40 protein-coding genes and 1 riboswitch (1 of these 41 running past the window's edge) are annotated in these 57671 nt (G+C 59.5%); of the genes, 23 read left to right on the top strand and 17 right to left on the bottom strand.

Features of this window, described 5'->3' with window-relative positions; all coding sequences use genetic code 11:
• Positions 1–40 precede the first annotated feature (40 nt).
• The 3 genes from QZ822_RS06215 to QZ822_RS06225 form a co-directional block, all read right to left on the bottom strand.
• Positions 41–388, bottom strand: a complete 348-nt coding sequence (locus QZ822_RS06215; protein WP_294643355.1) for a hypothetical protein — start codon at positions 386–388, stop codon at positions 41–43.
• Between the two features lie 272 nt (positions 389–660).
• Positions 661–1968 carry a M18 family aminopeptidase gene (locus QZ822_RS06220; protein WP_294643357.1) on the bottom strand — a complete coding sequence of 436 codons (1308 nt, stop codon included), beginning with the start codon at positions 1966–1968 and terminating at the stop codon, positions 661–663.
• Between the two features lie 155 nt (positions 1969–2123).
• Positions 2124–3104, bottom strand: a complete 981-nt coding sequence (locus QZ822_RS06225; RefSeq protein ID WP_294643359.1) for a CPBP family intramembrane glutamic endopeptidase — start codon at positions 3102–3104, stop codon at positions 2124–2126.
• 242 nt (positions 3105–3346) lie between these two features.
• Between QZ822_RS06225 and QZ822_RS06230 the strand changes: the two genes are divergently transcribed.
• Positions 3347–5416: a hypothetical protein gene (locus tag QZ822_RS06230; RefSeq protein ID WP_294643361.1), complete on the top strand. Its 2070-nt coding sequence runs from the start codon at positions 3347–3349 to the stop codon at positions 5414–5416.
• Between the two features lie 119 nt (positions 5417–5535).
• Here QZ822_RS06230 and QZ822_RS06235 read toward each other — a convergent pair whose 3' ends face one another.
• Together QZ822_RS06235 and QZ822_RS06240 are read right to left on the bottom strand one after the other, a co-directional pair.
• Positions 5536–7131, bottom strand: coding sequence for a glycosyltransferase 87 family protein (locus QZ822_RS06235; protein ID WP_294643363.1), 1596 nt, complete (start codon positions 7129–7131; stop codon positions 5536–5538).
• Positions 7128–8516, bottom strand: a complete 1389-nt coding sequence (locus QZ822_RS06240) for a glycosyltransferase 87 family protein (RefSeq protein ID WP_294643365.1) — start codon at positions 8514–8516, stop codon at positions 7128–7130. The genes QZ822_RS06235 and QZ822_RS06240 overlap by 4 nt, the downstream gene beginning before the upstream one ends.
• A 341-nt stretch (positions 8517–8857) precedes the next feature.
• Between QZ822_RS06240 and QZ822_RS06245 the strand changes: the two genes are divergently transcribed.
• Entirely contained in the window at positions 8858–11758 is a 2901-nt protein-coding gene (locus QZ822_RS06245; RefSeq protein WP_294643367.1) for a multicopper oxidase domain-containing protein, read from the top strand.
• A gap of 214 nt (positions 11759–11972) precedes the next feature.
• Positions 11973–12869 carry a lytic transglycosylase domain-containing protein gene (locus QZ822_RS06250; protein WP_294643369.1) on the top strand — a complete coding sequence of 299 codons (897 nt, stop codon included), beginning with the start codon at positions 11973–11975 and terminating at the stop codon, positions 12867–12869.
• A gap of 189 nt (positions 12870–13058) precedes the next feature.
• On the opposite strand, the gene QZ822_RS06255 is transcribed toward QZ822_RS06250, so the two are convergent.
• The 3 genes from QZ822_RS06255 to QZ822_RS06265 all read right to left on the bottom strand — a co-directional run bounded on the left by QZ822_RS06255 (position 13059) and on the right by QZ822_RS06265 (position 16596).
• Positions 13059–14270: a cytochrome P450 gene (locus tag QZ822_RS06255; protein WP_294643371.1), complete on the bottom strand. Its 1212-nt coding sequence runs from the start codon at positions 14268–14270 to the stop codon at positions 13059–13061.
• 290 nt (positions 14271–14560) lie between these two features.
• Positions 14561–15769, bottom strand: coding sequence for a hypothetical protein (locus tag QZ822_RS06260; RefSeq protein WP_294643373.1), 1209 nt, complete (start codon positions 15767–15769; stop codon positions 14561–14563).
• 2 nt (positions 15770–15771) lie between these two features.
• A complete protein-coding gene (locus QZ822_RS06265; protein ID WP_294643375.1) occupies positions 15772–16596 on the bottom strand; it encodes a hypothetical protein in 825 nt (274 codons plus the stop codon).
• Between the two features lie 327 nt (positions 16597–16923).
• On the opposite strand from QZ822_RS06265, the gene QZ822_RS06270 reads away from it, so the two are divergent.
• Positions 16924–17205, top strand: coding sequence for a type II toxin-antitoxin system prevent-host-death family antitoxin (locus QZ822_RS06270; protein WP_294617801.1), 282 nt, complete (start codon positions 16924–16926; stop codon positions 17203–17205).
• An 84-nt stretch (positions 17206–17289) separates the two neighbouring features.
• Here the strand turns inward: QZ822_RS06270 and QZ822_RS06275 are convergent, their stop codons facing one another.
• Together QZ822_RS06275 and QZ822_RS06280 are read right to left on the bottom strand one after the other, a co-directional pair.
• Positions 17290–18735: a sugar porter family MFS transporter gene (locus QZ822_RS06275; RefSeq protein ID WP_294643377.1), complete on the bottom strand. Its 1446-nt coding sequence runs from the start codon at positions 18733–18735 to the stop codon at positions 17290–17292.
• A gap of 226 nt (positions 18736–18961) precedes the next feature.
• A complete protein-coding gene (locus QZ822_RS06280) occupies positions 18962–19963 on the bottom strand; it encodes an aldo/keto reductase (RefSeq protein WP_294643379.1) in 1002 nt (333 codons plus the stop codon).
• A 177-nt stretch (positions 19964–20140) separates the two neighbouring features.
• Positions 20141–20257: riboswitch (SAM riboswitch) on the top strand.
• Between the two features lie 116 nt (positions 20258–20373).
• Here QZ822_RS06280 and QZ822_RS06285 point away from each other — a divergent pair.
• The 4 genes from QZ822_RS06285 (at position 20374) to QZ822_RS06300 (ending at position 27978) form a co-directional block, all read left to right on the top strand.
• Complete coding sequence (locus QZ822_RS06285; RefSeq protein WP_294643380.1) at positions 20374–21279, top strand: methylenetetrahydrofolate reductase; 906 nt, start codon at positions 20374–20376, stop codon at positions 21277–21279.
• A 164-nt stretch (positions 21280–21443) separates the two neighbouring features.
• A complete protein-coding gene (gene metE / locus QZ822_RS06290; RefSeq protein WP_294643382.1) occupies positions 21444–23771 on the top strand; it encodes a 5-methyltetrahydropteroyltriglutamate--homocysteine S-methyltransferase in 2328 nt (775 codons plus the stop codon).
• A gap of 550 nt (positions 23772–24321) precedes the next feature.
• Positions 24322–25767, top strand: a complete 1446-nt coding sequence (locus tag QZ822_RS06295) for an MFS transporter (RefSeq protein ID WP_294643384.1) — start codon at positions 24322–24324, stop codon at positions 25765–25767.
• A gap of 228 nt (positions 25768–25995) precedes the next feature.
• Entirely contained in the window at positions 25996–27978 is a 1983-nt protein-coding gene (locus tag QZ822_RS06300; protein ID WP_294643386.1) for a M13 family metallopeptidase, read from the top strand.
• 119 nt (positions 27979–28097) lie between these two features.
• Here QZ822_RS06300 and QZ822_RS06305 read toward each other — a convergent pair whose 3' ends face one another.
• From QZ822_RS06305 to QZ822_RS06315, 3 genes are all read right to left on the bottom strand, one after another.
• Entirely contained in the window at positions 28098–28826 is a 729-nt protein-coding gene (locus tag QZ822_RS06305) for a DUF6318 family protein (RefSeq protein ID WP_294643388.1), read from the bottom strand.
• 131 nt (positions 28827–28957) lie between these two features.
• The gene (locus tag QZ822_RS06310) at positions 28958–29197 is read right to left on the bottom strand and encodes a transcriptional initiation protein Tat (RefSeq protein ID WP_294643390.1); all 240 of its coding nucleotides are present in this window, start codon (positions 29195–29197) and stop codon (positions 28958–28960) included.
• Positions 29198–29423: 226 nt separating this feature from the next.
• Positions 29424–30092 carry a hypothetical protein gene (locus QZ822_RS06315; protein WP_294643392.1) on the bottom strand — a complete coding sequence of 223 codons (669 nt, stop codon included), beginning with the start codon at positions 30090–30092 and terminating at the stop codon, positions 29424–29426.
• Positions 30093–30361: 269 nt separating this feature from the next.
• Between QZ822_RS06315 and QZ822_RS06320 the strand changes: the two genes are divergently transcribed.
• Both QZ822_RS06320 and QZ822_RS06325 read left to right on the top strand, forming a co-directional pair.
• The gene (locus QZ822_RS06320; RefSeq protein WP_294643394.1) at positions 30362–31111 is read left to right on the top strand and encodes an ECF transporter S component; all 750 of its coding nucleotides are present in this window, start codon (positions 30362–30364) and stop codon (positions 31109–31111) included.
• Positions 31112–31156: 45 nt separating this feature from the next.
• Positions 31157–31591: a hypothetical protein gene (locus QZ822_RS06325; RefSeq protein WP_294643395.1), complete on the top strand. Its 435-nt coding sequence runs from the start codon at positions 31157–31159 to the stop codon at positions 31589–31591.
• Positions 31592–31687: 96 nt separating this feature from the next.
• Here QZ822_RS06325 and QZ822_RS06330 read toward each other — a convergent pair whose 3' ends face one another.
• The gene (locus QZ822_RS06330) at positions 31688–34708 is read right to left on the bottom strand and encodes a choice-of-anchor M domain-containing protein (protein WP_294643397.1); all 3021 of its coding nucleotides are present in this window, start codon (positions 34706–34708) and stop codon (positions 31688–31690) included.
• Positions 34709–34982: 274 nt separating this feature from the next.
• On the opposite strand from QZ822_RS06330, the gene QZ822_RS06335 reads away from it, so the two are divergent.
• The 6 genes from QZ822_RS06335 (at position 34983) to QZ822_RS06360 (ending at position 43335) form a co-directional block, all read left to right on the top strand.
• A complete protein-coding gene (locus tag QZ822_RS06335) occupies positions 34983–37325 on the top strand; it encodes a TIGR03773 family transporter-associated surface protein (RefSeq protein ID WP_294643399.1) in 2343 nt (780 codons plus the stop codon).
• Positions 37312–39063: an anchored repeat ABC transporter, substrate-binding protein gene (locus QZ822_RS06340; RefSeq protein WP_294643401.1), complete on the top strand. Its 1752-nt coding sequence runs from the start codon at positions 37312–37314 to the stop codon at positions 39061–39063. The genes QZ822_RS06335 and QZ822_RS06340 overlap by 14 nt, the downstream gene beginning before the upstream one ends.
• A 94-nt stretch (positions 39064–39157) precedes the next feature.
• Positions 39158–40237: a choice-of-anchor M domain-containing protein gene (locus QZ822_RS06345; RefSeq protein WP_294643403.1), complete on the top strand. Its 1080-nt coding sequence runs from the start codon at positions 39158–39160 to the stop codon at positions 40235–40237.
• Positions 40234–41121 carry a metal ABC transporter ATP-binding protein gene (locus QZ822_RS06350; protein ID WP_294643405.1) on the top strand — a complete coding sequence of 296 codons (888 nt, stop codon included), beginning with the start codon at positions 40234–40236 and terminating at the stop codon, positions 41119–41121. The genes QZ822_RS06345 and QZ822_RS06350 overlap by 4 nt, the downstream gene beginning before the upstream one ends.
• A complete protein-coding gene (locus QZ822_RS06355; protein ID WP_070833153.1) occupies positions 41118–41972 on the top strand; it encodes an anchored repeat-type ABC transporter permease subunit in 855 nt (284 codons plus the stop codon). Before QZ822_RS06350 ends, QZ822_RS06355 begins: the two co-directional genes overlap by 4 nt.
• A gap of 292 nt (positions 41973–42264) precedes the next feature.
• The gene (locus QZ822_RS06360; RefSeq protein ID WP_070690368.1) at positions 42265–43335 is read left to right on the top strand and encodes an alcohol dehydrogenase catalytic domain-containing protein; all 1071 of its coding nucleotides are present in this window, start codon (positions 42265–42267) and stop codon (positions 43333–43335) included.
• A gap of 505 nt (positions 43336–43840) precedes the next feature.
• Here QZ822_RS06360 and QZ822_RS06365 read toward each other — a convergent pair.
• Both QZ822_RS06365 and QZ822_RS06370 read right to left on the bottom strand, forming a co-directional pair.
• Positions 43841–45205, bottom strand: a complete 1365-nt coding sequence (locus QZ822_RS06365; RefSeq protein ID WP_294643408.1) for a CoA-disulfide reductase — start codon at positions 45203–45205, stop codon at positions 43841–43843.
• Between the two features lie 197 nt (positions 45206–45402).
• Positions 45403–46968, bottom strand: coding sequence for an MFS transporter (locus tag QZ822_RS06370; RefSeq protein WP_294643409.1), 1566 nt, complete (start codon positions 46966–46968; stop codon positions 45403–45405).
• A gap of 209 nt (positions 46969–47177) precedes the next feature.
• Between QZ822_RS06370 and QZ822_RS06375 the strand changes: the two genes are divergently transcribed.
• The 6 genes from QZ822_RS06375 (at position 47178) to QZ822_RS06400 (ending at position 55435) form a co-directional block, all read left to right on the top strand.
• The gene (locus tag QZ822_RS06375; protein ID WP_294643411.1) at positions 47178–47756 is read left to right on the top strand and encodes a TetR/AcrR family transcriptional regulator; all 579 of its coding nucleotides are present in this window, start codon (positions 47178–47180) and stop codon (positions 47754–47756) included.
• A 136-nt stretch (positions 47757–47892) separates the two neighbouring features.
• Positions 47893–48213 (top strand): putative quinol monooxygenase, encoded by a 321-nt coding sequence (locus tag QZ822_RS06380; protein WP_005508062.1) that lies wholly within the window; start codon positions 47893–47895, stop codon positions 48211–48213.
• Positions 48214–48474: 261 nt separating this feature from the next.
• Positions 48475–49287, top strand: coding sequence for an NrtR DNA-binding winged helix domain-containing protein (locus QZ822_RS06385; protein ID WP_294643414.1), 813 nt, complete (start codon positions 48475–48477; stop codon positions 49285–49287).
• Positions 49288–49798: 511 nt separating this feature from the next.
• Positions 49799–51586: an ABC-F family ATP-binding cassette domain-containing protein gene (locus QZ822_RS06390; RefSeq protein WP_294643417.1), complete on the top strand. Its 1788-nt coding sequence runs from the start codon at positions 49799–49801 to the stop codon at positions 51584–51586.
• Positions 51587–51973: 387 nt separating this feature from the next.
• Positions 51974–53716 carry an ATP-binding cassette domain-containing protein gene (locus QZ822_RS06395; protein WP_294643419.1) on the top strand — a complete coding sequence of 581 codons (1743 nt, stop codon included), beginning with the start codon at positions 51974–51976 and terminating at the stop codon, positions 53714–53716.
• A 249-nt stretch (positions 53717–53965) separates the two neighbouring features.
• Positions 53966–55435 (top strand): RNA-binding domain-containing protein, encoded by a 1470-nt coding sequence (locus QZ822_RS06400; RefSeq protein ID WP_294643421.1) that lies wholly within the window; start codon positions 53966–53968, stop codon positions 55433–55435.
• Between the two features lie 135 nt (positions 55436–55570).
• On the opposite strand, the gene QZ822_RS06405 is transcribed toward QZ822_RS06400, so the two are convergent.
• Positions 55571–56194, bottom strand: a complete 624-nt coding sequence (locus QZ822_RS06405; RefSeq protein ID WP_044150883.1) for a superoxide dismutase — start codon at positions 56192–56194, stop codon at positions 55571–55573.
• A gap of 1446 nt (positions 56195–57640) precedes the next feature.
• Here QZ822_RS06405 and QZ822_RS06410 point away from each other — a divergent pair.
• A protein-coding gene (locus tag QZ822_RS06410; protein WP_294643423.1) for a MarR family winged helix-turn-helix transcriptional regulator crosses the window boundary here: on the top strand, positions 57641–57671 show its beginning. The gene runs 521 nt beyond the window's last position; 31 of the gene's 552 nt are visible here — the first part of the coding sequence; its start codon is at positions 57641–57643; its stop codon lies off the right edge, out of view.

Raw genomic sequence — 57671 nt, forward strand, 5'->3', positions numbered from 1 at the left:
CCGTTGTTCGGTCACCGCCACAACTGTTATACGGCTCAGGTTAGGGTAGGAGCGCCAACCCAAACTCAATAACAATCAGGGCTACAGCACACGCGAAGAGTACCCCACGCGACACATTGAACTTCTGCCAGAGATCATACAGCTGGCTGGGAACCAACCAAATAACGCACGCCCGAAAAGCAAGCGTCATCAGGGGGCCACCCCACTGAATAATCATCAGGGCAAGAGCAAAACTCAGGCTGAGCACATCCAGGATGCGCCGGTGCTTTCGCACCTGCTCCCTCTCCTTCTGATAGCTAGGGTTGTTTAGCAACCTTGGTGGTGCTTTTTTCAGCTGACCCACAATGACCAAAACCACTAGCAGGAACACAGAAATATCGAAGAACATGGGAACCGCCTTTCAAATTGGGGTTCGCTCGCTACGCCGGTGACGAGCTGATGGCGCACCATCATTGGTGAAAACTTCTCAAAAACAAGTAGTCTGCAACACGTATATTACGTATTGTGGGTTACTTTACGGCAAACATGAACCCTATTCAAGAGGTAAACACTCCCCCCCCCCCCGAAAAATTTTGAAAAATTTTTAAAAGATATGGGCGCCGGGAACCTTAGGTTCCCGGCGCCCACTCCCCAGCTGCTCATACCTCAGCGGGGTTCAATTTAGAGGCGGAAGAAGCCTTCCACCGCGCGCGTCATGTACGCCATATCGTCCACATGGCACATCTCGCGCATCGAATGCATCGACAGCAGGCCAATACCCACATCCACGGTGCGCATACCCAGGCGAGTCGCCGTAATCGGGCCAATCGTCGAGCCACACGGCATATTGTTATTCGACACGAACTCCTGATACGGCACACCAGCCTTCGCACACGCCGCAGCAAACACGCCAGCACCCACCGAATCCGTCGCATAACGCTGGTTCGCGTTAATCTTCAGCAGCGGGCCGCCACCGGGCAGCGGCTGCACGGTCGGGTCGTGGTGACCCTGATAGTTCGGATGCACCAGGTGACCGGCATCAGCCGACAGGCAGAACGACGCCGCCACCGAACGGCGGTACTCCTCCGTACTCTCACCGCGCGCAGCGGACAGGCGCACCAGAATATCCTCCAGGAACGGGCCGGCCGCACCACTACGCGACTCAGAGCCAAGCTCCTCATGGTCGAACGCCGCAAGCATCACAGTCTCGGTGGCGTGCTCGTCCGCGTTATCTGCGACGTAACGCTCCAGCGCGGTCAAACCCGCATGCACCGAAGACAGGTTATCCAAGCGACCGGAGGCGAACAGCTCCTGATCCGCACCGAAGCGGCGCGGCGGCTGCGAATCAGCGAACAGCAGGTCGTAACCCACAATGTTCTGCGGGTCGACCGGCTCGCCGTCAATCACGTGCTTCGCCATGTAGCCGAGCACGTCGTTCTCCGCGGGGTCCACGCCCCACACGGGGTACATGTTGAACTGCTTGTCCAGCACCAGTTCGTTGCGCTTGTGGTCCAGGTGCGGCGCCAGCTGCGGGATGCGCGCAATCGGGCCGGTGCGCACCAGGCGGCCCTTCAGCTCCCCGTCCTCCAGGACGGTGAGGCGACCCGCCACGCACAGCTCGCGGTCCAGGAAGGAGTTCAGCAGCGCGCCGCCGTAGTTCTCGACGGCAATCTGATGCCAGCCCTTCGTGGTGATGGAGGAGGAAGGCTTGACCTTCAGGGAGGGCGAGTCGGTGTGCGCACCCAGCACGCGGTAGCCACTTGCCTTCTGCGCCTTCGCGCCGCCAGCCCAGGCGATAATCGCGCCGTCACGAACGACGAAGTGGCGGCCGGTTGCCACCTGCGGCTCCCAGGCCTCGGTTTCGACCAGTTCGGTGAAGCCTGCGGCCTGCAGGCGGCGCGCTACCGTGCGCGCGGCGAGGTAAGAGACCGGCGACTCCGCCACGAATGCGGCGAGGTCTTCAATATTTTTTACAGCATCAACAGTCATGGTTTAACCCTACCTTTTCTTGGGTGTTGACGGGGTGAACCGGCATAAAAATCCAGATGGGACGCGGATGGAGCGGCGGCGAGCGAGCTGGGATAGTCGGATGAGGGCTACCCACCGCATGCGCTAGTTATCGCAGGCTCCAGCCTTCGCAACCCTTAGTTATCAACCTTGAGCGGTTGTGTTTCACGTGAAACCTCACCGCGGCGAGCACGTGCATTGAAGATCAGGCAGGCGAGCACCACGTACACGCCTTCCAACGCGATGCCCTGCAACGCATCCATGGGGGTCACGCCCTCGGAGGCGAAGGGATCCAGACCCGCCACGAGGGAGAGCAGCAGCAGGGTCACATTATTGGCCACGTGCAGGCTGACGGAAGCCTCCAGGCCGCCGGTGTACCAGCACAGGAACCCGGCGTACACGCCCGTCGCAAACACGAAGCCCAGGCCCCACGCATCGTAGGGGTGGGAGAACATGAAGAGCGCCGCCGGTAGCACAATCGACAGCCAGGGAGTGCGCACCCAGCGGCCCAGCATCTGCATCATGAAGCCACGGTAGGCGAGCTCCTCCGCGTAGCACTGCACGGGCACCAGAACTAGAATCAGCACCGCAATAACCCAAAATTCAACCTGTGAAGGTTGCGAATAACGGTAATCGGGCAGGGCTGCACCGCTCGTCGCCAGCACCACGGCGTAGTAGATACCGTAAATTACGAAGCCCAAGCCCAGGTACGGAAACAGAAGTGAACGGCGCAGGCGGCCCGTCACCGAATGAATCAGGCCCCAGGGCCTCGGACCCACCACCAGGCGCGCCAAAAAGAGCGAAGGCACAATCGCGATAAGGGAAAGGAACGTCAGGGCGAACAGCGCCGGGTGTTCCATAATGACGGAGCGGTTCGTAGCTACATCCTGGAGGGAAAGTCCCGAACCCATAATCGTCGCAGCCAGGGCGACTGAAATGATCAGGTTGAGGCCAATAAATACGGCGACGCCGAGCAGACCTTCCAGCAGGGGTGAGAACCAGCGGGATTTCGGGTCGGCGTGGGAGAGACGGTGGTAGGCAAGACCTGCAACAGGCGCAGGAGCAGCGGGGGTTCCGGCGGCTACCTGCGGGGGCGCGGGAGGCGGTGTCGTGTTCATTCTTTAATCCTAGCCTCCGCGGGCTCGATGGTGACCGGGCATACGGAAACCTTCAAGTACTGATTGATACGGAATGTTCCAAAACCATTGAAAAAGCCGTGAATAAGGCTAAAAACCCACCATTCACGGGGTTCATTTTCTGAACCTATGCCATAATTTGTAGCGATAATACGCTCATATACATAGTCGCTGATGACCGCTCTTCCGGGGTGTTTTTTCAGCACCAGAAAGGCTGCTTTCTTATGGCACTCGTCTTCAATCCGCCGCCCAACTGGCCCGCTCCTCCTGCTGGATGGGCCCCCACTCCTACGTGGCGTCCTGACCCCGCGTGGGGTCCCGTTCCTGAAGGTTGGCAGCTGTGGGTCGAAGAGCCCGAGCCCGAACCCATTCAGGTTGAAGAGGCTACTATTGAGCCGCTGGTTCCCGAGGAGCCCGCTGCTGAGGCGGCTCCCGCTGAGCAGGTTGCTGAGCCTGTAGTTGCTGAGCCCGCTGTTGAGGCTGAGCAGCCCGCCGAAGCTGCAGCACCACTGACCGTTGAGGACGTTGACCTGGAGCAGCTCGCCGCTGAGCTCGAAGGTGAGCAGGTCGTCGAGGTTCCGGAGGCGGCAGCACCCCAGGCTGAGGCATCCCACGTTGAGGCACAGCAGGTAGAGGCACCCCACGTTGAGGCGTCCCAGGCTGAGTCCGCTGAGGAGTCCTCCGAGCCCAAGCCGATGCGTCACCTGACTCAGGTTCCGCTGACCGGCACCGCTCTGCCCGAGCAGGTTCTCGCATCCCAGTCTTCCGCAGTTGAAGAGACTGCGGCTGAAGAGCCCGCAGTTGAGGCTCCCGTTGCTGAGCAGGCTGCTTCCGAGCAGTCCGTTGAGGCGCACGTTGTTGAGGCACCGGTTGCCGAGCCCGCGCTCTCTGAGCCTGTTGCATCCGAGCCGGTTGCAGAGCCCGTTGTTGTTGAGCCCGTCGCCGAGGTTGCCCCCGAGGCACCCGTTGCATCCGAGCCGGTTGCTGAGGCTCCCGCAGCTGAGGCTCCCCACACCATCGAGAACTCCCCGCTCGTTGAGTTCCACACCCCCGAGACCGAGCGCACCGTCAACCTGTCCGAGCGTACCGTGAACCTCTCGGAACAGCCCGGCCAGAACGTACAGCCCGGTCAGAATGTGCAGGGCGACCAGAACGCACAGTTCATCCCGGCAGGTCAGGCACCGAACGGCTTCCAGCCGAACCAGGCTGAAGGCTTCCAGAGCCAGAACTTCCAGGGTCAGGGTTTCCAGGGTCAGAACGCTCAGGGCGGCCAGTACCAGGGCAACCCCTACCAGGGTCAGCCGTACAACGCTCAGCAGCCCTACCAGGGTCAGGTTTCCGACCAGGACCAGGCAACCGTAGCACTCAGCAACCCCTACATGACCGAACCCGGCAACCAGGGCAACGGCGAGGACGGCTCCGAGAAGAAGGGCCTGCTCTCCGGCACCAAGCTGTGGGGTGTTATCGGCGGTGCGTTGGCTCTGCTGATTGTCATCATCCTGGCGATTGTCATGCTGATTCCGCGCGGTAACTCGAACCCCGCCTCCAATTCTGCGGCGGCATCGAGCGCGGCGGCTACTTCCGCTGAGGCGTCCTCCGCGGCAGCATCCTCTGAGGCTTCTTCCGCTCCCGCATCTGAGAGCGCGGCGGCAGGTACTTCCGCTTCTTCCGCAGCACCCGTTGCTGCTGCTGAAGCGAAGATGCCCGAGGGCGAGTTCAAGGAATACAAGAAGACCGTCGCCGACAACAAGGACACCATCGACATTGAGAAGATCAAGGGCGATGTGTCCGCAGGCCTGATCTACTACGAGTTCAAGCCCGCAGAGGGCGTGGTCAACGCCTTCATCACCAGCCGTGACGACAAGGGCAACCTCACCTCGGGTGTGAGCGTTCTCGACTCCAGCCGCGACGGCAAGGAGATCAAGGGCACCGCGTGGATTGACGCGAGCAGCCACTCCACCCCCACCCGCAAGCTGGATCTGACCGGTAAGGGCGAGTGGACCATCCGCGTCTACGATGCAGACTCCGCACCCCACTACAAGAAGGGGGAGAAGTTCCAGAGCACCATGAACTACTACGCTTTCACCTACGAAGGCACCGAGGCAACCATGGAGTTCCAGACCAGCGGCCCGACCACCCGCGGCTTCACCGTTCTGAACGCGACCAAGAACGACCCGTTCTTCTCCTCGACCATCCCGACCGTGAAGAGCAACATACAGTGGGTTCAGAGCAACAAGAGCTACCTGCAGGTTCGTACCGACTCCGCTATTACCTGGAGCATCGGCACTAACTAGTAGCTTGGCTGACTAGGTCAGCAGGTTGTGCATAAAGTTATCCCCCGCATCCGTGATGGGTGCGGGGGATACTTTTATGCCCGGTGAGGTTTTATACCCTGCTGGAGGCGCCCGCCGCCTTAACGGGAGTACTTCGCCTCCGCCAGCTCGTCACCTGCGGCGCGTGCCGCACGCTCCACCAGCTGACGATTCGCCAGGTACACGAAGAACGTGACGAGGATGAACAGGTACATCAGCTGGTACGGCATGGTGCCCGCCATCAGGCCCAGGGAGCCTTCGGGCACCATCAGAATCTGATCCGCGTTGAAGTGCGGGGAGAGCGCCAGCACAATCCAGAACGGCGAAATGTACATGCCCACCAGCGCCGCGGTCGCCAAGATAACAGCCAGCGTGAAGACGAAGGAGCTGACCCGCTGGTACATGAGCGGGAAGATTTCCATAACCACGGCGGCGAGCATCAGCGGGTACCAGGTGTTGTGGTGCGACCAGCTAATCGGCGAAATCTGCAGCATCATGAACGCGGTCAGCGCCAGCTGCGCCATGAGCGCGCGGGCACGAATCAGCGGAACCAGCAGAACCGCGGTGACCAGCACAATCAGCAGAGTCAACGCCACCTGCACCACGGACAGGGCGGTCGCCGTCAGATGATGCTGCAGGCCCGCGTGGGTCAGCGTACCCATAATCGACACGTTATCGAAGTAGCTGAACCAGCCCACACGCGAAGTGTCATGCACCGCGTGGAACCAGAACGTGAACGACTCCTCACGAATCACCAGGAAGCCGATACCCACAGTCGCGGCGAAGCTCGCACCCAGGGTCGCGATGCCCTTCCAGTCCTTACGCATGAGCAGTAGCAGACCGAACGCGAGCGGGGTCAGCTTAATACCCGCCGCAATACCCAGCAGCACGCCGCGCGGAACGCGGGTTGCCGGGCGCATAAAATCGGCAAGAATCAGCATCAGAATGATGGCGTTAATCTGCCCAAAATGCGTGGTCAAACGCCACGGGCCGCACATCCAAATCAGCGCCGCAATCAGCGACACCATACCCCAATGACCCAGGTGCTTCTGCAACGGCAGACGCCACGAGCGGCTACGCGCGTAGGAGTACAGCAGGTACGCGCACCAGTAGCAGAGCGCGCAAATAATGGCGGTAATCAGCAGCATGCTCTGCGGCTCGGTGAGGAACGCGAGCGGGTAGAAGAGCAGCGCCGCAAACGGCGGGTAGGTGAACGGCAGGCCGCGCGTGCGGAAAGTGTACAGCTGGTAGCCGTCCGGGCCATCCGCCAGGGAGACAGCGCCCAGGCGGTACACGTAAATATCGTCAGCCGCCGCGTGCGTCACGTAGTCGAAGGCGTAGAGGGCAACCAGGATGAACAGCAGGTGCGCCCAGAGAGCGCCTCTACGCATGCCGGGGATGCGGTCAAAGAAGCTACGACGTGCAGGCTTAGCGAGCTCCTTGGCGGTTTCTTCGGCGGCTTCTTCCTTTGCCGCTTTTTCCGCGGTGGCTGCAGAGGATGCGGCAGGCTCCACAACGGGCTCAGCGCTCTCAACAGCCGGTTCCGCAACCGGCGCGGCTTCAACAGCAACAGAAGCCGAAGCCCACGGGATTGTAGGCGCTACCGCCTCGGTGTTCTCAGCGGTCTTCACTACGCTCTTCGCGGTGTTCTTATCAGTATTCACAGGGGTCTTTTCTAGTTCCTTTTCGCGGCTCACGCGGTTGCCTCACGGGAGGTAGCGGCACGCACAGACTCGGCACTCTCGGTCACCAGGGCGCGAGCACCCCACCAGCCCAGCGGCGCATCGCCACGCACGGAGCCGTACTGCACGGGCTCAACCTTCGCGCCACGCACCGGCGCGGTCAGCGCGGCAATAGACCAGAGCGTCATCGTCACCCACAGGCAGAACGCCGGGATAGCCGACACCGCCAACGCACCCGGAGCCAACTGTTCCAAACCATCGGTACTACCGTGGAACCAGGACGCAATCTTAATCGGCGAAATGTACAGACCCAGCACCGCAACCACCGCGAGCACGGTCGCCGTCACCCGCAGCCACGCAGGCTGAACCGCAAAATAGGTCGGGAACGCATCCATAATGAACACGAACGCCAGCAGGGGCAGCAGCACGTTGTGGTGCGACCAGCTAATCGGCGACAGCGCCACCATTAGGGAGGCGGTCACCGCCACCTGCGCCAGCGCGGCACCGCGGCGTTCCAACTGGTACAGCAACGCGGCGGTCAGCACAATCGTGACCAGCGCCAGGGCGTAGTAGATGGGCTTCGCGGCGCTCTCAGAGAGGCCGAAGTGCAGTAGCCAGCCCTGAATCGAGACGTTATCCACAAAGTTCAGGCCACCCACACGGGAGGGGTTCGTCAGCGCGGAGAACCAGAATTCCGGCGCGTCCTTGGGCATGAGGATGAAGCCCAGCGCAATGGTGCCGAAGAACGTCGCGCCCAGGGTCGCGATGCCCTTCCAGTCGCGGCGGACCAGCAGAATCAGACCAAACACGAGCGGGGTCAGCTTCACGCCGCCCGCAATACCAATCAGCACGCCGCGCGGCACGCGGGTTGCCGGGCGCACAAAATCGGCAAGAATCAGCGCCGTAATGAACGGGTTAATCTGAATCAGATCCAGGGTGCGCTGCCACGGGCCCGCCGAAACCACCAGAATAGTCAGCACCGCAATCGTGCCCGCACGACCAAAGTACTGCTGCAGGGGCAGTTCACGGCCGCGCGCATTCACGTAGTTGTAGATGATCGTGGAAATCCACCACGCCACCACAGCCGAACCGACCACCATAATGACCTTGCCGACCTCCAGAGGCAGGAACGCGAACGGCAAGAACAGCATCGCCGCAAACGGCGGGTATGTGAACGGCGGCTTAATCTCGCCGTGATCGTTCAGGGTCGGGGAGTACAGGTCCTGGGTGAAGCCCTCGTTATCGAAAATGGTCATCGCGCCCAGGCGGTAGATGGAGAAATCCATACCGGCGAAGGGGTTAGTGAGCAATTTGACGACGTATCCACCGCCAATGATGAGGATGAGTGCCGCAATAGCAATTTTTCCCCACACGGGGGTAGTGGAATCAGTCCTTGTCACGAGGTGCTTGTCCTTACCTTGGTGCCGGCGGATGCGCGCTTAGGGTGGGCGGGCATCTGATTTTGGAATCCTAATAGTTTATCGCGCGCACCTGTGAAGGGTGCATCGGGGAGAAGAATCCCAGGAGCAGATTCGCTCGGGCAGATTCATAGGGGCAGATTCGCTCGGGCGCGCAAGCAGAACTATCACGGTGTGAGCCGCCTTCATATGCACGTAATGTCTTCAAAATTGGTACTAACCGGGCAATATAATGGGCTTATTGGCACCCGCCCCAACGCAGGGGCTGACGGTGCCCCGCACACCGACGTCCACGAACAACCAGCAGTGAAAGCAGTGATTACGTGAGTGAACATCTCGGCACCCCACCCGAAGGCGAGAACACGAGCGGCAAGCCCGCAGGCGCGAACGTCTCCGGAGGCGGCTCCTCCGGCCTGAGCATTGGCATGCGTCCCGCTGAGGCGCCCGGCGCGAACCTCACCCCCGAAGAGATTGCACGCCGCGCATCCGGTCGCGGCACGTGGCACCGCCGCGCCTCCAAGCCGGTCTCGCACTGGATGTTTACCCTTATCGCCGTGCTTCTGCTGCATAAGTTCATCCCGAATAGCGGCTGGCTGATGGTGCATATTGTCACCCTCGGCCTGATTACGAATTCGATTCTGATCTGGTCGCAGCACTTCACCGAAGCGCTCATGAAGATCAAAATCCCGGACGAGCACCGCGGCACCCAGGTGCGCCGCATCTTCATTCTGAACGCCGGTATTCTCGTGCTCATGATCGGCATGGTCGGTCAGCTGAGCGTACCCGGGCTGTACGCCGCCACGGTGGTGGGCGCCCTCATTGTCGGTTCGATGGTCGCTTGGCACGGCATCTACCTGCTGAAGCAGGTGCGTCAGGCTCTGCCGTCGCGATTCGGTGTGACGATTCGCTTCTACATTGTTGCGGCGCTACTGCTGCCCCTCGGCGCGGCGTTTGGCGGCATGATTGCCTACCCGAACCTGTCCGGCACCCTGCATTCGCAGTTCCTGCTCGCGCACGAGGCGGTGAACGTGCTCGGCTTCGTCGGCATTACCGCGGTGGGTACGCTGGTGACGTTCTGGCCGACCATGCTGCGCACGAAGATGGTCGATAAGGCGCTCACCCACAGCCTGCGCGCCCTGTACCTGATGTGCGGCGGCCTGGTGTTTACCCTTGTCGGCGCAATTTTTGGGATGCGTCCGCTCGCTGCTGCGGGTCTGGTCGTCTACCTGGTCGGCCTGCTGATTGTCGCCTGGGTGATGGTGCGTACCCTGCAAACCAAGCGCCCGAACGAGTACCCGCCGATGAGCGTCGGCATGGGCTTCCTCTGGCTGATTGTTGGTGTAGCGGCGACCGCGTACATGGTGGCAACCACCCCGTTCGCACAGCTGGACATGCGCGCCGTCACCCCCATCTTTGTGGTCGGCTTCCTGCTGCAGCTGCTGCTCGGCGCGATGAGCTACCTGCTGCCTCAGCGTATGGGCGGCGGCCCGGCGGTGGTGCGCGCCTCCAACAAGGAGTTCAGCCGTTTCGCGGCGGCACGCGTGACCGCCGTGAACCTGGCACTCGTTATCTTCATGCTGCCCAGCTCCGTGGTCGGCCAGTCCATTAAGATGGCGGTCGCTATCGTGGGTGCTTTGGCGCTCATCGCGTTTATTCCGCTGATGGTGCGCGGCGTGAAGGCGTCCGTGAACACCCGCAAGGAAATGATGGCGGCACGCGCCCGCGGCGAGAAGCCCGTCTTCAACCAGGAGGCGCTCACCCCCGAACCCGTCCCGCACGCCAAGCAGAGCTTCCAGGCGGCACTCGCGGTGGCTATGGCGTTCCTGCTGGGCTTTGCGGTGAACCCGTCCGCGCTGAACCTGCCGTCGTTCTCTTCGGCGGGCTCCGTAGCTGCGACCGGTCAGACCACCACCGTCAAGGTGAAGGCAACCAGCAACTACCGCTTCACCCCCGCAGAGGTGGAGGTCCCCGCCGGTAACCGCTTGGTCGTCGAGGTCACCAACGACGACCAGGGCATGACCCACGACCTGACCTTCGACAACGGTGCAACCACCGGCGTTATCAACCCCGGCGAAACGAAAACCGTTGATGCCGGCGTCATTACCGCCGACCAGGAAGGCTACTGCTCCGTGGCGGGCCACCGCTCCCTGGGCATGGTGTTCAAGGTGAAGGCGACCGGCGCCTCCGCAAACCAGGTGGCGCAGGGTGGCCACAACCACGGTTCTACGGGCACCCACAACCACGCCGCGTCGGGTAGCACCCCGACCCTCATGACCGTTGCGAACAGCAGGATTGACATGTCCGCAGCGCCCGGCAGCGGCTACAAGTACCGCGACCCGAACATCCCGGCGCCGAACACCGCCACGCAGGTGAACGGCAAGACCGTCCGCAAGGTCACCCTGGAAGTTGAGGAAGTCGACCGCGAGGTGGCGCCCGGCGTGACCGTTCACATGTGGACGTTCAACGGGCAGAACATGGCACCGATTCTGCGCGGCAAGGTCGGCGACATTTTTGAAATTACACTCATCAATAACGGCACGATGGGCCACTCGCTGGATTTCCACGCGGGCATGGTCTCCCCCGATAACACGATGAAGACCATCGCCCCCGGTGAGCGTCTCGTCTACCGTTTTGAGGCGAAGGGTGCCGGTATCTGGCTGTACCACTGCGGCACCGCCCCGCTGAGCCTGCACATGACCCAGGGCATGTATGGCGCGGTCATTATCGACCCGGCGGACCTTGACCCGGTAGATCACGAGTACGTGATGGTTCAGGGCGAGGCGTACCTGCACGACACCGGCAAGACCGCCTCCGACGGTAACAAGCTGGCGGAGAACTCGCCGGAGCTGATCGCGGCGGGTACCCCCACGCTGACCATGTTCAACGGCCACGCAACCCAGTACAAGGCGAAGCCGCTGCAGGTGAAGAAGGGCGAGCGTATCCGTGTTTGGGTAATGGCTGCGGGCCCGAACCACGGCACGAGCTTCCACGTGGTCGGTTCGCAATTCGACACCGTCTACAAGGAGGGCGGCTACCTGATGCGCCGCGGCGCGGATGCGTTCGGTAGCCGTGACGGCCACAGCCAGGCACTCGATTTGGCGCCCGCTCAGGGCGGCTTCGTGGAGATGCAGTTCCTAGAGTCTGGCACGTACACGTTCGTGAATCACTCCTTCTCGGAGATGGAACGCGGTGCCGCCGGCAAGATCGTGGTGACGAACCGTTAGGGGCTCCTGAAGCTCCCCATCATGGATTGGCCCCGCCTGGTGCTCCCTGTCAAAGGTGTACCGGGTGGGGTCATCCTTCACGTGCACGGAGTCTGTACCTGCACTTGATGTTGACTCCGGTAAAGACGCGCCAAGAACTCTCTGACTATGGTTTTCACCTCAACGGAGGGGAGTTTTTTCACCATAAACGGCAATGGTGCGCTAGTCTATAGGAATGGCAGATAGCACTTCGGGCGCCCCTTCCGAGCGTAACGCTACGAGCGCCTCCAACCACATTTCCGTTCCGGCGGATCAACAAATTTCTCCTCGGCAGCGTAAAGCTTTCCCGCTTCGCTTTCTCGCCGGGGTTCTTGCGCATTGGCAGATTATTGCCTCTGCGGTCCTTCTGGGTGGCGGTGTTGCCGGCTTGGCAGCCACCTATGACGACTATTGCGGCATGACGGAGCTTTCGTATGCTCCGGCGGCTCTCCGATCTGATTTTGAGGAGGGCTCTAAGGTGGCGGGTTTCCGTCCCGGCGTGCTGGCGGCGCAGATTGAGACTGAAAGCCACTGGCGTGTGGGCGTTGTGTCTCACCAAGGCGCTAAGGGTATTGCACAGTTCACTGATGATGCGTGGAGCGGCGGCCACTACAGCTTCGGCAACGGCGGTAATGTTCTGAACCCGCACGATGCGATTGCGGCGCAGGCACGCTACTTGGCTGAGTTGCGTACTCGTTTGGCGAAGTACGCCTCCAATGAGGATGAGCTACAGGATGTGGTTCTCGCCGGTTATAACGCGGGTCCGGGTTCTGTGGAGAAGTACGGCGGTGTTCCCCCGTATGAGGAGACTCAGAATTATGTGAAGTCGATTCGCGAGCTGGCGAATTCGAAGTATAAGCTGACCTGCTCTCCCGAGTACCAGTTCAAGCAGGCGAAGTTGAGCTTCGTGAATGGTGTGACTCCGGCGATGGCTGGTGTTCATGCGGATGGTACGGCACTGTCCCCGGAGGAGTCGGCATCAGCTGCCGCTGAGGCATCTGCTTCGGCTTCTGCAAGTGCTTCGGCTCGTGCGTCTGCGAGCGGTTCTGCGGGTTCTTCGGTGAAGCCTTCGGCGACGAGTTCCGGCCGTTAGATTCAGCTTTTTGGATAGCCCACTAGGCTATATATCCGTCTGGGTATATTCCGTTTTATCTATAGTGAGCGGCTAATACCTGCCGCCACTCCCCTACTATTCACTCTCATATTTACTCTTAACAGCGCGAGGCGCCGACCCCCATTCTGAAGGGTTCGGCGCCTCGCGCGTTTTAGAGCTGGAGCGTGCCTAGTTGAAGATGGCGCGCACGACCGAGTAGCCGGAGACCGGGTACACGGCGTTCACGGTTGCGGGCTTCTCGCTCTCGTCCGCAATCTCAATCGACTTGGTGCCGCGCAGCAGCTCCTCGAGCAGGATGCGCAGCTCCAGGCGTGCCAGAGGCGCACCGGGGCAGACGTGGATGCCGTCGCCGTACACGAGGTTGCGGGACTGGTCGCGATGCGGGTTGTAGGTCAGGGCGTCCTCGAAGGCGTCCTCGTCACGGTTTGCGCTTGCCCAGTTGATGGTCACGCGGGAGCCGGCGGGCAGGGTGCGGCCGCCGAGTTCGGTGTCCTGAGTGGTGATGCGGCGGTTGGTGACGAGGGTGTCTTCGAGTCGCATGATTTCTTCGACGGCGAGGGCGATTTCGCTGGAGTCTTCCAGGGCGTTGCCGTCGACGAGGGATGCGCGCAGGCGGTCCTGCTCGGCGCGGTTGCGTGCCAGGAAGTTGACGAATACGCCTACGGTTGCGGAGACGGTGGACAGCTCGCCCACGGTCCAGTTGCGGATGAGGCTGACGATTTCTTCGTCGGTCATGGTGCGGGGTTCTTCGCCGGGCAGCTGTACGGTGTCGGTGAGCAGTTCGGCGGTGACGTCCTTGGGGTTGCCGGCTGCGGCGTCCTCGCGGCGTTCGTCGAGCAGTTGGCGGATGTAGCCGTCGAATTCGAGGGCGACCTTAGCGATTTCTTCGCGGTCGCGGCGCAGGGTGGCGACGCGGTTCTTCTCGATCCATTCGGTGAGGGGCTGTTCGAGGCATGCGGGCCAGCCCATGAAGGCGTTCTGCACGCGCATTGCGTATGCCTGACCGAAGCCCTGCATGACGTCTACTTCTTCGCCGCGGGGCAGTTCTGCGATGAGGCTCTTCACGGCGTCGCGGATGACGGGTGCGAACTTTTCGAGGCGTTCGGGGGTGAAGTACTTGTCGTTGACGGCGCGGAAGGTGGTGTGTTCGGGTGCGTCCATGCCGTTGGGGACGGCGATGTGGCGGGTGGAGACGACGTTGGAGTAGATTTCGGGGTGGTCGAGTACGTGCTGTACGTCGGCGTTTTTGAAGACGGAGTAGCCCATGAATTCGTCGTGGGCGACGGGGCAACGGCGGCGCATTGCGTCGTAGGCAGCTACCTGGTCCTTCTGGACCTCTTCACTTCGGAGGTCCCAGTCGTTGTGTACGTTCTCAGTCATTGTTCACCCGTGTTCGTTATAGAGTTGTGGCGTGCTGGATGCGGGCGTCCGGGCGATGCGTATGTGCAGGGTCGGGCGTGCATTTCAGCATGTGAATCCATTACTTGTTCTTTGACCCTATCATTTATGGATTGGTGGCGCAGGGTAGGGGTTCCTTGCTTCTCATTCAACGAACAGTGCAGGTGGGGTGAGGGGCACGGGACATACGAGGCGGGACGCACGAGGCGGGCGGCGCCTCCACCGGGGAGGTGCCGCCCGCCTCACTCTATGCAGTATTTCAGCGCGAGGGGCTAGTTTTTAAGGAATTTCTCTTCGTTTGTAATAACGAAGTATGAGGGGTATTCGCGCCCGTTCAGAAGAGCGTTGTAGTGCGGTATTTTCTGGGTTTTGATGAGTTCACCGGACTCAACGGAATAGGCTTGAATATAGGTTTCTCCTTGCAGCTCGTACATGGCGTAGAGGTTCTTTTCGGTCCAGTAGTATGTAGAGACTTCCTTTACTCCTTCTGGGATCTTGAGGCTGAATCGTACAGTATTGTGGGCGGTATCAATATTGGTTGAGATGATTCGCCCGTCGTGATGGACCCACCAGATGTCGTCCCCGTATGCGTGTATTGCATACGATGCACCTGAAGGAACATTTTCCCCATGTACACGTTTGCTCGCTTCACCGGTAATTTGGCGTTCTGTATGCTCGCCTGTTTGCACATTAATTACTTCGAGCATGGATCCGTCGATATCTTTTAAATCTGCATATTGGTAGTCGGTAATGCTTTGCGGGTAAGTATCATGGATTTTCACAATTCTATGCCCTGCACACACGATGTGGGAACCATACATTGTGTTATTTTCGAGACTCTTCGAGAACATTTTTTCATTTGAAGGGTTCGGGTACACGCGGGTAAGGAACGTGGGGTTCCTTGGGTGTAGGTATTGGTTATCTGTTCCTTCGTAATTGCTGATTTTGTCGTAGCCCCATATGCTGCCGTCGGCGCACTGGGCTGTCAAGAGTATATCATTTTTAATTCTCTCTTCCCTCACCTCACCATCTTTTACAATTGTCACGAGGAATACGTAGTCACCATTTTCATCCCCTCCGTAATTATCTATAGCTACAATAGTGTTACTGCCTGCAACATATAACTCTTGACTGTAATCATTTTTTGTTTTCTTTGGGTATGTGTGAAGTTTATCGGAGAGGGTGAATAGCGAATTTGTATCTGTGAAATATAGGTTTTTATCTTTGTATACAATTGGCGAGTTTCGGACCCCAACATTTTTGATTCTTGACCATTTTTGGGTTTCTGAGTTGTAGAATGCTACGCCTCCTCCAGCGTGCGGCAGGTATCTTGAGTCACCTGCGATAGATACAGCGATGCTGCTTTCGTCGAGGGCTTTGCGGGGGTCGTTTGTTACTGGGATGGTTGCGCTACAGCCTGACAGGAGGAGGGCACCAATGAGTCCCAGACGCAGGCTTCCTGAAAAACTGGATGTGGTCATTGCTACCACCTCGTTTCGTAGTGATGCACCCAGTGTGATTTCTTGATGTCTGTCGGGTACACGCCGGGGCCACCGTCAGAGTCGAGGTCTACGTTAGGGTCCGTGCTCTTATAGGCGGCCCAAACTAGCTGCGAGCAGTTATAAGAATTGGCGTGTACCGTTTTATTGTTCCAAAAAAAGTAATTGTAACTCTTCCCAATTTTTGACTTGGCAAAATTTGCTGCCTTATATTTATTAGGACTTTGCCATGCCCAGCCTACATAATACTTATAGACAGGACTTGGTGCTTCTTTCTCGTTAGCATTAACCTTACGAACATAAGGGGTGGTAGCTTCAACATAGGTGTATTGCGATACATATATTGCAGTATGTCCATGAGCGATACCCATTGTACTATTTGATGAATAGAAAATATCTCCTACTCGCTCAGCCTTACCCGCAGAAATATTTTTATCGGAGGATCCTCGCGGAGGGCGCGCAGAATCTTTCTGTTTAGCAGTCATTGCATTCCGAGACTCTGTCGCAATACGATGCAATTCTTCGTCATATGAATTTCCCATCGCAAGCGCCGTCTGATGAATCTCGCGGGTAATCATCTCTCGGTCTTCAGAACTAAGCGGATTTAGCCCAGCTGCGGAAATAATCTCATCAAGTTCAGAAGAGTAAGCATGTGCCTGATTAAGCGGCACAAGGAATGCAATAAGTATCAGTGCAATCGTATAGATTTTCCGCACAAATCCTTTTCGTGATTCCTCTGAAGCAGAATGCCCAGGCTTGAGGATGCTCATTTCCTTCAAGGCTTTGAAATTGGTATGCAGGGCGTTCATGACACCCTCCTTTCTGGCGGGTCACCTCTTGGCATCCCGCGGTCGGTCTTATGCCTTCATCGATACATAACACCGGAAACTGTCTGACTCAGTAGGTCATACCTTAGATATCATTTCTGACCAGGTGAGTTTTTAGTGTTCCGTACCTCATTGTATCGTTAAGAGGGTCCGTCATGCAGGAAAAAACGCCCCGTTATCAATGGTGTACAGAATGCGGTAATTCTCTACTCGCGCCCTGTACCTTTCTTCACTCTGTAGCTCCTTGAATAGAACCTGCACAGGAACTATCCTCGGAGCTAACACATAAACCCCAGAAAGGAACCAGTCATGACTGTCACCACTCACCGGACTCGTTCCAATGTCACGACTCTTAAAGAACTCCGCGACAACCTCGGAACCAAAGTCAATGAAGCCGTGTTCTCCGGCGAACGTCCCCTCATCAGCCGCAATGGTAAGACTGTTGCCGCGCTCATCTCCTACGAAGATTTGAAGCTGCTGGAAGAGTACGAAGAGCTCCTCGACATTGATGCTCTTCGCAAGGCACGCGCCGAAGATGACGGCTACCGCATCGGCCTCGACGAGTTCCTCGCAGAGAACCCTGCAGACTAGTCTTTCAACGCATATTGCGAGGCGGGCGGCACCTCCACCGGGGAGGGGCCGCCCGCCTCATTCTTGTCTAAAAACCCGCCGAATCTAGCGCTTGTGTGCGGAGGGGTAGATGCTGCCGTCCATCACGCCGCGCTCCACCTGCTCCAGGCTCACGCCGCGAGTCTCCGGCAGGTTGCGGAACATCAGCAGCGCAATAACCACGTTCACCACGGCAAAGCCGATGAAGGAGCCGGTCAGACCGACCGCACCCAGAATCACGGGGAACGCCAGCGACAGCACACCGTTCATCATCCAGCCGCTAAACGCCGAAATGCCCATACCCGCCGCACGCACACGCAGCGGGAACAGCTCACTCATAATCACCCACGTGGACACGTTCAGGCAGGTCTGCATCGCGCCCACAAAACAGACGATGAGCACCAGCAGAATCCAGGGACGCGCCGCATTATCGGCGGGCAGCAGCATGGATGCGCCCGCAATCAGCACGTGGAAAAACGCGGTCGAACTATAGCCGGTAATGACCATGACGCGACGCGGCACACGCTCCATCAGGCGCAGCGACAGGATGGAACCGAGCACCGCAATCGTACCCGGCGCAATGTTCGCAATAAGCGCCGCGGATTCGCTGAAACCAGCTTCCTTGAGCACCTTAATGCCGTAGTACATGATCGAGTTGATGCCGGTCAGCTGCTGGCCCGCGCCAACCAGAATACCGACGAGCAGGATGCGCACGAACCAGCCGCGCACGCCCACACTTTCCTTGCCTGCCGCATTGTTCTGGGAGGTTGCCGCCTCCGCCTGCAGGGTGCGCTCAATGTCGGCAATTTCAGCCTCGGCACGCTCGGTGGAGCGGATGCGCTTCATAACCTCCAGCGCCTGCTCACGCTTGCCGACGCGCAGCAGCCAGCGCGGCGATTCGGGCACACGCAGCATGCCGACGAACAGGCCGATGGCGGGCAGGGTGCAGATGGCGAACATCCAGCGCCACACGCCGTCGTGTTCGCCCCACAGGTTGCCGATGAGGGCGTTCACGATGAACGCGGCAAGCTGACCGCCCACGACCATGAGTTCGTTGCGGCCGGAGAGGGAGCCGCGAATTTCGTAGGGTGCGAGCTCTGCGAGGAATACGGGTACCACGGCGGAGGCGCCACCGACCGCCAGGCCGAGCAGGGTTCGTCCGGTGATGAGCACGGCGACGTTGGGTGCGAAGACGCATGCCAGGGCGCCAATGAAGAAGATGGTGGACAGCCCGATGATGGTGGTTCGGCGGCCGTACCGGTCGGAGATGCGACCGCAGGTGAGCGCGCCAATAGCCGCCGCGAAGGCGAGCGATCCGGTGACCCAGCCTTGGGCGGTGGAGTCCATGCCGAGTTCGCGGCTCATGGGTTCGAGCGCGCCGTTGATCACTCCGGTGTCGTAGCCGAAGAGCAGACCGCCGAAGGTGGCGATGAGTGCAATGATGCCGAGGTATTGGCTGTGCTTCCCGGTGCCCAGCGGGGGCAGGGTGGAGGCGGTGCTCTGTGCGCTCATGGTGTCCTTTGATGTGCCGGTGGCGGGTGGTCCTGCCGGGGCTGCTTCCAGGCGGCAGGGGTGGGTACATAGGTAAGGTGAGGTGCGTCAGGTTAGACACACCTCACCTAATCCTAGCGAAAACGTTCGGCGGGTGATATTTATTTCTCACCACGGACATTTTTCAGCGTATATTACGGCCAACATATGCGACCGCCTGAGTGCCCCTTTGAGAGGGAGCCGGAGTTTAGAAAAGCGCGATCTTCTCGGGTGCCGGGAAGATGGCGTCCAGGGCGGCAAGGTCCTCAGCGTCGAAGCGCAGGCATGCCGCCTGTGCGTTGGCGCGCACCTGCTCGGCGCTGGTTGCACCGGCAATGACGGAGGTGACCGGCGACTGCTGTGCGAGCCAGGAGAACGCCGCCTGCACCTCGGTGATGCCGCGTTCGGTGCAGAAGGCGTGGAAGGCTTCGAGCTGGTCCCAGTTGGCGGCGTCGAGCACGTTCTTCTTGGAGTGGGACAGGCGCGAACCGGCGGGAATGGTGTCGCGGCGGTACTTGCCGGTCAGCAGGCCGTTAGCGAGCGGGAAGTACGGCAGCACACCCATGCCGAAGTGCCGTGCGGCGGGCAGGATTTCGAGTTCTGCGCGGCGGTCGAGCAGGTTGTAGTGGTTTTCTGCGGCGATGAACCGTTCGGTGCCGAGTTCGTGGGCGCAGTGTTCGGCGTGGGCGAGCTGCCAGCCGGAGAAGTTGGAGTGGCCCAGGTAGCGGACTTTGCCGTCGCGTACGAGCTGGTCGAGGGCGCTAAGGGTCTCTTCGATGGGGGTGTTCGGGTCGGGGCTGTGGTAGAAGTACAGGTCGATGTAGTCGGTGCCGAGGCGGCGGAGGGACCCTTCGACGGCGCGCATGATGTAGCGGCGGGATCCGCGGGCGTTGCGGTCGTTGCCGTTGAGGTCGCCGACGGGCAGACCGAATTTGGTGACGATGGTCAGTTCGTCGCGGTCGAGGCCGAGCTGGGTGAGGGCGGTGCCGAACATGGTTTCGGAGAGGCCGGGTTCGGCGCCGTAGAGGTCGGCGATGTCGAAGAAGCTGATGCCGGCGTCGACTGCGGCGGCGATGACTTCGTTGGTGCCTTCTTGGGTGCGGGTGGGGGTGCCGGGGCGGCCGAGGTTGTTGCAGCCGATGCCGACGCTGGGTACGACGAGGCCGGAGTTGCCGAGCCTGCGGTAGACGGGAGATTCAATACGTTCCATACATTAACTGTACTTCTGGGAGGCGGTGACGGCGGTGAAGTGGGCTTCATCTAGGCGGTTGTCATAGTCGGTCATATTAAGTTCATATTTCGCCCCAATGTCATGTCCAGAAATATTAGGGCATCAACCGCCGTGCCCCTTGCACGCCCTCGGAGGCGGTGGGTAAAGTGAAAGCGTTATCTATCAAGAGCGACCGAGAGATCTGGCTCGTCGACGTCGCAGCAACCTCGCCAGTATCCCCCACCGTCACGGTGCAGGGTACGGACAAGGTGCTCCCGCCAGAACCGATAGAGAAGAATACCCTTCGGCACCCCTTGATGAGTCGTACTCGCAAACCGGTACAGCACATCTTGCAGAAGAATTCGCGCACCTCACGGTGCGTATCTATCGGGTGAACACGAAGGATGGTTATGACGACAGTTCACCCGGCTCTTTCTTTTGAGCTATTCCCTCCGCGCTCACAGGCGAGCTGTGAGTCGCTGCTCCGCACCATTGCGGAGCTTGAGGGCACCAACCCCGACTACGTGTCGGTCACCTACGCCGGTGACGCTAAGCGCCGCCAGAAGACCCTGGCGCTGCTCGACCACCTGGTACATGAAACCTCCCTCACCCCGCTGGCTCACCTGATTTGTGCAGGCCACTCGGTGCACGAGCTGGAGCGCGCAGTCCGCCTAATTCTGGGTCTGGGAGTGCGCGGATTCCTGGCTCTTCGCGGTGATATTCAGGAAGGTCAGGTTTCTGAACTTCCTTTCGCCCGCTACCTGGTGGAGCTGATTCGCCGCGTGGAGCGTGAAGATTTCGCTCACCTGGCTGCTGGCAAGGTGTCGATCGGTGTGGCGGCGTACCCGCAGAAGCACCCCGAGTCGGCATCCCTGCTGCAGGATATTGAGATTCTGCTGTCCAAGCAGCGTGCCGGCGCGGATTTCGCGATTACTCAGGTGTTCTTTGAGGATGAGCGCTACAGCGCCCTGGTCGATTCGGCGCACCTGGCAGGTGTGGATATTCCGATTATTCCGGGCATCATGCCGGTAACCTCGCTGAAGCGGTTGCAGAATCTCTGCCAGATGGCGGGCATGGAAGTCCCGACGGACCTCGCCTACGCCCTAGAGACGGCGACCAGCAACGCAGAGTTGCACCGCATCGGTGTTGAGTACGCGTTGAACCAGTGCCGCACCGTGATGGACGCGGGCGCGCCGGGTCTGCACTTCTTCACCTTCAACGAGCATGCGGCGGTTCTGGACGTTCTGGATCAGCTGGATTTGCCGCGGTACAGTAACCGTTTCTCTCAGTCGCTGAGCGAACTGGAATACGTCTAAACACCCCCCACCTCAACCCATAACGCTCCTTGTCGGATGCGTTTCCACTTTCTCCCCCACAAATATTCCGGGAGTTGTTGAGTCCTCCGTTTCACCACCCACAGTCGGGTGGTAAAACGCCGGAACCGACTCCCACATCTATCTCCAGTAAAGGAATAACTATTATGTCGAACACCGCATTCCCCGCCGCAACCATTGTTGGCTACCCCCGCGTGGGCCGCTTCCGCGAGCTGAAGAAGGCTCAGGAGGCTTTCTGGAAGGGCAAGGCAACCCTGCAGGAGCTGCAGGACACCGCCGCTGACGTGCAGCGCACCTACTTCGAGCGCGTGACCGCCGCCGGTCTGAAGGCTGACAACTACTCGATTCCGGCAACCTTCTCCTACTACGATCAGGTGCTTGATGTGGTTCGCCTGTTCACCCTGGTTCCCGAGCGTCTGGCTGAGGCTAAGGATGCACGCGGTCTGCTGGATCTGCCCGGCTACTTCGCACTGGCGCGCGGTACCGAGACCCTGCCTCCTCTGGAGATGACTAAGTGGTTCGACACCAACTACCACTACCTGGTGCCCGAGATTGGTGCCGGTACCGAGATTAAGCTGAACCTTGAGGCTATTGACGAGCAGCTTGAGGTCGCAAAGCAGGCTGGCGTGAAGGTTCGCCCGCAGATTGTTGGCCCGCTGACCCTGCTGCTGGGCGCTAAGGCTGAGCAGGGTTCCGCTGAGGACTTCTCCCCCGTTGACCGTCTGGATGAGTTCGTTGCCGCGTACGCTCAGGTGCTGGAGCAGCTGGCTGAGCGCGGTGTTGAGTGGGTTCAGCTGGACGAGCCGGGCCTGACCGTGGACCGTGCCGACAACGCAAAGGTTGCACAGCTTGCCGAGCGCACCTACCGCGCCCTGGCTGCCGGCGAGAAGCGCCCGCAGATTCTGGTGACCAGCCCCTACGGTTCCCTGCGTGAGAACCTGCCGGCGCTACTGGGTACCGGCATTGAGGCTCTGCATCTTGACCTGGTGCACGGCGTGTACTCGAAGGCTGAGCTGGAGTCTGTTTCTGCCGCGGGTGTGCACCTGGTTGCCGGTGTTGTGAACGGCCGCAACGTGTGGCGTGCTGATGTTCGCGCCGCCCTGAAGACCCTGGAGGCGCTGCCCGGCGCATCCGAGGGTGCCGTGTCTGTGGCTTCCTCAACTTCCCTGCAGCACGTGCCGCACGACCTGGCTCTGGAAGACCCCGCCGAGGTTCCCGTGGACGGCCTGGCGTTCGCTGACCAGAAGGTCGCTGAGATTGCTCTGCTGGCTCGCGGCCTGGCTGAGGGTGAGGCGGCTGTTGAGCCGGAGCTGAAGGCTGCCGATGAGGCGCTGGCTCGCTTCGCCGCTGACCCGCGCAAGCACAACGACGAGATTCGTGCCCGCGCCGCAGCTGTGACTCCCGAGGACTTTGACCGCCCGACTATTGACGTTCGCCGCGAGGCTCAGGCTGACCTGAACCTGCCGAAGCTGCCGACCACCACCATTGGTTCTTTCCCGCAGACCGCTGAGATTCGCCGCCGCCGTGCGGAGGCTCGTGCGGGCAAGATTTCCGCTGAGGAGCTGAACGGCTTCCTGCGTGACGAGATCGCCTCGGTCATCGCACTGCAGGAGGAGCTGGGCCTGGACGTTCTGGTTCACGGTGAGGCTGAGCGTAACGACATGGTTCAGTACTTCGCTGAGAACTTCGACGGTTTCGCAACCACCCGCCACGGCTGGGTTCAGTCCTACGGTTCGCGTTGCACCCGTCCCTCGATCCTGTTCGGTGACGTGAAGCGTCACGGTGAGGGCCTGCGCGGTGAGGCATTCACCGTTCCGTGGAGCTCCCACGCACAGTCGCTGAGCGACAAGCCGGTCAAGGGCATGCTCACCGGCCCGGTGACGATTCTGGCGTGGTCCTTCGTGCGTGACGACCAGCCGCGTCGCGAGACCGCTAACCAGGTGGCTCTGGCTCTTGCCGACGAGATTGCCGACCTGGAGCAGGCGGGCATCCGCATCATTCAGGTGGACGAGCCGGCTCTGCGCGAGCTGCTGCCCCTGCGCCGCGATGAGCAGCCGCAGTACCTGGACTGGTCGGTGAATTCCTTCCGCCTGGCAACCAGCGCGGTGGAGGATTCCACTCAGATTCACACCCACCTGTGCTACTCGGAGTTCAACGAGATTATCGACTCGATTAACGCTCTGAACGCTGATGTGACCAGCATTGAGGCGGCTCGTTCGCACATGGAGCTGCTGGCTGATATTCCGGAGAGCTTCGTTTCCGGTCTGGGCCCGGGCGTGTGGGACATCCACTCCCCGCGTGTTCCTTCTCAGGAGGAGATTGAGTCCCTGCTGAAGGCTGCAATTGGCTACGGCACCATTGCTGACCTGTGGGTGAACCCGGACTGTGGTCTGAAGACTCGTGATTACGAGGAGACCAAGCAGTCTCTGCGTCACCTGGTGGATGCCACCAAGGCGATCCGCGCGTCCCTCTAGGAGGCGCCTATTGGTTCCGCTGCCTGCTGCGGGTTGACCGGATGATGGTTTGCTCGCGGTAACTTGCGGCAGGTGGCGGTTGTTCGGCTTCGTGCCGGTATGCGTACCGACTGTATGCCGAGCTTTTGGGGATAGATAACGGGCCCGCCCGCACGGTGCAGAAGAATCCGTGCGGGCGGGCTTCCCTGTACAGTTTTGGGTTGAGCAGGTGGGTGCCTGCAGGGTGTTTGTGGGGCACCGATTTGGTGGCGTTCAAGTGGTTCTCTTTTTGAACTTAGGGTATAAATAACTCTAAATTTAGTTGTGGTCTGACCAAAACATGCATTTGCTCAACAAGGAAAGTATTTATATTCATTGCGCTATGCGGGGCAATGTTGCCCAGTAGATAGATGTGCATCACATGAATTGCACACTTCCCTGCATTTCCGGGATAAAACAAGCATTTATAGAATAATCACTCTAAATATTCGTTCACCCTCGTGAACAATCCAATGAAAATATGCCCAGTAGATTAGCATTTTTATAAGACCCCACTTATAGAATGCCAAACATGACTACTACCACTTCATCAAAGAAGAAGAAGGGTTCTGTACCCCGCTGGCTCGCCATTCCGGCACCCAAGCCTCAGCTCAGCGAAGCTGAAGTTTCTGCAAAGTACCCGCGCATGCGCCTACAGGTCTTCATGGGTATTTTCATCGGTTACGCGACCTTCTACCTGATTCGTAACAACGTCCCGCTGGTCACCCCGATTCTGACCAAGGAACTGGGCTTCAGCAACGCGGCTATTGGCGCGCTGTCTACGGCGCTGCTGCTGGCTTACGGCTTCAGCAAGTTCTTCACCGCAATGATTTCTGACCGCTCCAATGCGCGTCTCTTCTTGCCGATTGGTCTGGTGCTTTCGGGTGTTGCAAACATCCTGCTGGCAATGACCGGTTACATGGGTGAAGGCGCGGGTGCGACGGGCTACGCTGCCGCTATCGCCTCCATCATGGCGACCATTATGGTTTTCAACGGTATCTTCCAGGGCATGGGTTGGCCGCCCTCCGGTCGTGTGCTCGTGAACTGGTTCTCCACCAGCGAGCGCGGCACGAAGGTTTCCTGGTGGAACACCGCCCACAACGTTGGTGGTGCGCTGTCCGGTCTGCTGGTTGCGTGGGGCTTCTCCATGTTCGGCAAGACCTGGGAAGTTGCTTTCTGGTTCCCCGCTGTTATCAGCTTCGTGCTCGCATTTGTGGCGTGGCTGCTGATTCGTGATAACCCCGAGGCGGAGGGCCTGCCCACCGTTGACGTGTACCGCAACGACCCGCACAAGGTTGAGTCCACCGCTGAGGATCGTGCGGAGTCCACCTGGACTACCATCCGTAAGCACGTGCTGACCAACTCGACCATGGTGTACCTGGCTCTGGCGAACGTGTTCGTGTACACCCTGCGTTACGGTGTGCTGGTGTGGGCGCCGAAGTACCTGCACGATGTGCGCCACGCTTCCCTTGAGGGTGGTATTGCGGGCTTCTCGATTCTGGAGCTTGCCGGTATTGGTGGCACCGTCCTGTGCGGTTACGTTTCTGACCGCATGTTCAAGGGTCGCCGCTCCCCCGCGGGTATCCTGTTCCTGCTTGCGACCGTTGGCGCGATCCTGCTGTACTGGCTGCCTTCTTCGGATGCACCCCTGTGGATTGCGTACGTTGCATTGGCTCTGATTGGTGGCCTGATTTACGGCCCGGTCATGCTGATTGGTCTGCAGGCTATTGACCTGTCCCCCTCGCACGTTGCGGGTACCGCTGCGGGCTTCACCGGCCTGTTCGGTTACGCACTGGGTGCAACCCTGGCGTCTGCCGGTATCGGCATCATTGTTGACCACTGGGGTTGGGGCACCGCGTTCGTCTTTATGATTGTGTGCTCGGGTCTGGCTGTGCTGTTCCTGTGGCTGGTCAATGGTGCTGAGAAGCGCATGATGGCTGAGCGTGCACAGAAGCTGGCTGCGAAGGCTCAGGCTTAAGCGAATAGTGCTTCTTCTTTCCTGAACTAGCGATGGTTCAGAGGGTAGATGTTAACCCGCCTGTACGGTTGTGTGACCGTGCGGGCGGGTTTTCTGCATACTGGGAGGGAATCCCTGCCTTTTCTGCCGCCTAAAACGCCTCTGAGAAGCACCTGTACCGGTGAGCCAGCATCTGGCGGCACGCCGGGCATCCTGTGGCTTGCGGGCGTAAGAACATAGAATGGAACCATGACTACTAACTCTGGAATCACTAAAGAATGGGTGGATGAAACCGTCAAGCCGGGCGACGATTTCTTCCGCCACGTCAACGGCAAGTGGCTTGCTACCCACGAAATCCCGGCGGATCGCCCCAAGGACGGCGGCCTGTACACCCTGCGCGATAACGCAGAGAAGCACGTGCGTGAGCTGGTGGAGAAGATTGCGAAGGAGCAGCCGGAGTCCCGTATTGGCGCGCTCTACAACTCTTTCATGGATGTTGAGAAGATTGAGGCGGACGGCCTGGAGCCGCTGCTGAAGGAAATCGCCCCGATTCTGAACTCGGCAACCCCCTCCCACCTTGCTGTGACCTTGGCGCTGCTGTCCCGTGCGGGTCTGCCGCAGCTGTTCGCCTGGTACACCAGCAACGACCCGAAGGATCCGAAGAACTACACCTTCTTCCTGTACCAGTCGGGTCTGGGTCTGCCGGATGAATCCTACTACCGTGAAGAGAAGCACGAGGCTGCATGCGCGGCGTACGTTGAGCATATTGCCCGTATGTTCCAGCTGACCGGTCTGGCTGAGGGCTTCGGCCTGACCCCGGAGCAGGCGGCTCAGCTGGTGTTCACCCACGAGTCGGAACTGGCTCGCCTGCACTGGAACGTCGTGGAGAACCGCGACGCGGAGGCGACCTACAACCCGTACCAGGCGACCGAGCTGGACGAGAAGTTCCCCGGCTTCCCGTTCTCGCAGTGGCTGCTGGCTCTGGGTGCCGACCCGGAGACTCTGGGCCAGGTTATTGTGGGCCAGCCGTCCTTCTTTGAGGGTGCGGCTAAGCTGTTCACCTCCATCCCGCTGATGAGCTGGAAGCTGTGGGCTGTGTGGACCGTTCTGCGTTCGCGTGCGCCGTTCATGTACGACGAACTGGTTCAGGAAAGCTTCAACTTCTACGGCAAGACCCTTTCCGGCACTCAGCAGATTCGTGAGCGCTGGAAGCGCGGCGTGGGCGCTGTCGAGAAGGCTCTGGGTGAGGAGATTGGCCAGGAGTACGTGGCCGTGCACTTCCCGCCTTCGCACAAGGAGAAGATGCTGGTTCTGGTCGGCAACCTCCTGGAGGCGTACCGCGAGTCTATCGAGTCGCTGGACTGGATGACTGAGGCAACCCGTCAGAAGGCGCTGGAGAAGCTGTCGAAGTTCGTCACCAAGATTGGTTACCCCGATAAGTGGCGTGACTTCTCCGCACTGGAGCTGGTGCCCGGTGACCTGTTTGAGAACCTGCGCCGTACCGGTGCGTTTGATGCTGACTGGCTGATTGCCCGTAAGGGTCAGCCGGTGGATAAGTCGGAGTGGCTGATGACTCCGCAGACCGTGAACGCGTACTACATGCCGCCGGCGAATGAGATTGTGTTCCCGGCAGCGATTCTGCAGCCGCCGTACTTCAACCCGGATGCTGATGATGCGGCGAACTACGGCAATATCGGCATGATTATTGGCCACGAAATTGGCCACGGTTTTGACGATCAGGGTTCCCGCTATGACGGTGACGGCAAGCTGGAGAGCTGGTGGACTGAGGAGGATTACGCGAAGTTCAAGGAGCGTACCGCAGCACTGGTGGAGCAGTACAACGCGTACGTTCCGGTGGGTCTGGACCCGAAGTTCCACGTGAACGGTGAGCTGACTCTGGGTGAGAACATTGGTGATTTGTCCGGCATGTCGATTGCGTTGAAGGCGTACCGCCTGGCTTTGAAGAAGCAGGGCATTGAGTCGCTGGCTGACGCACCGGTGATTGACGGCATGACTGCTATTCAGCGTTTCTTCTTCTCGAATGCTCGCGGCTGGTGCACGAAGTCCCGTCCGCAGCACGCTGAGGTGATGATTTCGGTGGATCCGCATTCGCCGGATGAGTTCCGTGTGAACGGTGTGGTGCGCAATATTGATGAGTTCTATGAGGCGTTTGGTGTCTCTAAGGGCGATGCACTGTACCTGGCCCCGGAGGAGCGCGTGCGCATCTGGTAGCATTCCGATAAGGGTATATGCTTTATTGCGTATATAAGAAAGGCGCCCGCCTCATGGGTTCATTCCACGGGGCGGGCGCCTTTCTGTTGTAGAAGCTACACGTTTCTTCGCTGAAGCTTTTAGGAAGCAGAAGCCGAGGACGAAGACGAGGGCGAAGAGGAATAAGCACGCATACCGGTCAGCTTCCACGCACCGTTCTCGTAGACACCGTGCAGGGTGCGCTCCACCTCGTCCTTACGTTCCGATTCAGAGGGAGCTTCCTGCACGCGGTCCTTGCTTGCAATGAACTCGCCGGGATCCATGGTCAGGCGAATATTCCAATTGTAGGTGTCGCCCTCACGCTCGGGCTGCGGGGTGAGCATGGTGATGACGACAGACGCATCGTGCATCCAGGCTTCACCCTTAATCAGCTTCTCACCGACGGTGCCCTCCTCGGGCTCAATCAGGTTCTTCAGCTCGGACTTGTCGAGTGCACATTCACGCAGGGGTTCGGTCTTACCGGTGCGCATGTAGTACTCAATGGCTGCACCGAAGAACGCGATGGACTGGTACAGACCCTCTACGCTGTTCTCGTTAGCGACGGCGGGCTTGGTCGGCACGGGGGCGTTCTTGGACGGCTCGGTGCGGGTTGCGGGCTTGTAGTCGGAAGGCTTGGAGGTGTAACCGTCAAGGGTTGCCGCGCCGGAGTAGTCGCTACGTGCAGTCTTGGACGCCGACGCGGAAGCAGATGCACTACCGGATGCGTTGCCGCTGGTTGCCTGGGGCTGTGCACCACATGCTGCCAGGAGGGTCGCGCCGCCGGTTGCTGCGAGCAGGCCGAGGGCGGATCGGCGGGTTACGTTCTTCATGGGTTCTCTCTATCTGTGGTGTATTTTCCGCACCGCGGTGCGGGTGATGCTTAGGTAGCATCAAACGGGAAGACGACACTACACGGGATGTAGTGCCGTCTTCCAGTATATGTTTTTTGGCTTGGGATTCTTTAGCCGCCGTAATAGTAGTAGTAGCTGTAGGAGCTGCCGTAGTAGTCGCTGATGACGATGCGGGTGCGGCGGCCGTAACGGTTGGAGTAGTAGCCGTTGTAGGGGGTGCGGCGCACGGTCGGGCGGTAGGTGGTTGCCTGTGCGGGGGTGAGCAGCGCGCCGAGGGCGGTTGCTGCGCCTGCGCCTGCGGCGGCGAGTGCTGCACGGCGGGTGAGGCGTACGGGCTTCTTGGTGGCCATAATATTGCCTTTCGGGGTCGGTGTTTCTGTGAAGTGACAGGTGCGTGTACAGCATGCGGCTGTGCATTAACCATTTCTTATTGTAAGCCTCAACGTTAATGTTTTTACATGCAGAGTGCACCTTCTAGTTGAGGCTTAAACCATGCGGGCTAGTCAACGTTTTTCCGGCAGAAAAAAATGCGGAAATATTGTTTCAAGAAAGCACCGAGCACGGGCTAAATACGGGCTACATGTCCACTTCGGCGAGGCCGGTGATTTCCTTGTCCTTGATGTGCGGGATGGTGGAATTCCAGTTCATCCACGCCTTGACCTGGGCGGCTTCTTCGGGGTTGTTCATGTCTGGCCATCGGTCGTTTTCGATCCTGAATCGGGTCATTGCGAGGAGGAAATAGTCATCATCGATAGGGCAGAAACTCACAATCCGCGCACCGGATTTTGTCACGAAAGTAACGGTGCCCGGATCTTTATCTTTAAGAGCAGTCCCCCACTTATATTGGACTGCGTCAATTGCCTTGAGCGGGTAAGAAATCTTACCTAGTGACTCGTCTCCCCTTTCGGTACCATCGGGTGAGATTTTGATGTAGGTAATAAGGAAATCATCCAAGAAGGCTATAAATAACCACATGATGCAGAATGCCGCAATATCGAAGAAAAGGTGGAATCCCATGCCGCCCAGTAGGTGCCCTAGAAATACCCCAGCAGGAAACACGAGGGCCCCGGCGCCCAACAGGATGAGGGTGTAAATGCTGCCTCGTTGAATGTATATATTTTCGTCGCGTAGCTTCTGATCTTGGAGCAGGAGGTTTTTATGGTCGATAACGGAATGGTGGATTCTGTACATCAGCCCAAGGCATAGCACGCCCCATACGGCAGCCATGGTGTAGGTAATTATCATGGTCGCTTGCTGACCTTTCTATTTATCGGTGATTTGCTGCCTTCCAGCAACGATGCGGAGGGTGCAGGTTTGTTCTCAGAGTAGCCGAGGAAATCAGGTGGTTAGGCACGGATTCGGGTTATCCGCGGAGTGGTTGCCGAGTCTTCACCGGAGCATTGCGTCGAGTTAACCTCCCGTCCAGATTGGGTGCGATAGGCTAAGGATGTGCCCGCCACCTCACCGGGGCGAGCACGATTCACCAACCACTACCGCACAAGGACGTACATACTGTGAACGCTGCTGAAACCGGAACCCTTTGGGGGCTTATCGTTGCCCTGATACCGGGCTACCGCATTAAGCTCGGCAAACCCACCCTGAATAAGAGACAGAAGAGGCCCATCGCGGCGTTTATCTTCTTCTGGCTTGTAACTATCCTTGGGTTTGTTGGTATGCCACTTATTTGGCTGTCTCTTGGCCTCGGAGATGAGCAACCAGGAACAGAACAATTTACGGTTGCAATTTCTGGTCTCATTTTTAGCATCGTGTCTCTTGGCCTGCTGGGCGCTCTCCCACTGAACCACTGCTACGCCTTCTACCTCGAACTACGCGAGGACCACGTGCGCTGGCGTAATTGGCGGTGGAAGGAACGCACTTTCACCTACCCTTCGATTACGTTCGCCCACGTGGAGAACAATGGCAAGAACGGGTTCTTGCGCATTGGCAGTACTGAGATGGGTAAGCGTACTTGCAGTTTTGACCCGTATCAGTTTGACGCGACGATTCTCATGGCGCAGGTGCTTTACCGTGATGATCATGGGCGTTGGGCTGAGGAGGATGGCCTGGATGTGATGAGCGTGGTTGGGATGTATGGTTCTTCGCGCGATATTTATGCCCAGTTTTATGACTTGTGTAAGACGAAGTATGTGGTGGGCGTGACGAAGAGTGAGCGTCAGAAGCGTCGCCGTAGGGCTGCGCGTAATAAGGCGCGCAGGTTGGAGCGTCAGCAGGCGCGTGAAGAGGCACGCCGCGAAAAAGAATGAGTTAGTGAAGCTGTAAATTTCTACGCAGGAAAGAGGTGATTCACGGTGAAAAAGAATGTTTCGACGAAAAGGAACAATTCAAAGAAAAAGAAGAATAAAGTTACCTTCAAAGAGTATCTTCGCAGAAAAGCAGAATATATGTGGAATGATCGCGGTGTCATCATATTTTTCGTAGGATTTATTGCCGTATTGGGATTTATATATTTCATGACTCATTACAACCCGAATAATAACTCTGAAATATGCACTATCGAGTCGGTTGAAATCATTGAGCATGAGGACCCCTACGCAATCTCCGGTGAATTCGAGACGGAAGAGTGCGGAACCATCACAATGTGGCACGCTCCAGATGGCGAACGTATCTACCCTTACCTCAACAGTATCGAGGCGGGTAAGAAATATAGGGCTTATAAGTCCTTCGATACCCGTAACGATGAAACAGGCTTCACTGCCATCCGCTTTGAAGAAATCAAAGAATAACAACCTCATAAACTAAAAATAAAGCCCCCGCAGCCGAGAGTCATCCTCTCAGCCGCGGGGGCTTCACCGTATCAGCGCATCCTCACGCGGCGAACACTAGGAGGAGCGGCGGCGAGAACGCAGCACCATCACAGTACCCGCACCCAACACCAGCGCACCGCCCACAGCCACAGACACCGCACCAAAACCAGTACGCGCCAGGCCACCCTGCTGAGCGCCACCCGAAGAAGCAGACGCACCAGACTGACCCAGGGAGCCGCCACCGGTACCACCGCCGGAGACACCGCCCGGGTACACGCCGCCAGCAGAACCATCAGCCGAACCGTCAGAGGAGCCCTGAGCGTTCACGCCACCGGCGGCACCAGAAGCACCAGCCTGACCGGACTGACCAGCCTGCGCGGCACCGGACTGACCCGACTGACCAGCCTGACCGGAACCAGCATTACCGCCAGCACCGCCCGGGGTTGCCGAATCCACACGGCGCACACCGCTAAAGTCATCCGACGCAGCGTTCGGGTCCTTCGGCACGGCAGTCTCAAACGAGCACGCATCCGACGCCTTCTTGCCCACAGCAACCGCAAGCTGCTGCACCGGGCTGTTCACCTCAGTACCATCAGCCAGGGTCGCGGAATAGTGCACGTCAAACATGTACTGGCCGGGCTCAGAGAACACCCAGTTCGCGTGCGCGTGCGTCGCGTAATCAATGTCGATCGTGGTCTTGCCGGTCGTCGAATCCAGCAGCACATCCGCACCATTCAGCGACTCAGTGAACATGCCGAAGCGTGCACCCTCAGGCATGACCTTCGGCACCACGTGCAGGCGCACCGGGCCGCGCAGCTGGCTGTAGTCAATATCCTGCGTGTTGTAGCCGGGCCAAGGCAGGCCGCTCTGCTGAGTCTGCGGCAGACCGTAGAACGCGGTACCGACCGGGCCCATGAAGTTCAGCTTCTCATCAGCCATACGTTCAGTGCGTACACGGCGGGCGTTCTCGCTGACCGTCCACACGACCGAATCAAGCGGGCGCACCGTCGAATCGGCGTCAATGATGCCGCTGTCATCACGCAGACCCACGGACAGCTGACGGTCCTTCAGGGTCGCCTGAATGTCCAGGTGGCCGTGCGAAATCTTGGCGCGGCCGTCAATCTGACCGGGCACGCACTGGTTACCGGGGGTTCCGGGGGTCGACGGCTGAGCAGACGGTGCCGGGCTAGTCGGAGCAGGTGCGCTCGGGGTCGGGTTTGCGGGCGCGGGGCTGCTCGGAGCCGGACTGGAGGGCGCCGGAGCAGGTGCGCTCGGCTCTGCGGAGGCGGTCGGCACCGCAGGCACGGTCGGAACCTCGCTGGGGGACACCGACGGAACGGTGCTGGGCTCAGCGGTCGGAGCCTCGGAAGGAGCCTCGCTCGGCTCAGCAGAAGGTTCAGCAGAGGGCGCGACGGTAGGCTCAGCGCTCGGCGACGGATCCACCGGAGCAGGCTTCGGCGCATCGCTAATGGGTGCGCTATCGGGAGCCAGCGCACCGTGCGCAGTGTACTTCGTACCCGGCTCGTAGTTCGCCGCAACCTCAGTGGTGGAGGCGGAAGCGTTCATGTCCGGGTGGGTCAGCATCTTCACGCGCAGAGCCGTGCCCTTGTAGAACGACTCGTCACGGAAGGTAAAGCGCGCCACGCCATCCTCGACGGAGCCTTCCAGGTCGAGGTACGGGTAGACCGGGTCATCCTGGGCGTAGAAGCCGCCACGCATGAAGCCGCGCACCTTCGGGTCCTTGAAGCGGACCTCAACGGTGCTGAAGCCGTTGCCGTTCGGGGTGACGGTCACGTCGTAGTCCATGCTGGTCGGCGTGTACTGCTCAGTGCTGAGCACGGTGTTCGCCTGATCCGGGATTTCTTCGGGCCAGGAGCCGTTACCATCGTCGCTGTACACGCTCTCAGCCTTACCGGGCTCGTAGGCGAGCTTGTGCGAGATCCAGCGGGACGCCTCCGCGCTGTTCGCATCGGAAATGTCCGGGGTGAAGACCGCCTGCAGCTGGGAGCCCTCGCTACCGAGCATTTCAGACCAGGTGGCGGTACCGTTCACGACCGGCAGGTCAGTCAGGAAGTAGCCGTTGTTGTACAGGGTCAGGGTGCCCTTGAGGTTCTTGTTCGCGGCGGTGAAGGTGATGTCGCTGAGCTTGTCGTCGGCATCCTTGTTCTTAGCCGGGTCGGCGTCCAGGCGGTGCGGTGCCACGGACAGCACGTACTTTGCGGCGTCCAGGTCACCGACGGGTGCCGCGTTGTAGCGGTCGACCGTGGGCACGGCGGTGGGGGTGCCGTCACCGAGCACGGGCTGCATGCCGCCAACCTGCCAGACCAGCTTCGACGGCTTGGAGCTAATGATGCGGCCGTCGGTGGAGCGCGCCACGGTGCGGTAGGTGACCACGTAGCGGCCGGGGCGGGTGAAGGTCGTGGTGTTGTGGGTGTGGCTACCCTTGTCGAGCAGCCAGGAGTGCCAGCCGGTCGAACTGCTGGAGAGCATGCGGTACACGTCGGCGGGGGCGTCGTCCGGGTTGTAGCGGAAGAGCTCCATGCGGCCGGGGCCCTCAACGGAGAGAATGTCGGTAGCGAACACGCCGTCACGGAAACGCTCGGTGGGCACCTTCGTGGATGCGCCCAGGCCAGCCCAGATGGGGTCCTGGTTGCCGTAGGTCAGGTGCGGTGCCATGTAGAGGGTCTGGCCGGGTTCGCCGAGGAACGCCAGGGAGGGCGAGTCGCCCAGGGTCATGGTGTACTGCGACTTGCCGTCCCTGGTGCTGTAGCCCTTGCCGACCCAGTTGACGGTCTTGTCCAGTTCGTAGGTGTCTGCGCCGGTCTTGTAGGGGTTCGCCTCGTTCATGAGGACGAAGGTGCCGTTCTGCTCGTCCCAGTATGCCTTGGGGGCGTCAACGTGGCCCTTGGTGGTGACGATTTTGCCGTCGTCGGGGCCTGCTGCGGCGGGGCTGGAGGGGGCTGCGCCGGCGAGCGCGAGCAGTGCTGCGGCGGAGAGGAATGCGGCTGCGCGGCGGAGGGCGGGCTTGCCGCCGGGGATGAAGAGCGCGGGGGTGTGTGTGGTGACCCGTCGTTGGGTCTGCTTCTGAGAGCTCATGACAACCTTTCTCATTTTTCTATTTCTTAGCGTAGCGCTTTTGCAAATAATTGTCATTTAGAACCTAAGTGAGTATAGTGATTCTCAGAAACACGTGTGCGCCGAGGCGCGCCCAAAAACGCACACCACGTACATCCACAAAGAGAAAAACACGGCAGAGCGCACCCCGGACGCAGGGGAGAAACCGGCAACAGGCCGCCGGGCCCAGCACCGGGCAAGCCCCGAAAGCAACGGGCAACGCGCCAGCCAACGAGCAGTCATCCAAGGAGCCACCATGCAAGGACGCACCAAACCTCTGAGCCTACTCAGCGCAACCACCCTCGGATGCACCCTCGCACTCGGGGCACCCCTCGCCCTCCCCCAGGTCGGCACCTTCACCGCCGCACAGGCGCAGGAAAACCAGGCGCAGGAAAACCAGACCGGCACCCAGGCAGGCACCGAGTCGCGCAGCTACGTCAACTACGAAGGCGACTACGTCATCGCGGGCGTACACACCGAAATGCTCAACGCATTCCTCGACGGCAACCAGTTCACCCTCGCCACCCTCGCAGACACCGGCCCCGGCCAGCAGGGACGATTCAACCCCGCCCGCACCGTCTTCCACCTGCCCGACGTCGAGGATGCACACACCAAGGTCGTAGCAGGCTACGACTATATTGCCCCCGAAGGCAAGGACATCTTCTACATTCCCTCCACCCGCACCCGCGGCCTGCTCTACCCCGGCCTCGGTGCGGAAGGAATCCGCCCCGGCGCACTCAAGGACAACACCATCAACCTTGAACTCGTGCGCAGCAGCGTACCCGAAGGCGGCCGCGCCGAGGTCTTCACCGAATCCGGCCGCGACAACCCGCGCGTCTTCAGCACCAACGACCAGCTCGCACCGCACACCATCACCGCTGGCGGCCACGAGCACCTCAGCTGGGCATTCACCCGCAAGGGCATCTACCAGCTGACGTTCCGCGCCACCGCAACCCTTGCCGACGGCACCCCGGTCAGCTCCGAGGCAACCTACACCATCGCCGTGGGCACTAACGCTGAGGAAGGCTTCAAGCTCCTGAACGCGCAGAACGCCGCGAAGGAAGCCACCAGCGAGGCAACGAAGGAAGCGACCGAAACCCCCGAGGCGACCTCCACCGCCACCGAGAGCACCACCGGCACCCCCAGCGCATCTACTTCCGCAAGTGCTGAGACGAGTGCATCTGCCGAGGCGAGCGCATCCACCGGTATTCGCCGCGTGGATGGATCCGTGAACGGTCAGAACGCCGCGCAGGTGACCGACCCGAACGGCGCGAAAGCGGCGGCAAATGGTGAGCAGGCATCCCAGGGCGGATCCGGTGTAACCGCCATCAGCGGCACCGACAACACCAATAACGGCTCCGACAAGGGTGAAAACAAGGACGGCAACGCCACCAGCGCGAAGGGATCCAGCGTGAAGGGCTCCAACGCCCAGAACATCAGCGCACCCAGCAACGGCGGCGGCATTACCGGCAACGGCGTACTGTCCTCCGGTCTGCCCGGTAGCCTGAACCAGCAGTGCATCGCCACCGAGGTTCCCGCCGAAGATGCCAAGGATAGCAAGGACGCTCAGAAGGACAACAAGCAGAGCAACCAGGCAGCCCAGGCACCGACCAGCATCCCCACCCTCGCTGTTGTCAACACCGCTGAGCACAGCGGCCGTGAAGAAGTCACCCACGGCCACTTCGACGTAGGCCCGATCCTCAACGGCGGCAACCTCACCAGCAGCGTGAAGGACGACCGCACCAGCCCCGCCCGCCACGTCTCCCCCGGCGCCCTCGAGTTCGTACTCAATGACGCCGCGAAGATCAACCTGCCCGCAGGCATGGAGAACATCGCCCCGGCGGGCACCCCCGTGCACATGATCGGTGCAACCCAGCAGCAGGGCGTGCCCTGGCTCGGCTGGAGCACCCAGGACCCCGAACTGCTCAAGCAGCTCGACGGCCCCGTCACCATGAGCCTCAACGGTTTTGAGGGCCCCGGCACCATGTCCACCTTCCTCTCCGGCAACTTCGGTTCCGCCGGTCAGCAGGTCTTCGATTCGCGTAGCGGCGGCTCCTTCCAGGTGCCCGCAAACACCCACCAGCACAGCAACTGGGTGTTCACCGCTGAGGGTCGCTACACCGTGACCATCGGCTGGACTGTACGCCTGAAGAACGGCCAGCAGGTCAGCAGCGAATCGGTTCTGCACTTCACCGTCGGCAACCCCGATAACGCCCCGGCAAGCAACAACGCGCAGGGTGCGGCAGACACCAAGCAGGACGGCGGCAACGCTAACAGCGCTAACGGCGCCAACAACGGCGGCGAGAAGAGCACCGCAAAGAACCCCGTCAACGGCACCGTAGACGAAGCCACCGGCATCGTCACCAAGCCCGACGGATCCAAGGTGCGCATCATCGGTAAGACCGCCTCCGGTGAGGATTGCGCCCTGACCAGCCAGGAACTCGCCAACGCCCAGAAGGCAGCCGCCGCAGGTAAGCTGCCGAACACCGGTGTGGTCATCGACCCGTTCATGGTCAGCACCTCCATTCTGGCGCTGGCACTCGGTGCCATGATTCTGCGTTCGGCACGCCGAAAGGGACGCCGCGGTGGCACCGCATAGCGGGCATACCGGCAAGGGGTCACACGCCTATAGTCGACGCGCCGCCCTCACCCTCGCCTCCCGCATTGCGGCAGGTGCCGGGGTGGGGGCTGGCGCCTTCGCGCTGAGCGGATGCGCCACCACCGAGAACGCCTCCTCCGACCGGATGCGCGTGGTCGCCACGACCCCGATTCTGGCGGACTTGGCGCAGCAGATTGCAGGAGAGCGCGCCAGCGTGCACTCCCTCGTGCCTGCCGGTGCCGACCCGCACTCGTATGAGCCGAGCCTGCGCGATATCCGCGATGTCGCCTACGCCCGTTGCGCCCTGACGAACGGCCTGCTGCTGGAGCAGCGTAAGCTCTCCAAAATGGTTGAGGCGAATCTGCCTGCCGGGGTCGTGTCCGTGGCGGTTGCGGAGAAGATTGAGCAGTACGGCGGCAAGCTGGAAGCCATTGTTGAGGACGCTTCCCTGGACTCCATCTGGCTGGGTTTGCGTGTTGAAGAGGGCGGGCAGAACGAGTCTGCACCCGCCGATTCTTCGGATGCCGGCATGCGCTTTGAGGTGCAGAGCGTGCGGGCGCGCACCGCCACCGATTCGTCAAATGCGCAGTTGGCGGCATTCATTACGCAGACCTTCGGCGCGGTGGAGATGCTGTGCGATTCGCACGCGCGCGGCGTGAACCTCACCCGTGAGGGGGACACCGCGATCCGCACCGGCGATATGGGTTCGCTGGAGCTTCCCCTACAGGCGCATACGCACCTGTCCTGGGCGTTTAGTGATGCCGGCGAGTACGCGATTGAGCTGAGTGCCACCGCGGTCAACGCCCCGGAGTCGGTGCGTTCTTCGCGCGGAACCCTGTACTGCGCGGTCGGTCGCGACCCGCAAGAGCTGGTGGACCGCCTAGCGAAGGAACAGAACGTTTCTACCTCGGACATCAAGGTTCTTTCCGCAGGTCACGCCGATATTACGGCACGCACCGGCGACGGCAGGCTCGTACTCCGTGCGGACTCCTCCCAGGGCGCCGTCGAGCACGAACTGAACCGCACCGTGGTCGCGGTCCCCTCCCGCACCCTGCAGGAGGTGCCCGCAGGCGGTAGCTACCGTTTCCTGCGCTCGGGCGCTTCGGAGCATCGCGGCCAGGTGTACCTGCTGGCGCAGGCCGTTCTGGGCAAGCACGTGCACGGCGAAATCGACCCGCACATTTGGCATTCAGTGCCGAACGCGAAGGCGAGCGTGCAGGTCATCCGCGATGCGCTCACCTCCGCCGACCCGGCGGGTGCGAGCGAGTACGCGACCCGCACCGAGCAGGTCGTCAAGGAGCTCGATGCCCTGGATGCTCAGCTACGTCAGGTGTACGGTGCCCTGCCGGAGGCGGCACGCAACCTGGTCACCACGCACGACGGCTACCGCTACCTGGCGAGCACCTACGGACTGCACATTGCCGGTTTTGTGAGTGCCAGTGCCAGTGGTGAGCCGAGTATTCAGCAGCGTCAGCGCCTGCGCCGCACGGTCGAGGATCTGAAGGTTCCGGCGATTTACCTGGATAAGTCCACGGCGATGCGTTCACCGGTTCTGACGGAGTTGGCTCGGGAGGCGCAGGTGCGTACCGGGGTGCTCTATTCGGACACTCTGGATGCGCAGGCTCCTCACTACGCGCAGATGATGTTGGCGAATGCTCACACGATTGCGCTGTGTTCTGGGGCTAGTTCTGGCGGCGATTCTTCGGGCGCTAGCTGCTCGGAGGCGAGCACCTCGTAACCCGGTTTTTAAGCTACCCACAAGCACATATAGCCGTATCAGCATATAGATAATCTTTCACACACCACCTAGGTCATGATTCAAGGAAGTCCTCATGATGAACTCAACCACCCGCTCTTCTCGTAGCCTGTCCGCCCTGGCTCTGGGCGCTAGCCTCATGCTCGCACCCCTGGGCGTGGCACACGCGGAGACCACCCCGGCAACCACCGAGAGCGCCTCCGCTCAGCCGAGTGACAGCAACCTGAGCCGCGGCGATCGCGCTCTCACCCAGACCCTGTCGGCGGAGCAGCCGGTCGCATCCGGCCGTACCGAAATTTCCGCCGGTCACGTGGATATGGGTCCTCGTTTCAACAACGGCAAGTTTGAGCTCATGCTCCACGACGACCACGGCGAGAGCCCCGTCTGGCGCAGCCTGGACGAGGTCATCTACCGCGGTAGCGATAAGGCCATCCTGGAGGTGCCGAACGACCCGCGCTACTCCTTCGTGGGCGCACCCGCCGGCTCGAAGGTGTACGTGATTCCGCAGACCGAAACCAAGGGCGTGATTTGGCCGGGTTGGAACACGCAGGATCCGCAGCTGGTGTCCAAGCTGAACCGCGGCGTGAACCTGACCCTGGAGCAGGTGAGCGGCCCCGGCACGTTCAGCCTGTACCTGGAGAACGGCAACTTCTCGGCACCGCAGGTGCTGTGGTCCTCGACCAAGAGTGAGCCGCAGAAGCTGTGGGTTGAGAAGAACACTCACACCCACGCGAACTGGGTGTTCACCGCCCCCGGCGAGTACCTGCTGAAGGTCACCGCGAGCGCTGAGCTCTCTGACGGTTCGACCGTGACCGATACCCGCTACCTGAAGTTTGCGGTGGGTGACTCGGCGAGCGCCGATGCCCTGTACGCGATGGAGGCGCAGGCACGCGGTTCCTCGGGCGCGGCTTCTTCTGCCTCTTCGGATGCTTCGTCTAGCTCTACTTCCCAGGCTGCCGGCACCCAGGCTTCGGGGTCTTCCTCTGCCGCCGCGGCGAGTGACCAGAGCGGCTACAAGGCAGAGTTCACTATCCCCTGGGGTGCTATTGCCGCAGGCGTGGCAGCTGTGATTGCAGTGGGCGCATTCCTTTCGTTCCGTCGCCGTTCCTCCGCGCAGCGTGAGGCACTGGATGAAGTGCGCGGTGACCGTTCGTGAGCGCGTCGGTAACAGCGGGTACTGAACCCGTTCTAGAGATTTCGAACCTGTACGCGGGCTACGCGCGCCGCTCCATCCTCAAGGATTTGTCCCTGACCCTGGAGCGCGGCGAGTTTGCGGGTCTGATTGGCGCTAATGGTGCCGGTAAGACCACGCTGTTGCGCACCATCCTGGGTCTGATTCGCCCGGCGTCCGGGCAGGTTCGGGTGTTGGGTGAGTCGCCGCGTGTGGCGCGTGCGCATATTGGTTATGTGCCGCAGAAGCACCAGTTCCAGTGGGATTTTCCGCTGACAGTCAAGGATACGGTGATGACCGGTCGCGTGCGTGAGATTGGGTTCTTCCGCCGCCCGGCGAAGAAGGATTGGGTGCAGGTTTTTTCGGCGATGGAACGCACCGATGTTCTGCACCTGCAGGACGCTTCCATTGCGGAGCTTTCCGGTGGCCAGCGTCAGCGAGTGCTGCTTGCGCGCGCTCTGGCGGCGAACCCCTCCCTGCTGCTGTTGGATGAGCCGTTCACGGGCGTGGACGCCCCGACCCAGACCACGCTGACTCGCCTGTACCGCGAGCTGGCGGATGAGGGCATCACCATTCTGATGTCTACGCACGACATGCTGGCGGCGCGTGAGTCCTGCTCGCGTCTATGCGGTGTGCGCGGCAATATTCACCTGGATGGTCCGGCGGACTCCTTCAGCCTGGAGCAGCTGCATACGTGGTTGCACGGCCACGACATTGAGGAGGCACAGGGCCACGCCCGCACGGGCTTCACCTGTGCCGGTGGTGCGTTGGATGAGTACGGCCACGAGCTGCCGGATTCCTGCGCTTCGGTTGATTCCGCCTCCCCCGCCCACGCTGACACTGCTGCTTCTACCGGGGGTGCCCGTTGATTACTCCTATCGATTTTCTTGCCGACCTGTTCAACCCGTCGCTGGCGTTCCTTCCGCGCGCCCTGGCGGCGGTACTGCTCGCGTCGGTGGTCACCGGCGTGGTGGGTTGTCACGTACTGATGCGCGGCATGGTCTTCATTGGCGATGCGGTGGCGCACTCGGTGTTCCCGGGTCTTGCGGTGGCGTTCGTGTTGGGCGGCAACCTGATGGTGGGCGGCCTGACCGCGGGCGTGGTGACGGCTATTCTGGTGGCTATTTTTAGCCAGAATCAGCGGCTACGCGAGGATTCCGTCATTGGTATTTTCTTTGCCGCGTCTTTTGCGTTGGGTATTGTGATTATTTCGTTGGCGCCGGGCTATTCGGGGTCGGTGCAGGACTTCTTGTTCGGCTCTATTGTGGGTGTTTCGAATGAGGACATTACCAACGCCGCGATTATGGGTGCCGTTATCCTGCTGGTGCTGTGGCTGTTCCACCGCCAGATTGTGACGGTCAGCCTGGACCGTGAGAGTGCCCGCGCGATGGGTCTGCCGGTGCTTGCCCTGGATATTGTGCTGTACGTTCTGGTGACCATTTCTGTGGTGCTGGGCCTGCAGACGCTCGGTAATGTGCTGGTGTTGGCGCTTCTGGTGATTCCGGCGTCGGCTGCGCGCCTGGCGTGCCGCCGACTGGGGTCGATGATGGTGTTCTCGCCGGTGTTCGGCGGTATCTGCTCGATTATTGGCCTGTACCTGTCCTGGGCGTTTAACCTGCCGACCGGTGGCACGATTGTGCTGTCGATGGTGGCGGCTTTTGTGCTGGTGTGGGCGGTGACGGCGGTTCGTTCGCGAGCGCGCGCCCAGCTGAAGAGCTAAACCCAGTTGAAGGACTAACCCCAGCTCAACCCAACTTTTCTACATATAACGCACGAGGCGCATCCCTGTTTTCAGGGGTGCGCCTCGTGCGTTATTTACAGGTATTAAATACCCAAACTGAATCATGTTTATGTTTAAAGAACTAAAAGATACACTCCGCGTAATAAAAGCGCTTAATTCAACACGTCGGGTTTAATGAAAATACAACCTATCAAATATTCCTTATAGGTTGATACATGTAGTGATAAAGCAGTCACTGCACCCTCATCAGAGCTTCAACGAAGGAGTCACCATGAAGGCATATGTGTACCACGGTCCCGATCAGAAGGGCGCCTGGGAGGAAGTCCCGAACCCCACCATTCTTGAGCCCACGGACGTTATCGCCCGTGTCGACACCACCACCATTTGCGGTACTGACCTGCACATCCTGAAGGGCGACTGCCCCGAGGTGGACCACGGACGTATCCTCGGCCACGAGGCTGTCGGTACCATTACCGAGGTTGGCTCCGCGGTGACTGACCTGAAGGTCGGCGACCGCATCATCATTCCCGCCGTGACTAGCTGCGGTAAGTGCTCCTACTGTAAGGCGAACCAGCCTTCGCACTGCCAGACCGTTGGTGGTGTCGGCTGGATTTTCGGTTACATGATTGACGGCACCCAGGCGGAGTACGTGCGTGTTCCTTACGCTGAGACTTCGGTTCACCTGGTTCCGGAGGGCTTGACCGATGAGGACGTCCTCTTCCTCACCGACGCTCTGCCCACCGGTTTCGAGATCGGTATTCTGAACGGTCACACCAAGCCCGGCGACACCGTCGCTGTTGTGGGTGCGGGCCCTGTGGGTCTGGGCGCTATCATGACCGCTAATCTCTGCGGTGCCGGCCGCGTCATCACCGTCGACTTTGACGATAACCGCATGAACAAGGCGCTGGAGCTGGGCGCAACCGATAAGGTCAACGCGGGCGACCCGGACTTCATCGAGAAGATTAAGGCTCTCTCCCCCGACGGCCTGGGCGTGGACGTGGCAATTGAGGCTGTGGGCGTTCCACAGACCTTCGAGACCTGCACCAAGATTGTTCGCCCCTACGGCAACATCGCGAACGCTGGCGTGCACGGCAAGCCCGTTGAGCTGCCCCTGAACACCATGTGGATTTCTAACGTGAGCATCAACATGGGCCTGGTCAACTGCAACACCGTCGGTAACCTGCTGAACATGGTCCGCTCGGGTCGTCTGAACGCTAAGGCGATGGCAACCCACCGCTTCACCTTCGACCAGTTCGAGGAAGCCTACGACCTGTTCAGCCACGCTGCTGAGCACAACGTGGTGAAGGTTGTTATCTCCCGCGACCCGGAGGTTGCGGCATAGACTGCGGTAGGCTCATATACCGCTCATACTGAAACCCCGAACGTTTGTGAGGGATTTCGGTGGGATGTATTCATGACACTGCGAACATCCCTAGGATTCGCCTCCGGGTGGGAGTGGGTAGGTTCCACCCGGAGCGCGAATCGTCCTCCCCTACCCCGAGATGTAGTTATTTTCTGATGATGTAAGAAATCTGAAGATGTAGAGATGCGCCAGCTCGGGGTTTTCTGTTCCCTCAGCCCCCTCTCCGGTGGGCTCTGGGGCGGTTCCTCAAGCGTGATGCACCCTCTGCCGGGCGCTCTGCCAACCTGCTTCGGCGGGTTCTTCTGCCAGGCAACCTCTACCGGTGGAGGGGCGCATCATTTGGCTCTTCTTGGTCGGGTGGTACCTCCGATTCTGCTCGCCCTTGAAGGGAAAGGAAAAGGGTCGCACGCTTACGGTTCAATGGCGAACTCGTAGGCTGCGACCCTTTTCTCATGCCCGGTTTTCGGTGCCTCGGGCGGGCTATTTAGTTTTTAGGCTTCTCAGTACTGGGTTTTTCTCCGGCGGCATTCTTTTCACCGGTGTTCTCATGACCGGCAGCATCGTGCAGGATGCGGGTGAACGCCTCCGTGGGGTCGTCTGCCCCAGCTGCGGCAGAAGAGTCGGTGGCGCCTCCGATGACGGGTTCGGTGGGCGCATCCTCAACGGGTACTTCAGCCAGATTCTCGGCAGGTACCTCGGCAGGAGCCTCGACGGACACCTCCGCGACGATGGGCTCCTCCGAGGCGGACTCCGCAGAGGCAGGCGCCTCCGGAGCCTTCTGTGCATCCTCCGGCTTATCCTGAGCCGGCGCCTCTACAGGCTGCCCAGAAACACCCTGCTCAGTAGCTACCGGCTCACCGTGCGCGGATTCCTTCTTCGCATCCTTGTGCGCGTCCTTATGTTCGAGCCTGTAGATGATGCGCGGTTCCAGGCGCTCAAAACCAATCTTGGAGCGCACCCAGTTCACGAAGCGGTCGATACGGTCCTCACCCTCGGTGGTTTCCGCAACCCGGTAGTTGCGCGGCAGCATCACGCTGTCGCTGAGCACGCGCGGGTACTCATCAATCTCCTGAATACCCGCCATGTACATGTTCTCGCGGAACTGGTGAGCGAACTCCTGCTGACCGAGGAACAGCTGGTCGGCGTAGGTTTTAGCCGCCAGGCGCTCGCTGTAGGCGTCCTTGGAGTCGCGAGCGCCCTTCTTGGAGCCGTAAATATCCCAGAAGTAGAAGTACACATTGTTCGCGATAATGGCGGAGATAATGCGGTTCTGCAGGTACACGAGGGCACCGACGGCGACCGCACCAACAATCAGGAGCACCACGGCGAGCGGGGAGAGTGCAAAGTCAGACAGATTGCCGCGGTGGTTCGTGAACAGGCCAATCAGGTAGGCGATGGTGACCACGATGATGGGCACGCCGATGAACACCACGGCGAGCGGCACCCAAATGTACAGCAGGCCGCGCAGAATCAGGCGGTAGTAGCTAATCGAGTCGCCAATGGGGATGGGCGTAGGCTTCACGGAAGAGTGCGCACGCTTCATGAGCAGGCTGAAGATACGGTTGCTGTCGATGCCAACTTTACGCAGCTTCGATTCGAGGGACGCACGTTTGAGGAAGACCCGGTAGTTTTCGAGGACGACGCGCTGGTCGGAGGTGAGCTTTTCGGGGTCGGGTAGGGCGTTGAGGTCCAAGCCGGCTTCGGTGAGGAGTTTGCTCCACAGTTCCAGTCGCGCCAGTTCGGAGGGTTTTGCCGCCGCCTGCGCCTGGTAGTTCTTGTAGGAGATGAAGATGGTGCTGGCACCGATGAGCAGTGTAATGAAGGGTGCAATCCAGTCTTTGAGTCCCATGGTGGCGTTCCTCCTTGATTGTGTGGAGCCGCTGGTTCCTCGGTCTTTTTGTGGGCGTCTTTTTCGGGCGTGAGCCCACTGTTTTTACCGTACCACCGGTACCTGTGCTGAACCTTTAAATGCGCAGGTGGGTGCGTAAAATAGCCCCGCCTCCCGATGCTTAAGAGCAACAGGAGGCAGGGCTTATCTATCAAGATTTAGTGTTCAGCAGGCTTCATTTCGCGCGGCGCCTTGCGGATCATGAGGTAGCTGATAACAGCCATAACACCCATGAGCACGGCGCTGAACGCGGAGCTCAGCACCACGCCGGAGTCGAAGGCGGCGAATGCGGAAGAGAGCAGCTGGTTTGCCTGCTCGCCGCCCACATGGCTTGCGACCGACACGGCACCGCCGAGGGTTTCGTGGGCGTGGTCAGCGAGAGACTCATCCAGGCCGGAGGGCACAACCACGTTCGCGCGGTAGACGGCGGTGAGCATACCACCGATGATGACGGTGCCGAGCACCGCACCCGTCTCGTAGGAAGTCTCAGAAATCGCGGACGCCGCACCCGCCTTACGCGGCGGCACGCTGGAGAGCATCAGGTCGTTCGAAATGGTCTGCGCAATACCGATACCGGTACCGAGCACAATAAAGATGAGGATAATAACCACGTCGCTGTGCGCACCCAGGAAGGCGAGCACCGCGAACGCGGCGGCGTTGAGAGCCAGACCGAAGGACACCACCTGCGCCGGGTGGAAGTGCACCGCAACACGCGCAATCACCAGGCCGGCGATGATAGTCGCCAAAGTACCGGGAATCAGCAGCATGCCGGCGTACATGGGCGGCAGACCGGAGACCAGCTGCAGGTGCTGGGAGGCGAAGTAGATGAAGCCAACGTCCACCGTCATGGAGATGAGGTTCGCGGTAATCGCACCGGTGAACACGGTGTTGCGGAAGAGTCGCACATCCAGCATGGGCTGAATATCGTTCTTCTCGCGGTTGAGCTGACGCAGCACGAACAGGACGATGAAGCACAGACCGGCAAGGATGGTGCTAATAGCCACCGCGTCGAAACCGGCTTCGGAGGTGTGAGTCAGACCGAAGGTAATGCCGGTCATGCCGACCATGATCAGCAGGATGCTCAGCGGGTCCACCGGGCTGGGGTTCGGGTCCTTAGACTCGGGCACCATGATCGGGGCAAGAATCAGCAGAGGAATCAGAATCGGCACAGCCAGCAGGAACACGGAACCCCAGTCGAAGTGCTCCAGCAGGAAGCCACCCACAATCGGGCCCAGCGCCGCACCGGCGGAGAAGCCCGAAGCCCACACGGCAATAGCGATGCGGCGCTCGGTCGCATCCACAAAGATATTGCGAATAATCGACAGGGTTGCCGGCATGAGCATCGCACCAAAAATACCGAGCAGGGCACGGGCAACCACGAGCATCAGCGCGGAGGGCGCGAACGCCGCGAGCGCAGAAATTGCCGCGAAGCCGGTCGAACCGATGAGCAGCAGCTTGCGGCGGCCGATGCGGTCACCGATAGCGCCCATGGGCACGAGCAGGGCGGAGAGCACCAGCGGGTAGGCATCAACGATCCACAGCTGTTCCGCGGAGGAGGGGCTCAGCGCCTTGGCGATTGCGGGCACCGCGAAGGCGAGCACCGTGTTGTCGATGGAGACCAGGAGCACCGGGAGCATGAGCACGCCGAGTGCCGCCCAGCGCTTAGTCTTCTGGTCGGGGGCGTGAATAGGTAGAGCCGTGGTGTGCGGGTTGTGATTCGTCATGGGTTGTTTTCGTGCGTCTATGGGGTTTCGGCCGATGCGGCGGACGCGGCGGCATCAGCTCGGCCTGTCTTTTGGACTAGGTCTTTTAGTAAGTCTTTTAGTGAGGGTTTGGGGCTTGTCCGGGGGTTTTAGGTGTCCGGGCGGGTCCACAAACGAAGATTAACTATACCAACTGGACGGTACAGTTTCAAGCGGTTAGACTGGTACCCATGACCACCCCCAACCACCGCAAACAGCGCGCCAACAACTCCCGCGAGCACATCCTCGACACCTACGTCGACCTGCTGATTCGCTCGGGAGAACGCGCCGCAACCCTCGACGCTGTAGCCACCGCCGCCAAGGTTTCCAAGGGCGGGCTACTCTACCACTTCGCCTCCAAGAAGGCGCTACTTGAGGCGCTCGCAGAACGCACCCTCACCCTGGCTGAAGAGGACTTCGCGGCGATGAAGCAGGCACCCGAGGGGGCAAGCGCCTACTACATCAATTCCTCCACGCCGGATAACACCCCGTTCGACCGTGCCCTCATTGCCCTCAGCCGCCTGGCGCAGAACAATAATGAGCTCGCCCAGCAGACCATGAGCCGCGTACAGGATGGCTGGCATGCGCTCGTCCTCGCTGAGCTGGGTGATGAACAGATCGCCCGCACCGTGCTGCTTCTGGGTGATGGCATGTACTACAACGCGGCATTCGGAGGCGACTCCGCCAGCCCGCAGAGGGCCGCAGCCATCGCGGCAGACCGAGCGGCACTCGAACGCGCCCTGCAGGTACTCAAGGCGGCGGCTCATTAAACCACAAAAGCCACTCGACACAGCGGTTAAAGCCACAAGCTAAAACCGCTACCTCAAACCCTATTCTTCAGCGCCGGCGAGCACCCGGGGCTTAAACTGGAAGGGTACGTATCTACTCTTCAACCAAGGAGTTCCGATGATTTTCATTGCCGTAAAGTTCCCCGTCAAGCCCGAATACGCCGACCAGTGGATTGAGAAGACCCGCGCTTTCACCGAGGCAACCCGCGCCGAGGAAGGCAACAAGTTCTTCGAGTGGTCCCGCAGCATCGAGGACCCGAACGAGTTCGTTCTGCTCGAGGCTTTCAACGACGACGCAGCTGGCCCGCACGTGAACTCTGACCACTTCCAGCAGGCTCTGAAGGACATGCGCCCCATGCTGACCGCAACCCCGAAGATTGTTTCTCGCCTGGTTGACGGCGACGGCTGGGACGCTATGGGCGAGCTACAGATCGACTAGTCTGCACCCCTACTCTGCATCTAAAATTGCATAGTTAGATACTGCATAAGTAGACGCCAAAGCGCCTCTCCTGCCTGTTCTATTGGACAGGTAGGAGAGGTGCTTTGGCGTGTCCGGTACCTGAACTTTTCCCCTTGATACGACGCGAATGGTACCGGTTTTCGACTCAGCGAGTGCCTTGCGCGCATTTTTACCCTATTAACCCCTTAAAATGGATAGAGTATGCACACCTATCGATACCCATTCGCACAGGAGGCTTGAATGAGCATCGCATCCCAGCCTCTTCCCGGCGCAGTCGCCGCTGAAGAGCACAACGACGTGGACCACACCTCTGTATCCCTCGCCGTATCGACCGTTATTCTGGCACTGCGCCCCAAGGAAAACGAAATCCACCCGACCCTGTGGCTGCCGCTGGTTCGCCGCCTCCGCGAGCCCTATAAGGGCCAGTGGGCGCTGCCCGGCGGTCCGCTCAACCCGAATCTTTCCCTCGAAGAGGCAGCGGCTTCGACCCTGAAGCGCGCAACCAACCTGCAGCCCGGCTACCTGGAGCAGCTCTACGCATTCGGTGACGTTCTGCGCACCCCCGAGGCGCGTGCCGCCCGCGTTGTGGGCGAGCCCGAACCGGCACCCGGTACTGATCACGAGCGCGTGGTTTCCGTGGTGTACTGGGCGTCGATTCCCGCCACCGAGGTCGAGAACACTCGCGTGCACGAGAACATCCGCTGGTTCCCGGTGGATGAGCTGCCCGAGCTCGCCTTCGACCACAACGAAATCATTGAGTACGCGCTCTACCGCCTGCAGAACAAGGTGGAGTACTCGCGTATTGCGCACTCTTTCTTGGGTGAAGAGTTCACCCTGGCGCAGCTGCGTGAGGTGTACGAGGCGATTCTGGGTCGCACCCTGGATCCGGCGAACTTCCGACGCCAGATTGCGGCGTCGAAGTCGATTATTGACACCGGCCGCCGCGTGGAGGGCACCCGTCACCGCCCGCCGCGCCTGTACCGTTACAACGACGCTCAGGCGTACGCGGATGCGGGCCCGCTGGGCATGTACCGTGAACGCCACGAGGCGTAATAGCGTTTATTCTCGGACATTAGCCGCGTTGTATGCGCGCAGATTTAATGCCTAAGATTTAATACCTAAAAGGAGGGGCGGCACCGTGCGGTGCCACCCCTCCTTTTGTGTTCTCTAGTACTCTCCAGTGCTTTCTAGGGGGTATCGGTACTTGTCAGAAGGTTTTGCGGGAGGGTGTTTGACTCAGCACCCACACAGTTTCTATGCTTGAGCCATCAGCTCTCTATCCATACTGCCCCGCCGTGGGGGTAACCTAAGGGGCTGAACGCAATGTTTGACCGAAGCCACCCAAGGCGCGACCGGGGCGGTATTCGGAATCTAGGAGGCATCAAAGAAATGACCCACCGAGCATAAGCCCGGATCCAACAACACCAGGTCAATGCGCTTTTATGCGTCCACCCCACTACCCGGGCTTACGTGTACCTACAGACCGCGCTCGGGTTTTTTCATGCCTTCACGCCTTCATGTGCGTTGGCAGGAATCCGAGCACCTACTCGAAGGAACTCGGCCCATGTCACGTCACATTACACTCGACCATATTTCGTACGCACACCCGAGCCAGCCCCCACTTTTCACAGACCTTTCCGCGGTATTCTCTGCGCCACTCACCGGGCTTATCGGCGATAACGGCGCCGGAAAAACTACCCTCTTCAGACTTATTCTTGGCGACATAAATCCTAGTCAAGGCACAATCAGTACCCCACCGCGCATAGCGTACCTACCGCAAGATTTAGGGTTGAGTGGGCATCAGCATCTTGCTGATATTTTTGGAATTACAAAAATACTGCAGGCGCTTGATGCGCTGGAATCGGGCGACTATTCCCCCTGCCTTTACGACACCATAGGCGACGCCTGGGATATTGAAGAACGTACCCTCGCAGCCCTTGCCGAACATGGTTTTGGTCCTGCCCTCACTACGACCGATACACAGGCCCGTCGCAACCTTCTGATGCGTCCCCTTAGCACCTTTTCAGGTGGCCAGACGGTCACAGCCGCACTCACCGCGCTTCTGTATTCAGACCCAGAGTTCATTCTGCTCGACGAACCGACGAACAACCTGGACTCCGCGGCGAAAGCCCAGCTCTTCACGACACTGGAGGTGCTGCCCTGCCCGGCGCTCATTATCAGCCACGACCGCGATCTGCTGGAGCGCGTGAACGTGATTGCCGAGCTTCACGCCGACCGTCAGGGACTGGCTCATCTGCGCCTCTTCGAGGGTAACTACAGCACATACCGGCAGGCACTGGACACCGAACAGCAGGCAGCTCAGCGTCGCGTGACCGAGGCGAAGAATGAGGCGCGTAAGGCTGAGCGTGAGCGTGCCGAGAACCAGATTAAGCTCGATCGCAACACTCGCCGAGGTCGCGAATTTGAGCGATCAAAGCGGAAACCTGGCATGGCTATGGGCCTGGATAAGAACAGTTCAGAGCGCTCTGCCGGGAAACTTCACACAGCCCACGAAAGCATGGTGGCGGATGCGCGGGCGGCAGTTGGAGAAGCCCAAGAGAACCTGCGCGTGCAGGAGCGTATCTATCTGGAACTTGCTCAGGATGCGCTCCCACTGGGGCGGAAAGTACTGGAATTACATCGGGTGAAGAACGACTCTTGCGCGTCTACACCGCAGAGTGCCAACCTTAAGAATGCATACACCCAAAACACCGTTTCACGTGAAACACAACCTTATAAAGTTGATTATCTGCTTCAAATCCAAGATTTTCCCGAGGTTCTTATCCTAACCGGACCCGAACACCTGCACATCACGGGAGCAAACGGCAGTGGCAAGACCATGCTTCTCAATGCGATAGCGCACGCGAATGACCCTGATTACCGCTCCCCAGTGCCGCCTGCATACCAAGTGCTCTACCGCCTGGACAACACCGCATACCTGCCGCAGCGCATCACCCTCGACCCGGAGCTCACCCTCCTTGAAACCGTACAGAGGGCGAATCCCGGTGCGAGCGAACAGCATCTGCGTGACCAGCTGGCGCGCCTGCTCTTCCGTCGCGAAAGCGTACATCAGCGCATTGGGGATTTATCCGGAGGTGAGCGCTTCCGTGCCGCGGTGGCGCAGGTGCTTCTGGCGGATCCGGTGCCGCAGCTACTCATATTGGATGAGCCGACGAATAACCTCGATATTTCCTCGGTGGATTGGCTGGTGCAGGCGCTCGAAGCATACACCGGCGCGCTCATCGTGGTGAGCCACGATGAGGATTTCTGCCGCCGCATCCGCATTGACCGCACACTCAACCTTTCAACAAAAACTCTCGGGAAGGAACCATTCAGGGAATCAGCACGCTGAATCTTCTCCTACATGGGAGGGTGCTTGACCCGCCGCCCATATAGTTCCTATGCTTGAGCCATCAGCTCTCTATCCATGTTGCCCCACCACGGGGGTAGCTGGCGGAGCTGAACGTATCGTTTGGCCGAAGCCACCCAAGGCGCGACCGGGGTGCTCTTCGGAATCTAGGAGGCATCAAAGAAATGACCCACCGAGCATAAGCCCGGACTCAGAAGAATTTTTCGCGCGCTCACGCAGCAGCTCTACGGACACGTTTCTACGTGTTCCAATCAGCGCGCACGCACCCGGGCACAGGTACATCCACCGTTACGCTCGGGTTTTTTCATGCCTTCACACCTTCACGTGCGCTGACAGGAATCCGAGCACCTACTCGAAGGAACTCGGCCCATGTCATTTCACATTACACTCGACCATATTTCGTACGCGCACCCGAGTGAGCCTCCACTTTTTGTGAACCTTTCGGCGGTGTTTTCGGCACCTCTGACCGGACTCATTGGCGATAATGGTTGCGGAAAAACAACCCTTATGAGGTTGATTTTGGGCGATTTGACCCCGGATTCCGGTTCTTTGGCGGTGCCGGAGCGCATGGCGTATCTGCCTCAGGATTTGGGTCTGGATCGGGAACAGACCCTCGCCGAGCTCTGTGGAATCTCCGAGATTCTGTGGGCACTGCAGGCAGTGGAATCCGGCGAATACTCCCCCGAACTCTACGACACTATTGGCGATAACTGGGACGTTGAGGAGCGCACCCTCACCGCCCTGGCCACCTACGGGTTCACCCCGGGGACCCAGGTGGACCGCGATAACCCCGATACCGTTCGCGCACTCTTTGCCCGCCAGATGCACAGCTTCTCCGGTGGCGAGGCGGTCATTGCCGCACTTGCCTCACTGATGGTTTCTGACCCCGAGTTCATTCTGTTGGACGAGCCGACCAATAACCTAGACTCTGCGGCGAAGGCTCAGCTCTTCACGGCACTGGAAGCGCTGCCCTGCCCGGCGCTCATTATTAGCCACGACCGCGACCTATTGGAGCGCATGCACGTGATTGCGGAGCTTCACGCCGACCGGCAGGGGCTGGCTCATCTGCGCCTCTTCGAAGGCAACTACAGCACCTACCGCCAGGCGCTGGACACCGAACAGCAGGCAGCTCAGCGTCGCGTGAGCGAGGCGAAAAACCGGGTACGTTCTGCGCACCGTGAGTGGGTGCATGCGCAGGAGATTATTTCGAAGAACATGGCGCAGGTGTGGAAGGACGACCAGCCGGATACGATTCTTGCCCTCGCCAAGGATGCCTCACGGCAGGCGGCGGCGAAGCTTCGAGTTCTGCGCGTCGGCAAGCAGGAGCAGGCTCAGGAGGAATACCAGAACGCGCAGAATGAGGTCCGCGTGCAGGAGAAAATCTATGCCGAGCTGAGCCAACAACCCCTACCCGCGGGACGTAAGGTGCTGGAGCTGAGCAGGGTTGATTCTCGCTGTGTTGACTCTCGGGTTTCACGTGAAACATTTGCCATTCAGCAACCCACCAAGGTTGATTCTCTGCATATTTCACCCGCCGGGGCTGATAGCGAGAGCCAGCAGGGAACCCCGGCGGAACGCCCCGAGCACCTGATTCTCAGCGGCCCCGAGCACCTGCGCATCACCGGCGCAAACGGCAGCGGCAAGACCACCCTCCTTGAGGCAATTGCCCACGCCGGCGACCCGGAGTACCGCTCCCCCGTGGAGCCCGCCTACCGCGTCGAGTACTGCATCGAGGGGGCGTACATTCCTCAGCGCATCACCCTCGACCCGGAGCTCACTCTTCTGCAGAGCGTGCAGCGGGCTAACCCTGGCGTGAGCGAACAGCATCTGCGTGACCAGCTGGCGCGGCTGCTTTTCCGTCGCGAAAGCGTGCACCATAAGACCAGTGAGCTCTCCGGTGGTGAGCGGTTCCGCGCCGCGGTGGCGCAGGTGCTTCTGGCTGACCCTGTGCCGCAGCTGCTCATGTTGGATGAGCCGACGAATAACCTCGATATTTCTTCGGTGGATTGGCTGGTGCAGGCGCTCGAAGCCTATACCGGCGCGCTCATTGTGGTGAGCCATGATGAGGATTTCTGCCGCCGCATCCGCATTGACCGCACGCTGGCGCTCTAGGGTTCCGCGCCCAACCCCGCGGGCAACTTCTGAATACAACAAACGGGTGCCCAGCACCTCCGAATGTGGAGGCGCCGGGCACTCACCATGGCAGCAGTCGGGACACATTCACCCAACTTCGCAGACCGCCTACTATTTATGTAACAAATCATCCTCGATAGTTACATATTTGTCACTAAAACCCATCTTATTTGTAATTAATGTCCCGCATGAGGCCCAAAATGTCACTCCAGGAATTACAATATGTACATGTATACGCCTGAAGAACTAACACAAACACTCAACGAGCTACGGCTTCTAGGCAGAGACAGCCTGACCGTAGAGGTTAAATCAGCCCACATGGGTTACCCCTCTTCCGTGGCGGAAACTATCTGTAGCTTTGCTAACCTTCCCGACGGAGGCACAATCATATGCGGTGTCGACGAATCTCAGGAGTTTGCACCTGTAGGTGTTTATGATGTTGAAGATTTGCGGGCAAAGATTATTGATGCTGCTCAAAATCTTAAGCCAAAAATCGTAGTAGAAACCGACGATATAACTTTGGATGGCCATCAGCTGCTCATCGTAACCGTTCCGGGTCTGCCGGTGCAGGAACGTCCCTGTTTCAAAGGTAATATAGCCTACCAGCGACTCGGAGACGGCGACTACCCAATGGATGGCTACGCGCTCAGTCTAATGTACGCGCAGCGCCACAAACCACACAATGACCTACAATCAATTCCCAACACATCCAGTGAAGATTTGGACAAATCCTACACCGAGGATTTCCTACACCAGGTGCGTCTTTCCTCAGCGCGTCTACGTAATGACTCCGACGCGGAGATCCTACGCAAACGCAACGTCATTGATGCCCATGACGAGTTGACCTTAGCCGGGCTATGCGCCCTGGGTGATTACCCGCAACAATTCTATGCTGGGGCGAGCGTTATTGGCATAGTGTCTACAAGCGGCAACACCCGCAATGATGACCGTTTTCGAAGCGAAGGCCCTATTCCCGCCATGCTTGAAGATACCCTTGCATGGCTTATACGCAACATTAAGAACCGCACCGTCACAGCTCCCAATGGTGCGGGGCTCATCGATCAGCCAGAAATCCCCCTGGTCGCTCTCCGTGAGTTCGTGGCTAACGCACTCGTCCACCGGAGCTATGAACGGGATGCATCCGGAAAATTTATACAGATTTTTATCAAACGCGGCCGTATTGAAATCATCAGCCCCGGCGGTTTTTGGGGTATCCTGCCGAGTCAGGTAGGCATCGTGCATCGCCCCGCGGCTGTAAACGAGGCGCTCTATGCTATCTGCCAGAACATTCGTCTCAGTGACGGTCACCGACTAATCGAAGGCGAAGGCGGCGGTATCCTAGCTGCACAACAGGCCCTGGTTGATGCCGGGTTGCGTAAGGCGCATATTATCGACGAGGGTATCCAGGTACGCGTCATTATCTACCGCCCTGCCGATAACACGCAGCCTACGAGCATAATGGAGGTATCCTCGCCTCCTCAACGTGCTGAGATACCGGAAAATCTATCCCCCACGGAATCCCAGGTGTACGTTGCTTTGACCCGTGGACCCGCTACCGTCGCTGATATCGCGGAAAACACCGAGTTGAGTACACGGCAGGTACGTTACGCGCTACCCAAGCTAATCCAGCGAGGTTTGGTAGAGCAAAAAGCACGTTCGGGACGCCGCGGTTTGGTGTACCGCACGCTGGCTCTCTAGAATTCCGCGCCCAACCCCGCGGGGCAACTTCTGAATACAACAAACGGGTGCCCGGCACCTCCGAATATGGAGGCGCCGAGCACCCGTTTCAGTTATCTCATCGCGGCTACGTCACCGCGCTGGCGGAAACTTAGATTAGAGGACCAGGCCCTTGGTCTGGGACACTGCGCGCTCGAAGCGAGCCTGAACGTCAGCCCAGTTCACAATGTTCCAGAATGCCTTGACGTAGTCGCCCTTGACGTTCTGGTAGTCCAGATAGAATGCGTGCTCCCACATGTCCAGCTGCAGAACGGGGATCAGTGCAACGGAGATGTTGCCCTGCTGATCGTAAAGCTGCTCAATGATGAGGCGCTTGCCAACGGTGTCCCATGCGAGGATTGCCCAGCCGGAGCCCTGAATGGTCAGTGCAACGTTGGTGAAGTGCTCGCGGAACTTATCGAAGGAGCCGAAGAACTCGTCGATTGCTGCTGCCAGCTCGCCGGTGGGCTTGTCGCCACCCTCGGGGGACAGGTTGTTCCAGAAGATGGAGTGGTTGGTGTGGCCACCCAGGTTGAATGCCAGGTCCTTGGAGAGCTTGGAGACGTTGCCGTATGCACCGTTCTCGCGTGCCTCTTCGAGCTGCTCGAGAGCTGCGTTAGCGCCTGCAACGTATGCTGCGTGGTGCTTGTCGTGGTGCAGCTCCATGATCTTTGCGGAGATGTGGGGCTCGAGCGCCGCGTAGTCGTAGGGGAGCTCGGGGAGAGTGTACTTTTCAGCCATGATGATGCCTTTCATTAGAAAACTTGGCTCGTATTAAAGATTACCAGCGTAGCGTTTACTTTACTTTTCACGAATTGGGGAGCGTCACATTTGCGTACCAACCCGCACGGGCCTGTGGATTTTAGCCGGGAACTTTTCCCCAAACCTGTGGATAACCCTGTGTATCAACAGGTTTTTCAAGCTCGGTGCCCCGTTCTGCCTTGAAATACCGGGGTATACACTCGTGTGAATAACAGTGCTGTAAGTTCTCCACACTGTGGATAACCCCTGTGGATAACACCTCTTTTTGGGGATGCGCGGGGGATAAACCGCAGAATTTTTACTTCCGTTCGGGGCGTTTTTCCCTCTACTAGCCAAAATATTGACCCCCAAAAGAGGCTCTGAACAGCCTTATACGCTTCTTCTAGCCGGAGGCGGTGGATTAAGTGCACAGGGTTATCCACAGGTGTGGAAATTCTTGAGTTCCGCGGATTTAAAGGTGAAAAGCCCTTCTGTTTAAGAATTTACCCTCGGTTTTAACACCCGTAGAAGCCTGTAATTACAAGAATTTCCCTGCTGCACCCTCATTTTTAACACTCAGCGAGCTCGATACCGCCTCCATAAAATCACACGCGTGTAAGTTCTCCACACTGTGGAAAACCTCTGTGGATAACCATTTCGGCACGATACGGCACAGTAGAACTGCAGCCGCACGGTACAGATGTGCACACCGCCTCATACAGCCCTCCCCCGGCTCCCGCAGCTCCCTTGTCGGCGCACCTACATGAGGGCAAAAGAAAAGAGCACCCGATCATTGGATGCTCTTAGAGTGAGTTGATAGATATTCGAGTTAAAAAGATACGGTACGGAATGCAGCCCAACCACGAACTGCACCCGCACCGCACATCCGTCGGTAGAAATACGAGTTACTCGTACACCGACGACAATCACCGATAAATAGAGAGTCGAACCTATCGAAGCGAGCTTCCGGTCTCGCCTCGGAGGCTTCCTTCGACCCCGTTATGTAATTAGTGTACACGGTTTCATTACGGTTGCAAAGCCAAAACCGTGATTTTCTTAAAATTTTTGTTATCGTTTCGTTATTTTTCACCCCTGGCAACCTCTTTGCACCCCTCAGAATTTTCATTCACACCCCTAAAACCCTTGATATTCCGCGGAATTCGGCTCGATGCACGAGTGTGCTTCTTGGTACGTTCTCATCTATACTTGTACCGGAAATCTTTTTAAATATGTCGTGTATCACCTACCTACCCAAGGTTTTTGCAGTCACTGCGTGCAAAAAGATGACCCTAGCACCCTCTAAAAAATTAGCACCAAAGTGTCAACCATTACTTGACCGTACCAATTTCAGGTTGCGAGTAAGACCTTTCGCTACAATGGGTGCCAACACACCGCATCTCCCCTTAATAAGGGAGCTCCATATCCGATAAAAGAGGAACCAATCCCGTGTCCACACCAACCACGTCTGCGCAGCGGT

Source organism: uncultured Rothia sp. (assembly GCF_916715725.1).
Lineage (GTDB): Bacteria > Actinomycetota > Actinomycetes > Actinomycetales > Micrococcaceae > Rothia.

What these genes read in the sequence shown, in the direction of transcription:
- QZ822_RS06215 (WP_294643355.1), bottom strand. Translation starts at nt 388, where the DNA reads ATGTTCTTCGATATTTCTGTGTTCCTGCTAGTGGTTTTGGTCATTGTG.
- QZ822_RS06220 (WP_294643357.1), bottom strand. Translation starts at nt 1,968, where the DNA reads ATGACTGTTGATGCTGTAAAAAATATTGAAGACCTCGCCGCATTCGTG.
- QZ822_RS06225 (WP_294643359.1), bottom strand. Translation starts at nt 3,104, where the DNA reads ATGAACACGACACCGCCTCCCGCGCCCCCGCAGGTAGCCGCCGGAACC.
- QZ822_RS06230 (WP_294643361.1), top strand. Translation starts at nt 3,347, where the DNA reads ATGGCACTCGTCTTCAATCCGCCGCCCAACTGGCCCGCTCCTCCTGCT.
- QZ822_RS06250 (WP_294643369.1), top strand. Translation starts at nt 11,973, where the DNA reads ATGGCAGATAGCACTTCGGGCGCCCCTTCCGAGCGTAACGCTACGAGC.
- QZ822_RS06255 (WP_294643371.1), bottom strand. Translation starts at nt 14,270, where the DNA reads ATGACTGAGAACGTACACAACGACTGGGACCTCCGAAGTGAAGAGGTC.
- QZ822_RS06260 (WP_294643373.1), bottom strand. Translation starts at nt 15,769, where the DNA reads ATGACCACATCCAGTTTTTCAGGAAGCCTGCGTCTGGGACTCATTGGT.
- QZ822_RS06265 (WP_294643375.1), bottom strand. Translation starts at nt 16,596, where the DNA reads ATGAACGCCCTGCATACCAATTTCAAAGCCTTGAAGGAAATGAGCATC.
- QZ822_RS06270 (WP_294617801.1), top strand. Translation starts at nt 16,924, where the DNA reads ATGACTGTCACCACTCACCGGACTCGTTCCAATGTCACGACTCTTAAA.
- QZ822_RS06275 (WP_294643377.1), bottom strand. Translation starts at nt 18,735, where the DNA reads ATGAGCGCACAGAGCACCGCCTCCACCCTGCCCCCGCTGGGCACCGGG.
- QZ822_RS06280 (WP_294643379.1), bottom strand. Translation starts at nt 19,963, where the DNA reads ATGGAACGTATTGAATCTCCCGTCTACCGCAGGCTCGGCAACTCCGGC.
- QZ822_RS06285 (WP_294643380.1), top strand. Translation starts at nt 20,374, where the DNA reads ATGACGACAGTTCACCCGGCTCTTTCTTTTGAGCTATTCCCTCCGCGC.
- metE (WP_294643382.1), top strand. Translation starts at nt 21,444, where the DNA reads ATGTCGAACACCGCATTCCCCGCCGCAACCATTGTTGGCTACCCCCGC.
- QZ822_RS06295 (WP_294643384.1), top strand. Translation starts at nt 24,322, where the DNA reads ATGACTACTACCACTTCATCAAAGAAGAAGAAGGGTTCTGTACCCCGC.
- QZ822_RS06300 (WP_294643386.1), top strand. Translation starts at nt 25,996, where the DNA reads ATGACTACTAACTCTGGAATCACTAAAGAATGGGTGGATGAAACCGTC.
- QZ822_RS06305 (WP_294643388.1), bottom strand. Translation starts at nt 28,826, where the DNA reads ATGAAGAACGTAACCCGCCGATCCGCCCTCGGCCTGCTCGCAGCAACC.
- QZ822_RS06310 (WP_294643390.1), bottom strand. Translation starts at nt 29,197, where the DNA reads ATGGCCACCAAGAAGCCCGTACGCCTCACCCGCCGTGCAGCACTCGCC.
- QZ822_RS06315 (WP_294643392.1), bottom strand. Translation starts at nt 30,092, where the DNA reads ATGATAATTACCTACACCATGGCTGCCGTATGGGGCGTGCTATGCCTT.
- QZ822_RS06330 (WP_294643397.1), bottom strand. Translation starts at nt 34,708, where the DNA reads ATGAGCTCTCAGAAGCAGACCCAACGACGGGTCACCACACACACCCCC.
- QZ822_RS06335 (WP_294643399.1), top strand. Translation starts at nt 34,983, where the DNA reads ATGCAAGGACGCACCAAACCTCTGAGCCTACTCAGCGCAACCACCCTC.
- QZ822_RS06345 (WP_294643403.1), top strand. Translation starts at nt 39,158, where the DNA reads ATGATGAACTCAACCACCCGCTCTTCTCGTAGCCTGTCCGCCCTGGCT.
- QZ822_RS06360 (WP_070690368.1), top strand. Translation starts at nt 42,265, where the DNA reads ATGAAGGCATATGTGTACCACGGTCCCGATCAGAAGGGCGCCTGGGAG.
- QZ822_RS06365 (WP_294643408.1), bottom strand. Translation starts at nt 45,205, where the DNA reads ATGGGACTCAAAGACTGGATTGCACCCTTCATTACACTGCTCATCGGT.
- QZ822_RS06370 (WP_294643409.1), bottom strand. Translation starts at nt 46,968, where the DNA reads ATGACGAATCACAACCCGCACACCACGGCTCTACCTATTCACGCCCCC.
- QZ822_RS06375 (WP_294643411.1), top strand. Translation starts at nt 47,178, where the DNA reads ATGACCACCCCCAACCACCGCAAACAGCGCGCCAACAACTCCCGCGAG.
- QZ822_RS06380 (WP_005508062.1), top strand. Translation starts at nt 47,893, where the DNA reads ATGATTTTCATTGCCGTAAAGTTCCCCGTCAAGCCCGAATACGCCGAC.
- QZ822_RS06385 (WP_294643414.1), top strand. Translation starts at nt 48,475, where the DNA reads ATGAGCATCGCATCCCAGCCTCTTCCCGGCGCAGTCGCCGCTGAAGAG.
- QZ822_RS06390 (WP_294643417.1), top strand. Translation starts at nt 49,799, where the DNA reads ATGTCACGTCACATTACACTCGACCATATTTCGTACGCACACCCGAGC.
- QZ822_RS06395 (WP_294643419.1), top strand. Translation starts at nt 51,974, where the DNA reads ATGTCATTTCACATTACACTCGACCATATTTCGTACGCGCACCCGAGT.
- QZ822_RS06400 (WP_294643421.1), top strand. Translation starts at nt 53,966, where the DNA reads ATGTATACGCCTGAAGAACTAACACAAACACTCAACGAGCTACGGCTT.
- QZ822_RS06405 (WP_044150883.1), bottom strand. Translation starts at nt 56,194, where the DNA reads ATGGCTGAAAAGTACACTCTCCCCGAGCTCCCCTACGACTACGCGGCG.